Annotated in this window: 54 protein-coding genes (2 of these 54 only partly in view); 32 read left to right on the top strand and 22 right to left on the bottom strand. The window is 60.5% G+C overall.

The window, feature by feature from the left end:
• The 5 genes from PMI07_RS02005 to PMI07_RS01985 form a co-directional block, all read right to left on the bottom strand.
• On the bottom strand, positions 1-610 hold the 5' portion of the coding sequence (locus PMI07_RS02005) for a hypothetical protein (protein WP_245277081.1). The gene continues 80 nt to the left of window position 1, outside the view; only the first 610 of its 690 coding nucleotides appear in the window; its start codon is at positions 608-610; its stop codon lies off the left edge, out of view.
• A gap of 194 nt (positions 611-804) precedes the next feature.
• Complete coding sequence (locus tag PMI07_RS02000) at positions 805-1,242, bottom strand: hypothetical protein (protein ID WP_007755159.1); 438 nt, start codon at positions 1,240-1,242, stop codon at positions 805-807.
• Between the two features lie 202 nt (positions 1,243-1,444).
• Complete coding sequence (locus tag PMI07_RS01995) at positions 1,445-3,013, bottom strand: SpoVR family protein (RefSeq protein WP_007755156.1); 1,569 nt, start codon at positions 3,011-3,013, stop codon at positions 1,445-1,447.
• Positions 3,010-4,287 (bottom strand): YeaH/YhbH family protein, encoded by a 1,278-nt coding sequence (locus PMI07_RS01990; RefSeq protein WP_007755153.1) that lies wholly within the window; start codon positions 4,285-4,287, stop codon positions 3,010-3,012. Before PMI07_RS01990 ends, PMI07_RS01995 begins: the two co-directional genes overlap by 4 nt.
• Before the next feature lie 186 nt (positions 4,288-4,473).
• Positions 4,474-6,417 carry a PrkA family serine protein kinase gene (locus tag PMI07_RS01985; protein ID WP_024163493.1) on the bottom strand — a complete coding sequence of 648 codons (1,944 nt, stop codon included), beginning with the start codon at positions 6,415-6,417 and terminating at the stop codon, positions 4,474-4,476.
• A gap of 359 nt (positions 6,418-6,776) precedes the next feature.
• On the opposite strand from PMI07_RS01985, the gene PMI07_RS01980 reads away from it, so the two are divergent.
• Positions 6,777-7,343, top strand: a complete 567-nt coding sequence (locus PMI07_RS01980) for a DNA-3-methyladenine glycosylase (RefSeq protein WP_007771597.1) — start codon at positions 6,777-6,779, stop codon at positions 7,341-7,343.
• Between the two features lie 9 nt (positions 7,344-7,352).
• Here PMI07_RS01980 and PMI07_RS01975 read toward each other — a convergent pair whose 3' ends face one another.
• Genes PMI07_RS01975 through bcsN form a run of 3 tightly spaced genes read right to left on the bottom strand, consistent with a single transcriptional unit; the run spans position 7,353 to position 13,223 of the window.
• Positions 7,353-9,878 (bottom strand): cellulose biosynthesis cyclic di-GMP-binding regulatory protein BcsB, encoded by a 2,526-nt coding sequence (locus PMI07_RS01975; protein ID WP_051484071.1) that lies wholly within the window; start codon positions 9,876-9,878, stop codon positions 7,353-7,355.
• 5 nt (positions 9,879-9,883) lie between these two features.
• On the bottom strand, positions 9,884-12,058 hold the full coding sequence (gene bcsA / locus PMI07_RS01970) for a UDP-forming cellulose synthase catalytic subunit (RefSeq protein WP_024163491.1): 2,175 nt from the start codon (positions 12,056-12,058) through the stop codon (positions 9,884-9,886).
• A 58-nt stretch (positions 12,059-12,116) separates the two neighbouring features.
• Positions 12,117-13,223: a cellulose biosynthesis protein BcsN gene (bcsN, locus tag PMI07_RS01965; RefSeq protein ID WP_007768385.1), complete on the bottom strand. Its 1,107-nt coding sequence runs from the start codon at positions 13,221-13,223 to the stop codon at positions 12,117-12,119.
• Positions 13,224-13,516: 293 nt separating this feature from the next.
• Here bcsN and PMI07_RS01960 point away from each other — a divergent pair, with 293 nt between their 5' ends.
• The 14 genes from PMI07_RS01960 to PMI07_RS01895 all read left to right on the top strand — a co-directional run bounded on the left by PMI07_RS01960 (position 13,517) and on the right by PMI07_RS01895 (position 28,189).
• Positions 13,517-15,727 carry a tetratricopeptide repeat protein gene (locus PMI07_RS01960; RefSeq protein WP_245277080.1) on the top strand — a complete coding sequence of 737 codons (2,211 nt, stop codon included), beginning with the start codon at positions 13,517-13,519 and terminating at the stop codon, positions 15,725-15,727.
• 384 nt (positions 15,728-16,111) lie between these two features.
• Complete coding sequence (locus PMI07_RS01955; protein WP_007753203.1) at positions 16,112-17,719, top strand: globin-coupled sensor protein; 1,608 nt, start codon at positions 16,112-16,114, stop codon at positions 17,717-17,719.
• A complete protein-coding gene (locus PMI07_RS01950) occupies positions 17,719-18,012 on the top strand; it encodes an STAS domain-containing protein (protein ID WP_007753205.1) in 294 nt (97 codons plus the stop codon). The genes PMI07_RS01955 and PMI07_RS01950 overlap by 1 nt, the downstream gene beginning before the upstream one ends.
• A gap of 2 nt (positions 18,013-18,014) precedes the next feature.
• A complete protein-coding gene (gene cheY1 / locus PMI07_RS01945; protein ID WP_007753206.1) occupies positions 18,015-18,380 on the top strand; it encodes a chemotaxis response regulator CheY1 in 366 nt (121 codons plus the stop codon).
• Positions 18,381-18,396: 16 nt separating this feature from the next.
• Positions 18,397-20,676 carry a chemotaxis protein CheA gene (locus PMI07_RS01940; RefSeq protein WP_024163488.1) on the top strand — a complete coding sequence of 760 codons (2,280 nt, stop codon included), beginning with the start codon at positions 18,397-18,399 and terminating at the stop codon, positions 20,674-20,676.
• A 4-nt stretch (positions 20,677-20,680) separates the two neighbouring features.
• Positions 20,681-21,151, top strand: coding sequence for a chemotaxis protein CheW (locus PMI07_RS01935; RefSeq protein ID WP_007759262.1), 471 nt, complete (start codon positions 20,681-20,683; stop codon positions 21,149-21,151).
• Positions 21,148-22,056 (top strand): protein-glutamate O-methyltransferase CheR, encoded by a 909-nt coding sequence (cheR, locus tag PMI07_RS01930; RefSeq protein ID WP_007759261.1) that lies wholly within the window; start codon positions 21,148-21,150, stop codon positions 22,054-22,056. The genes PMI07_RS01935 and cheR overlap by 4 nt, the downstream gene beginning before the upstream one ends.
• Positions 22,053-23,093, top strand: coding sequence for a protein-glutamate O-methylesterase CheB (cheB, locus tag PMI07_RS01925; protein WP_007759260.1), 1,041 nt, complete (start codon positions 22,053-22,055; stop codon positions 23,091-23,093). The genes cheR and cheB overlap by 4 nt, the downstream gene beginning before the upstream one ends.
• A complete protein-coding gene (locus tag PMI07_RS01920) occupies positions 23,094-23,483 on the top strand; it encodes a response regulator (protein WP_007759259.1) in 390 nt (129 codons plus the stop codon).
• Positions 23,480-24,037 (top strand): chemoreceptor glutamine deamidase CheD, encoded by a 558-nt coding sequence (gene cheD / locus PMI07_RS01915; RefSeq protein ID WP_007759258.1) that lies wholly within the window; start codon positions 23,480-23,482, stop codon positions 24,035-24,037. Before PMI07_RS01920 ends, cheD begins: the two co-directional genes overlap by 4 nt.
• A 29-nt stretch (positions 24,038-24,066) precedes the next feature.
• Positions 24,067-24,456: a hypothetical protein gene (locus PMI07_RS01910; protein WP_007759256.1), complete on the top strand. Its 390-nt coding sequence runs from the start codon at positions 24,067-24,069 to the stop codon at positions 24,454-24,456.
• A 172-nt stretch (positions 24,457-24,628) separates the two neighbouring features.
• Positions 24,629-26,299, top strand: a complete 1,671-nt coding sequence (gene fliF / locus PMI07_RS01905) for a flagellar basal-body MS-ring/collar protein FliF (protein ID WP_007759255.1) — start codon at positions 24,629-24,631, stop codon at positions 26,297-26,299.
• A gap of 413 nt (positions 26,300-26,712) precedes the next feature.
• The gene (locus PMI07_RS01900) at positions 26,713-27,429 is read left to right on the top strand and encodes a helix-turn-helix transcriptional regulator (RefSeq protein WP_245277079.1); all 717 of its coding nucleotides are present in this window, start codon (positions 26,713-26,715) and stop codon (positions 27,427-27,429) included.
• A gap of 13 nt (positions 27,430-27,442) precedes the next feature.
• Complete coding sequence (locus tag PMI07_RS01895; RefSeq protein WP_007759253.1) at positions 27,443-28,189, top strand: helix-turn-helix transcriptional regulator; 747 nt, start codon at positions 27,443-27,445, stop codon at positions 28,187-28,189.
• A 46-nt stretch (positions 28,190-28,235) separates the two neighbouring features.
• Here the strand turns inward: PMI07_RS01895 and PMI07_RS01890 are convergent, their stop codons facing one another.
• The 6 genes from PMI07_RS01890 to motA form a co-directional block, all read right to left on the bottom strand.
• Positions 28,236-28,670 carry a hypothetical protein gene (locus PMI07_RS01890; RefSeq protein ID WP_007759251.1) on the bottom strand — a complete coding sequence of 145 codons (435 nt, stop codon included), beginning with the start codon at positions 28,668-28,670 and terminating at the stop codon, positions 28,236-28,238.
• A 5-nt stretch (positions 28,671-28,675) separates the two neighbouring features.
• Entirely contained in the window at positions 28,676-29,755 is a 1,080-nt protein-coding gene (gene flhB, locus PMI07_RS01885) for a flagellar biosynthesis protein FlhB (RefSeq protein ID WP_037085040.1), read from the bottom strand.
• Positions 29,756-29,967: 212 nt separating this feature from the next.
• Positions 29,968-31,020, bottom strand: coding sequence for a flagellar motor switch protein FliG (gene fliG, locus PMI07_RS01880; RefSeq protein WP_007759248.1), 1,053 nt, complete (start codon positions 31,018-31,020; stop codon positions 29,968-29,970).
• Between the two features lie 28 nt (positions 31,021-31,048).
• The gene (gene fliN, locus PMI07_RS01875) at positions 31,049-31,651 is read right to left on the bottom strand and encodes a flagellar motor switch protein FliN (RefSeq protein WP_007759247.1); all 603 of its coding nucleotides are present in this window, start codon (positions 31,649-31,651) and stop codon (positions 31,049-31,051) included.
• Between the two features lie 74 nt (positions 31,652-31,725).
• The gene (locus tag PMI07_RS01870) at positions 31,726-32,679 is read right to left on the bottom strand and encodes a FliM/FliN family flagellar motor switch protein (RefSeq protein ID WP_037085369.1); all 954 of its coding nucleotides are present in this window, start codon (positions 32,677-32,679) and stop codon (positions 31,726-31,728) included.
• The gene (gene motA, locus PMI07_RS01865; protein ID WP_007759233.1) at positions 32,679-33,548 is read right to left on the bottom strand and encodes a flagellar motor stator protein MotA; all 870 of its coding nucleotides are present in this window, start codon (positions 33,546-33,548) and stop codon (positions 32,679-32,681) included. The genes PMI07_RS01870 and motA overlap by 1 nt, the downstream gene beginning before the upstream one ends.
• A 200-nt stretch (positions 33,549-33,748) precedes the next feature.
• On the opposite strand from motA, the gene PMI07_RS01860 reads away from it, so the two are divergent.
• From PMI07_RS01860 to PMI07_RS01800, 13 genes are read left to right on the top strand one after another with little or no spacing between them, the layout of a single operon-like run.
• A complete protein-coding gene (locus PMI07_RS01860) occupies positions 33,749-34,528 on the top strand; it encodes a DUF1217 domain-containing protein (RefSeq protein WP_024163487.1) in 780 nt (259 codons plus the stop codon).
• 1 nt (position 34,529) lies between these two features.
• Positions 34,530-35,267: a flagellar basal-body rod protein FlgF gene (flgF, locus tag PMI07_RS01855; RefSeq protein WP_007759231.1), complete on the top strand. Its 738-nt coding sequence runs from the start codon at positions 34,530-34,532 to the stop codon at positions 35,265-35,267.
• A 22-nt stretch (positions 35,268-35,289) separates the two neighbouring features.
• Positions 35,290-36,687 (top strand): flagellar protein export ATPase FliI, encoded by a 1,398-nt coding sequence (fliI, locus tag PMI07_RS01850; protein WP_007759221.1) that lies wholly within the window; start codon positions 35,290-35,292, stop codon positions 36,685-36,687.
• A 7-nt stretch (positions 36,688-36,694) separates the two neighbouring features.
• Entirely contained in the window at positions 36,695-37,267 is a 573-nt protein-coding gene (locus PMI07_RS01845) for a hypothetical protein (protein WP_007759212.1), read from the top strand.
• A gap of 53 nt (positions 37,268-37,320) precedes the next feature.
• Positions 37,321-37,707, top strand: coding sequence for a flagellar basal body rod protein FlgB (flgB, locus tag PMI07_RS01840; protein ID WP_007759210.1), 387 nt, complete (start codon positions 37,321-37,323; stop codon positions 37,705-37,707).
• Between the two features lie 4 nt (positions 37,708-37,711).
• Positions 37,712-38,131 carry a flagellar basal body rod protein FlgC gene (gene flgC / locus PMI07_RS01835; protein ID WP_007759209.1) on the top strand — a complete coding sequence of 140 codons (420 nt, stop codon included), beginning with the start codon at positions 37,712-37,714 and terminating at the stop codon, positions 38,129-38,131.
• Positions 38,128-38,466 carry a flagellar hook-basal body complex protein FliE gene (locus PMI07_RS01830; RefSeq protein ID WP_007759208.1) on the top strand — a complete coding sequence of 113 codons (339 nt, stop codon included), beginning with the start codon at positions 38,128-38,130 and terminating at the stop codon, positions 38,464-38,466. The genes flgC and PMI07_RS01830 overlap by 4 nt, the downstream gene beginning before the upstream one ends.
• 17 nt (positions 38,467-38,483) lie before the next feature.
• Positions 38,484-39,272 (top strand): flagellar basal-body rod protein FlgG, encoded by a 789-nt coding sequence (gene flgG, locus PMI07_RS01825; RefSeq protein WP_007759207.1) that lies wholly within the window; start codon positions 38,484-38,486, stop codon positions 39,270-39,272.
• A 20-nt stretch (positions 39,273-39,292) separates the two neighbouring features.
• Complete coding sequence (gene flgA, locus PMI07_RS01820; RefSeq protein WP_007759206.1) at positions 39,293-39,775, top strand: flagellar basal body P-ring formation chaperone FlgA; 483 nt, start codon at positions 39,293-39,295, stop codon at positions 39,773-39,775.
• Positions 39,772-40,902, top strand: coding sequence for a flagellar basal body P-ring protein FlgI (locus tag PMI07_RS01815; RefSeq protein WP_007759205.1), 1,131 nt, complete (start codon positions 39,772-39,774; stop codon positions 40,900-40,902). The genes flgA and PMI07_RS01815 overlap by 4 nt, the downstream gene beginning before the upstream one ends.
• Positions 40,899-41,459 carry a MotE family protein gene (locus tag PMI07_RS01810; RefSeq protein ID WP_007759204.1) on the top strand — a complete coding sequence of 187 codons (561 nt, stop codon included), beginning with the start codon at positions 40,899-40,901 and terminating at the stop codon, positions 41,457-41,459. Before PMI07_RS01815 ends, PMI07_RS01810 begins: the two co-directional genes overlap by 4 nt.
• A complete protein-coding gene (gene flgH, locus PMI07_RS01805) occupies positions 41,456-42,175 on the top strand; it encodes a flagellar basal body L-ring protein FlgH (protein WP_007759203.1) in 720 nt (239 codons plus the stop codon). Before PMI07_RS01810 ends, flgH begins: the two co-directional genes overlap by 4 nt.
• A gap of 32 nt (positions 42,176-42,207) precedes the next feature.
• Positions 42,208-42,729 carry a flagellar basal body-associated FliL family protein gene (locus PMI07_RS01800; protein ID WP_007759201.1) on the top strand — a complete coding sequence of 174 codons (522 nt, stop codon included), beginning with the start codon at positions 42,208-42,210 and terminating at the stop codon, positions 42,727-42,729.
• A 157-nt stretch (positions 42,730-42,886) separates the two neighbouring features.
• On the opposite strand, the gene PMI07_RS01795 is transcribed toward PMI07_RS01800, so the two are convergent.
• The 7 genes from PMI07_RS01795 to PMI07_RS01765 form a co-directional block, all read right to left on the bottom strand.
• On the bottom strand, positions 42,887-43,657 hold the full coding sequence (locus PMI07_RS01795; protein WP_007759200.1) for a cephalosporin hydroxylase family protein: 771 nt from the start codon (positions 43,655-43,657) through the stop codon (positions 42,887-42,889).
• Positions 43,658-43,792: 135 nt separating this feature from the next.
• A complete protein-coding gene (locus tag PMI07_RS01790; RefSeq protein ID WP_007759199.1) occupies positions 43,793-44,626 on the bottom strand; it encodes an NAD(P)-dependent oxidoreductase in 834 nt (277 codons plus the stop codon).
• On the bottom strand, positions 44,623-45,846 hold the full coding sequence (locus tag PMI07_RS01785; RefSeq protein ID WP_007759198.1) for a class I SAM-dependent methyltransferase: 1,224 nt from the start codon (positions 45,844-45,846) through the stop codon (positions 44,623-44,625). The genes PMI07_RS01790 and PMI07_RS01785 overlap by 4 nt, the downstream gene beginning before the upstream one ends.
• Positions 45,843-46,403, bottom strand: coding sequence for a dTDP-4-dehydrorhamnose 3,5-epimerase family protein (locus PMI07_RS01780; protein ID WP_007759197.1), 561 nt, complete (start codon positions 46,401-46,403; stop codon positions 45,843-45,845). Before PMI07_RS01780 ends, PMI07_RS01785 begins: the two co-directional genes overlap by 4 nt.
• Positions 46,400-47,482 (bottom strand): CDP-glucose 4,6-dehydratase, encoded by a 1,083-nt coding sequence (gene rfbG / locus PMI07_RS01775; RefSeq protein WP_007759196.1) that lies wholly within the window; start codon positions 47,480-47,482, stop codon positions 46,400-46,402. Before rfbG ends, PMI07_RS01780 begins: the two co-directional genes overlap by 4 nt.
• Entirely contained in the window at positions 47,464-48,237 is a 774-nt protein-coding gene (gene rfbF / locus PMI07_RS01770) for a glucose-1-phosphate cytidylyltransferase (RefSeq protein WP_024163486.1), read from the bottom strand. Before rfbF ends, rfbG begins: the two co-directional genes overlap by 19 nt.
• Before the next feature lie 100 nt (positions 48,238-48,337).
• Positions 48,338-49,585 (bottom strand): glycosyltransferase family 2 protein, encoded by a 1,248-nt coding sequence (locus tag PMI07_RS01765; RefSeq protein WP_007759944.1) that lies wholly within the window; start codon positions 49,583-49,585, stop codon positions 48,338-48,340.
• Positions 49,586-49,913: 328 nt separating this feature from the next.
• Here PMI07_RS01765 and fliP point away from each other — a divergent pair, with 328 nt between their 5' ends.
• Positions 49,914-50,651 carry a flagellar type III secretion system pore protein FliP gene (gene fliP / locus PMI07_RS01760; protein WP_007759942.1) on the top strand — a complete coding sequence of 246 codons (738 nt, stop codon included), beginning with the start codon at positions 49,914-49,916 and terminating at the stop codon, positions 50,649-50,651.
• Positions 50,652-50,711: 60 nt separating this feature from the next.
• Here the strand turns inward: fliP and PMI07_RS01755 are convergent, their stop codons facing one another.
• Positions 50,712-52,652, bottom strand: coding sequence for a hypothetical protein (locus PMI07_RS01755; RefSeq protein WP_007759938.1), 1,941 nt, complete (start codon positions 52,650-52,652; stop codon positions 50,712-50,714).
• 326 nt (positions 52,653-52,978) lie between these two features.
• Here PMI07_RS01755 and PMI07_RS35930 point away from each other — a divergent pair, with 326 nt between their 5' ends.
• The 3 genes from PMI07_RS35930 to PMI07_RS01740 all read left to right on the top strand — a co-directional run.
• Complete coding sequence (locus PMI07_RS35930; protein WP_024163485.1) at positions 52,979-54,244, top strand: flagellin; 1,266 nt, start codon at positions 52,979-52,981, stop codon at positions 54,242-54,244.
• 254 nt (positions 54,245-54,498) lie between these two features.
• Positions 54,499-55,767, top strand: a complete 1,269-nt coding sequence (locus tag PMI07_RS35925; RefSeq protein ID WP_024163484.1) for a flagellin — start codon at positions 54,499-54,501, stop codon at positions 55,765-55,767.
• Positions 55,768-56,031: 264 nt separating this feature from the next.
• On the top strand, positions 56,032-57,163 hold the 5' portion of the coding sequence (locus PMI07_RS01740; protein WP_007751526.1) for a flagellin. The gene runs 137 nt beyond the window's last position; 1,132 of the gene's 1,269 nt are visible here — the first part of the coding sequence; its start codon is at positions 56,032-56,034; its stop codon lies beyond the right edge, outside the window.

Genomic DNA, 57,163 nt, shown 5'->3' with positions numbered 1-57,163 from the left:
CACGGATGACCGGCGTCTGCTGGGGAGAGAAAATGTAGTTCTTGTGCGGCGCCGCCAGCTGCTCCAGCTTTGCGTTGACGCCGGAATAGAACTGTTTTTCCGGGTCCCGCGACTCGTCCATCAGGCTCGAAGCTTGCCGGGCGAAGGAACCGCGAAGAATGGAAGGCGACGTGGTGAATTTGGGAAAGGTCCGAAACAGCGGGATCTTTATGCCCAGGAACCGCGCGTACTCGTTTCTCTCGTGAAGATGACCATGCTTGGCGATATCCCAATTCTGGTCGGCCGTGTGAAAGGATACCTGCATCACGCTTGGATCCGAAAACGGGCCGAAAACGTCCTCGCCGAGGTCCCTCAACGCGACCCAGTCATCTTCGAGGTGGAACACGTAATCGGAACGGGTATTGGACCAGAGACGCTTGACCGCAGCCCCAAATCCCGGCTCGCTGGGTCTAAAAAAGGAAGCTGAGGGCAGATAGCTTTCGACGACCCTTATGCACGCGCTTTCATCTTCTTCCGTTCCGAATATCGGATCGATATTCACAAGAATATTCGAAAAAGTAAGATGAGCAAAACTACGCTTTGAGAAGCTTTTCAAAGTCTCCTCAAGCAAATCTGGTCTTCTACCCGCAACTATACACAAATCCAGACTAAAGTTCGCCAACGCAGCATATCCCGATATAATCCAGTACTCCGTACAGAGGAGTTTTGCCCGGATATCATAGTGGCGGCAACGTCGCCACTCGTTTTGGGATATGCTGCCCTGTCAGGTCAAGGCGTGTCCGGTTGGCCCCCACAAACGGATGGCTACCTTCTGAAGAAGGAAGCCAGATATGCAAGGGTGCCGCTGGATTTGCGGGTGGCGATGGTACGCACCTGATGGGCCACCGTGCTTGCGCTCACATGCGCTCCGAAGTGGCAGAAGCAGACCAGTCTGTGGAGCTGTCGATCGGACAGTTCAAAAAACCGCCTGGCTTCCCCGTAGGTGTCGTCTCTCATCCCCGCCGCGCGCAGGACAGGATCCGAAAAGGCAACGGCGATCGCGGTCCCGTCGCCGCGCATGGCGGCCCGTATTTCATCAGGCTGATATTCGGTTTCCCGAAATGTCGAAAGGGATCGGTCGGGGTTGAGCTCGAGAATCTCGGCCCACCGTTCGAGGCGTTCGCTGCTGGACATCTGGAAGTTGGGATAGCTGCGGTTTATCCTGGCTATAGTCTTCAGCTGTTCGACTGCACGTTGCTCCATTACGGCCTCCTATTTGAACAAAATAGATGCCCGTCGCCCGTCATTATTTTGATCCAGACCGCTTTTCATGTCCAATCACGATTGGGGACCGACACCAGTCCCCAGCCTTCCTTCATCATAATTGATGAACCCCGAGGCCAGCACCCCTTAGCGCGCCGAGCCGTGGCGGGCTGATCACGGTGGATTTGACCGTTCATCTCTTTCAGGAAGAGGATTCGCCCCTTTGAAGGATCTCCCGGGGATGCGCGGAATGTTCCTTCACCACCTGCTCGCTGCCATCGATTTCCTGCAGCATGACGTCATATCCCCACAGATCCGCCAGATGCTGCAGGACCTGCCTGGTCTCGCTATCCTCCAGAACCCAGTCGTTCGGAGCCCGGTGCTGCAGGAGGAGGCGGCGGTCGCCGGCGAGATCGACGTCGACAATGTCGATTCTCGGATCGGTCCAGCCGATATCGTATTCGCGCGCCAGCTGCCGGCGGACCCGCTTGTAGCCCCGCTCGTCGTGGATCGCCGAGACCAGGATGCCTTCGCTCACTTGCGGGTCGTCGTAGAGCTGGAAAAGGCGCCACTTGCGGATCAGGTGCGGGCTCAGGAACTGGCTGATGAAGCTCTCATCGCGGTAGTCGGCCCATATACCGCGCAGAACCTGCATAGGGTCGCCGCGGCCGGCGATATCGGGGAACCATTCGCGATCCTCGTCGGTCGGCTTGGTCACGATCCGCTCGATATCCTGCATCATCGCAAAACCGAGGGCATAGGGGTTGAAGCCGGAGAAGCGCCGGTCGTCGAAGGTCGGCTGGAACACGACATTGGTATGGGATTTCAGGAATTCGAAATAGTTGCCATCGCTGATCTGCCCGCGGGCGTGTAGCCGGTCCATGATTTGGTAGTGGACATAGGTCGCTGTCCCCTCGTTCATCACCTTGGTCTGACGCTGCGGGTGGAAATACTGCGCCACGTGGCGGACGATCCGCAGGATTTCCCGCTGCCACGGCTGCAGCCGGGGCGAGGACTTTTCGAGGAAATAGAGCAGGTTGTCCTGCGGCAGGCCGAGCGCCGCGCGCCGTCTCTCAAGATCGACGTCGGCCGCATCGCGCTTGCGGCCCGCCGGCACCGTGCGCCAGAGGTCGTTGAACATCTGTTCTTCATGGGCGCGTCGTTCCTGCTGGCGTTTTTCCTCCTGGCGCAGGTCGAGCCTCGTCTTGCCGGCATAACGGTGCACGCCGTGCGACATCAGCGCATGGGCGGCATCGAGGGTCCGTTCGACAGCCGTCTCGCCATAACGTTCCTCGCAGCGGGCGATATAGCCCTTGGCGAAATCGAGGTAATCGAGAATGCCCTCGGCGTCGGTCCACAGTTTGAACAGATAGTTGTTCTTGAAGAAATGGTTATGGCCGAAGGCCGCATGGGCGATGACCAGGGTCTGCATCGTCGCGGTGTTCTCCTCCATCAGGTAGGAGATGCAGGGCGAACTGTTGATGACAATCTCGTAGGCGAGATCCCGCATGCCACGGCGATAGAAGGCTTCGTGATGGGCGAAATGCTTGCCGAAGGACCAGTGGCGGTAAAACAGCGGCATGCCCGTCGACGAATAGGCGTCCAGCATCTGTTCGGCCGTGATCACCTCGATCTGGTTCGGGTAGACGTCAAGCCCGAGTTCGCCGATCGCGATCTCCTCGCATGCGTCGTGGATGCGCTGGAGGGTGGCAAAATCCCAGTCCGCCCCCTCGAAGAGCAGCCGATCCTTTTGCATAACCGCCTGAGTCATGGCACCGCCTTCGTCTGTGTCGAACGCTTCTGGAAAAGATCGTGGAAGACCGGGAATATCTCGTTCTTGCGGCAGACCTTGCGCATCGCAAGGGGAGCCATCTCTGAGCGGATGCTTTCATAGAGGCGCCAGAGGGGGGAATTAGAGACAGAGGAATCGCCGCCCTCCTCATCGACCTCGATATAGGCGAAATACTGGCAGAGCGGCAGGATCTCGTGCTTCAGCAGATGGCCGGTCGGGGCCTCGTCCCGGTAGGAATTGTCGCCATCCGAAGCCTGGGCGGCGTAGATGTTCCATTCCGTCGGGTCGAAGCGTGCGGCGATGATGGTGCGCATCGCCGCCAGTGCGCTCGAGACCAGCGTACCGCCGGTCGCCTGGCCATAGAAGAAAGTCTCCTCGTCCACCTCCTCGGCCTTCTCGGTGTGGCGGATGAAGACAATTTCCACCTTCTCGTAGCGCTGCGAGAGAAACAGATAGAGCAGAAGGTAGAAGCGCTTGGCCAGATCCTTCATGTGTTCCGACATCGATCCGGACACGTCCATCAGGCAGAACATCACCGCCTTCGCAACCGGCTTCGGCTCGTTCTCGAAACGGCGATAGCGCACGTCGAGCGGATCGACATAGGGAATACGCCGGATCCTGTCTGTCAGCGACTTGAGCTCCGTCTCCAGCAACAGGCGCGTTTCCTCGTTGTCGCATTCGTCGATCTGGCGTTGCAGCGCCTCGATCTCGGCAGGCTTGGGGCGCTTGAGGGCGATGCGCCGCATCATCGCGAGCCGCGTCGTCCGGTCGATGGAGAGATTGGAAGGAGAGCCGGAAATGGAGTAGCCGGCCCGCACCGGGCTCATCTCCTCGGTTTCGCTGAGCCGCCGCTTGGCAAGCTCGGGGAGTTCGAGATCATCCAGAAAAACCGAGAGAAATTCCTCGCGCGTCAGCACGAAGCGGAAGCCATCTTCGCCATCGCCCTGGCCCGCCTCCTTGGGTCGGCCGGCACCCTGGCCGGGGGGGCGGGGAATGATATCGCCTTCAACGAAGGCCCGGTTGCCGGGCAGGACATGATCCGTGATCCCGCCTTCGGCCCGGCGGAAACTTGGCTCACCCATGCCGCCGATCGGAAGGCTGACTTCGCCGCCATCCAGGACATCACGGATGCTGCGGCTTTGCAGCGATCGCCTGACTGCTTGCTGCACGGCGTCCTTTGCACGCCGAAGAAACCGCTGCCGATTTTCCAAACTTTTACCGCGCGGGTTCAGCCGCCGGTCGATGATGTGCATGTTGGCTCCTGCATGAGCATTAGGGTCTGTACTCAACTAGAGTTCGGGCGCTGCACAACTAAGTATGCCACAATCCTACGTCCTGTCGTCACACACAATGATGGAGATCAAATCCACCATTGTGTGCTTCTGAAACTCAACGGCTTTCGTGCCTGCCGCGTTCCAAATCCTAATTGAGTACAGACGCTAACCTGCCTGTTTAACCCGCATGTACCACTCTACCAGACGGCGGACCTGTCTTTCGGTGTAGCCGCGCGCCGTCATGCGCGATACGAACTCGCTGTGTTTCTTCTCCGTTTCGCCATCCTTCTTCGATCCGAAGGAAATTACCGGCAGAAGATCCTCCACCTGGGAGAACATTCTTTTCTCGATCACCTCCCGGATCTTCTCGTAGCTCGCCCATGACGGGTTCTTGCCGCCATTGTTGGCGCGCGAACGCAGGCAGAATTTGACGATCTCGTTGCGGAAATCTTTCGGATTGGCGATCCCCGCCGGCTTTTCGATCTTCGTCAGTTCCTGGTTGAGCAGATCGCGGTCAAGAAGCTGCCCGGTGTCCGGATCCTTGAAATCGACGTCTTCGATCCAGGCGTCTGCATAATCGACGTAACGATCGAAGAGGTTCTGTCCGTAATCCGAATAGGATTCCAGATAGGCCTTCTGGATCTCGTTGCCGATGAACTCCGCATAACGCGGGGCAAGGTCTGCCTTGATGAACTCGATATACCGCTTTTCAGTTTCCTCCTGGAATTGCTCGCGGCGGATGGCCTGTTCCAGCACATACATCAGATGGACGGGGTCGGCGCCGATATCCGTCGTGTCGTGGTTGAAGGTCGAGGCCAGAACCTTGAAGGCAAAACGTGTCGATATTCCGTCCATGCCTTCATCGACGCCGGCCGCATCCCGGTATTCCAGGACGCTGCGGGCGCGCGGATCGGTTTCCTTGAGGCTTTCGCCGTTGTAGGCGCGCATCTTGGAGAAGAATGTCGAGTTCTCGTGCTTGCGCAGCCGCGAGAGCACCGAAAACCGGGCCAGCATTTCAAGCGTTGCCGGCGCGCAGGAGGCATTCGCCAGCTCCGAACCCTCGATCAGCTTTTCGTAGATCTTCTGCTCCTCGTCCACCCGCAGGCAATAGGGCACCTTGATAACGCAGATGCGGTCGATGAAGGCCTCGTTGTTCTTGTTGGCCTTGAAGCTCTGCCATTCGGCTTCGTTCGAATGGGCCAGGATGACGCCGGAGAAGGGAATGGCGCCGATATTCTCGGTGCCCATGTAGTTGCCTTCCTGGGTCGCCGTCAGCAGCGGATGCAGCATCTTGATCGGCGCCTTGAACATTTCGACGAATTCGAGCACGCCCTGGTTGGCCCGGTTGAGCCCGCCGGAATAGCTGTAGGCATCCGAGTCGTTCTGGGAATAGTTTTCCAGCTTGCGGATATCGACCTTGCCGACAAGCGAGGAGACGTCCTGATTGTTCTCATCGCCCGGTTCAGTCTTGGCGATCCCGATCTGGCGCAGTCGCGAGGGCTGCAGCCGCACCACCCGGAAGCGGGTTATGTCGCCACCGAATTCATCGAGCCGCTTCAGGCACCACGGGCTCATGAGCCCGCTGAGACGCCGTGTCGGAACGCCATATTGCTGGAGCAGCATCGGACCCATGGTAACTGGATCGAAGAGATTGAGCGGGCTTTCGAAAACCGGGCTGATATCGTCGCCGGCCTTCAAGACATAGATCGGATTGGCTTCCATGAGCAATTTGAGCCGCTCGGCAAGCGAAGACTTGCCACCCCCGACCGGGCCGAGCAGATAGAGAATCTGCTTCCGCTCCTCGAGGCCCTGGGCCGCATGCCGGAAGAAGGAGACGATTCGTTCGATCGTCTCTTCCATGCCATAGAAACCGGCAAAGGCCGGATAGGCCCGGATGGTGCGGTTCATGAAGATTCGGCCGAGCCTGGCATCCTTGGCCGTATCGACCATCTGCGGCTCGCCGATCGCTGCCAGCAGCCGCTCGGCCGCGTTGGCATAGGCCATTGGATCTTTTTTACAAAGTGCCAGATAGTCGGCGATCGACATGTCGGTCTCGCGCCGCGCTTCATAGTTCCTGGTGAAGGCATCGAACAAGGATTCACTCGGCATAGGCATCTCCAGTCAAGGTTGCGCTACTGCTCGACTGCCGCAAAGATTGAAAACGATGCGGCAATCCATTGAGAATCAAGATGTTTCTAAACCTAATACGACACCCGGAGCGTTTTCATGGCAATGCACAAAAATGTGCGTCCACAAATCAGTTAAGACTTGGCAAACAGCAAGTGAGGCCCGAACCGGTCGGCGGCAATGGAAATGGCGCCGTGATCGTGATCGCCGAAAAGGCGTCTTGACCCGCGGCAACCCGGCGGCGCCCCATCCAGGCATGGGCCCGCCGCGAGGCGGGGAAGACAAGCTCTGCTTTGCTGTCTATGGATGCCCGTATCAGGCAGCCGAGACGGGCGTTTCTCATGGACCAGCAGTTTTTCGACAGAAGCTCGGTGGAAGTCGCGCGTGACTTGATCGGTGTCGAACTCGATGTCGCGGGTATCGGTGGCGTGATTGTCGAGACGGAAGCATACCAGCCGGATGAGCCGGCCTCCCACAGTTTTCGTGGGCCTACCCAGAGGAATGCGGTGATGTTCGGCCCGCCCGGGCATGCCTATGTCTATCGTTCCTACGGAATCCACTGGTGCCTGAATTTCGTCTGCCGCCCAGGAAGCGCCGTACTGATCAGGGCGCTGCAGCCGGTCCGAGGCCTCGAGAGAATGGAGAAAAGGCGCGGCCTTGCCGATCCGCTGCTCCTGTGCTCCGGCCCGGGCCGTCTCTGCCAGGCGCTCGGCATCACCATTGAACACAACGGCCTGCCGCTGTTTGCGCCGCCATTCGAACTGGCTCTTCCACAAACACCGCCGCTGATCGTCACCGGGCGGCGGATCGGCATCTCGCAGGCCGTCGATCTGCCCTGGCGTTTCGGCCTTTCCGGCTCATTGCACATCAGCAAGAAGTTTTCGGGCAAGGGCGGTCTGGCGCCCTGAGCCTGAGGATCATTTGTTGCGGCCGAGCAGCGACAGCAGCCCGCCCGTCGCAAGCCCGAGCAGGACGCCGCCGGCGGCCAGCAGCAGCGCATAGGACATGATATTGTCCGACAGCCAGTTGGCCGCGATCAGCCGCGCATTTGCCGGCGAGAAAGGCTGTGTCGGCATGAACCGGAACCAGCTCACCGGCACGTCGTGCGGTTCCTTGTCGCCGCCTTCATAGATCATGATGCGGCCCTTGAGCTTGTCCCACTCCTCCCGTGCGGAGAACGCTCGCATGCCCTCCGCCAGTGACGCGGAGTCCGGGGAGATGATGGCCGTCCAGGTGCCGACCTCCGTCGGGTCGCTTTCCTGGGCTATGATCAGTTTTGCCGTTTGCGAAGGCTTGTAGAGCTCGTCGGTGGCCGGGGCAAAACGCAGCATCGCCAGGCTGAGATCGAAATTGTCCTTCGCCCATGCGCTGAGCGCCGTGAATTGCTGGGAAAAGAAGTTGTTTCCGGCGCGTTGCTGCCAGTCCTGCAGCGTCAGCGAGGTTCTGGCCGATCCGTTCGATGGTATGCCGGCGGGGTTCCAGCTATTGCGGCTCTCCTGGTCGATCTTGAGCTGGGTGAGGATGTTGGCGGGGAATTCCGATATGGAGCCGACGAAGAGTGCGTTCGCTCCGGCAACCCGCGCCGCCGATATGGTGACGTCGACCGGCATGATGTGATGCGAGGCGATCGACATCTTGCCGATAAACGTCGCGGCCGCGGACAGCGTCTGCTCGTCGATCCGGCCGAGGAACAGTGAAACAGGGGCGGTGCCCAGCCGGTAAGGAAAGCCGGTTCCGGCCGTGGCGGCGAGATTGGGGACTTGGGCGATGCGGGCAAAATCCGGCATCTGGAACTGCGAGGTGCCGAACAGCGCAAATCTTGCCTTGTTGTCGGCGGTTGAGCCCGGGGCGCAGGCGATATCCTGCCGGGTCAGAAGGGCGGCTTCGATGACGATCGTGTTCACGCCTGGCTTGAAATGCTGCAGCGTCAGCTTGATCGGCAGGTGACGCAATATGGAGCCGCCTGAGGAGGTAATGGGTACTGTCGAGGCGATATTGCCGTTGACGAAGATGTCGATATGGCTGCCCGGCTGGACGTCGGCCGTATAGGCGGCATCGAGCAGGATACGCGCTTCCCCATAGGCATTGGCGTAGAAATCGGCAGGCACGCCGATGGTGAAGTGGGTGCGGAACAGCCGGCCGCCGAATTCCTGGCTTTCGATACCCAGTTGCGCGAAGTCGATTTCCGCATTGGAGAACAGGAACGGCGTATCGAGGCCATGCCAGGCCTGGGTGGACAGCGTCTCGCGCCTCTGGGTCGCCGAACCGTCGGTGGCGGCGACGAAGCTCTCGATCAGGCCCTCTAGCGACGGCCAGCTCGGACCGGAGAGGACGAGCGCCGACGCGCCGTCGGTCCCCGGATAGTCGAGGAAGCTCGCCACGGCGGCATTGGCGGCGGCGGCGGGTAGGGCCGGCAGCAACGGCCGCAATTCGTCACGGGTACCGACGAAGATCGCAAGCTCGCCGGGTTTCGGCAGGGCGCTCGGCGTTTTCTCGAACGCGAAGGACTGGTTGGGCATGCCGCCCATCAGCGCCAGCCCCTGGGTCAGACGCATCAGTACGTCCGTCGCCCCGAGCTGGTCGAGGGCTGGCACGATCAGCCGGAATCGGGTGCTCCCTTTTTCATCGACGCCGACGGCTCGGATATCGTCAAGCCGCGACAGCCGTTTCATGCCGCTGGTGCCGAATGTCAGGAACGTCCGCGCCGGATCGATCTCTGTCCACAGCTCGAACGTAGACTCGATCGTGCAGTCGGTGCGGTGACGCTGGTCGGCGCGAAAGCGGACGAGATTGATGCCGGCTTTCAGAATGCCGGCCGGAACGTCGAGGACGCGATCGCTGACCTGTTCGGGAGAGGTGATCGGATTGTTGTAGACCGGCACGTCGTTGATGGTGACCGCCAGTTGGGAGATTTCCGGCGCGACCACGATGGAGTTCTGGTAGCCGATATTGAGTTTTGCCGGCGCCGATGCCTGTTCCGGCGTCAGGTAGATCGACCAGGAGCGCTGCTCGATCTCACCATTCAGCCGCAGGCTCTTCTCGGGCACGAGGTAATACCGCCCCGCGAGGGCCGCAGGGGAGGCCGGTTGCTGCCGCACCGGTGCCCGCGGCTGCGCAGCAGGAACTGGCGTTGGCGAAGGCGGCGTGGCTGCCCGCGGTGCCGTCGGTACCGGTGCCGGGCCGGTCGCGGGGGCAGGTGCCGCCTGGAATGGAGCGGGTGCCGGCGGCAGCGGGATCGGCGTCTGCACCGGCGCGGGGGTCTGAACGGGGGCAGGTGCCGGCTGTGAGGGTCTTGCTGGGGGGGTCTGCTGGGCCGGAGGAGCGACCGGCGGCTGGTTTTCCTGGGATCGTTCCGGGTTCATGTTGAATGGCGCCGGCGTCTGGGCGGGCGCAATGCCTGCCGAGAGAAGAACAACTGCGATGGCGAGAGCCTTTATCATCATGCCCCCTATTTCCGCGCGTCTGAGGCGTTATCACGTCCAGTATCGCGGACAAGATAGGAGAGCCCGCGCGCCGTCTGGTAGATCGCCAGGCCGAGAAACCACAACGTGCCAGCCACAAGGCCCGGATTGCGCCGGCGTGAGATTTGGAACTGTGTCCATTGAGCGGAGTTGGCGAAGATAAGGTCGGCGATCAGCCGGTGGTCTGTCGCCCGTTCCGGCGTATAGCGGCAGCCGATCGAGGTGACGTCGCCGATCGTCTCCACATTGCGGATCTCGACCGGCAGATCGCTGATCGGCATGTCGCTGAAGGGCTGGAAACGGAGAACCCCCTTTTTCTCGACCGCGATATCCTTAAACCCTTCCGTATAGACCTGCACGGCGGCACCATGCACCGAAACGTCCTCTATGGTTGCCGTGAACCAGCGGTCGTCGACGCCGAATTCGCAGCGCCGGCTGACCTTGACGCGCCGCGAGGCCTGCCGTTCTCCCCGCTCCGACACGACGCCCAGCGCACAGCCGGCAAGGATGATGTTGAGCAGGTTCCAGCCGCCGACCACCAGCGTCACGTCGGCTTTATAGGGCTCGGCATAGACGCGGTAGACGCTGATCGCAAACGCGACGAGCAGCACGAAGAAGATCACGAAGAACGGCCGGCTGATTTCCGAAAGACGGCTGACGGCGACGGATTCATCCTTGGCGGTCACCTTGAAGGTCGGCTTGCGTGGATTGAGCATCACCGAGACGACGGCGGGCAGCAGATGCACCGTCTGCACATATTCGTACAGTTCGGAAATCCAGGGCCAGCGGAACGCTCCGTAGAGATAGTTCTGCATCATCAGGTTCACGACCATGTAAGCAAGCGAATAGACCATGAATTCGCCGCCGGACGAGGTGAAGATCTCGAGATCGAAGAACAGGTAGAAGAGCGGCGCGAAGAGAAAGATCGTGCGCGGGAAGGGAAATAGCCAGAACAGCGTCGATGACATGTAGCAGAATCGCTGTGGCAGCGAGAGACCGCGCTTAAGCGGCGGAAAGCGGAAGCGCAGGATCTGCATCATGCCCTGGGCCCAGCGGCTGCGCTGGCCGATGAAGCTCGCGAACGTGGCGGGCTGCAGGCCGGCGATCAGGGGCCGGTCGAGATAGAGGCTGTGCCAGCCGCGGGCATGCAGGTCGAGCGCCGTCTCGCAGTCCTCGGTGATGCTGACGCCCGAAAAGCCGTTCGAGACTTCGAGCGCCTTGCGGTTCAAGACCGCCGCCGACCCGCAGAAGAAGGCCGCATCCCATTTGTCGAGCCCGCGCTGGATGATGCCGTAGAACATCTCGTTCTCGCTCGGCATCTTCTCGAAGGTGCGCAGGTTGCGCTCGACAGGGTCGGGATTGAGGAAGAAATGCGGCGTCTGGACAAGGAACAGCTTCGGGTCCTCGTCGAAATAGCCGACCGTCTCCAGCAGGAAGTCGCGGGCCGGCGCATGGTCCGCGTCGAAGACGGCGACCAGCGATCCGGTCGAATGCTTGAGCCCGTTGTTGAGATTGCCGGCCTTCGCATGCTCGTTACGCTCGCGGGTGAGGTAACGCACGCCAAGATCTTCGCAGAGCTGCTGCAGCAGCTTGTGGCGGGTTTCCGCGGCCCGGGCGTCGGCGACATTGCCTGATTTGCGTTTCTGCACGGTGCCGCCGTCGTCGAGCAGCCAGACGGTCAGCTTTTCCGGCGGGTAGTCCATGTTGCGGGCGGCGGCGAGCGTGTTGGCGAGCAGCACCTCGTCCTCGTTGTAGCTCGGCACGAAGACGTCGACGGTCGGCAGCTCCCGATCGCGGCGTCCGTATGGCGGACGCGACGGCAGCGGCATCGCCACGACGAACAGGCTGAGCGACAGCATCAGCACGCTGTACATTTCCGCCAGATAGACGAGCAGGCCCGGAATGAAGTTCTCGAGCTGGTTGACCGGCGGCAGCGTGCTGGTCGTGCGCCAGTAGACGTAGCGCATCACCATCGCGGTGCCGAAGGCAAGTGCCACCAGGCGCCACTTGCCGCCTGCCTTGAGCAGCCGGATGACGGCCATCACGCCGACGACGAGAATGCTGGCGATGAGCTGGGTGCGCGTGTTGATAGGTAGGGTTACCAGCGTGATGATCAGTGCGCTCGCGAGCGCCCAGATAACCGCAGAAAGGAATGTCCGCATCTTTGGCTATCTCCAGCTGCCGGAAGATCCGGCGGGCGATCGGTCGGCATGATTTGAATTAGCGGCACGCATTGGCGGCTCCGCTGGTCGTGTCGGCGCAGGAAGGCGCCGGAACGCTCGCCCGCCCGGCTGCGCTCAGGCCTGATGGCGAGGGAACGAGCGGCGCGCGTGGCATGGATGGTGAGGTCGTGACCGGCAGAGCGCTCCCAACAGGTGGAGCGCTGGCGGCTGTCTGTGTCATCACTGGCCGTGGCACCGAAACCACCGGTCCGGTGGGGAGCGGCGCGCTTGTAACCGGGGCAGCGGCAACCGGCTGCGGCTGCTGAACGGCAGGTGCCGGCGCGGGGCGGGTGTAGACGACCGCTCTCTGCGGCAGGACCGGGACGATCGTCTCGGTGGAGGCCGGTCGCGGATAGATCGGCGCGCCGACCCCGCCAAGGCTCGACGAGACCGGCTGAGGTTCGCCGTAAGGGTTCCAGCCGCCGTCATCCACCGCACCGGTGATCGTGTAATTGTACATGAAGGCCAGCAGCTTCTGTTCCGTGGCGTTCGCCTCACAGATCCTCACGCGGATCTGGATCGAGCCGTGGTTGGCGAGCGGCGAGACGGTGCCGGCCGGGCTGCGGACCTGCTGCCAGCCATACATGCAAAGATCGCTGCCGGCGCTGCGCCCGAAGGCATAGCCGAACGGCCCGTAATTGTTCTGGACGAAGAAGGACGAGCGCTCCATGCGCACACCCGGCAGCAATCTCCGCATCTCGGAAGCGACCCCGGCTTCGGTGACCGGTGTGGAGGTAAGCGTGTTGTCGCTGAGCTTGAACGGGCTGGCCGTGCCGAAGAACTGTGCCTTCAGCACGTTCTGCCCCGGAGTAAGGGCCGAGGTATAAAGAAAGATGTCCTGATCGATCGCGTTGTTGTAGCGCCGTTCGATGACGCTGACGATCCCGGGGCCGGCCGGCGGCGGCAGGACCATGGCCTGTTCGGCAGGCACATTCTTGGCAAACGTACCCATTTGGAGGGGCTGGCCAGCGCAGCCGACAGCAAGAAGTGGCAGCCCGGAAAACAGAACCGCTGCACCCAGATGGCCGAGGCCGCTCATTTTCTGTTTTCGAACCAGATGCTTTTCCGCCATGCCGAGCAATACCGATAGGTCGCGGACATTCATGTCCGTCGGAGGTCTCTGACGACCGTTCGTTGCAAGGTGAGCTGCAGCAGAATCGATGGCCTGGACCGACTCGGCTATTTGATGTTGTAAATCTAAATTGTTCGTTAACCATATCAGTTCATTCTTTCGAAACAGAAAGCTTAAAGAGCAGAAGCCCGCAGCATGAGGCGTAGACGGGGAGTAAGGACGATAGCGGAGTGAGTATGCGGTTCTCGCTGATCTCATTGACGGTTTTGGGCATTGGCGCCGTGGGGTTGTATGGTTTGAGCCGTCAGCCGACGGTCGACGTTGGCATGCTGACGAGTTCGGTAAACTCCGTGCCCACCGCTCCCACCGCGCCCAAAACATTGCGCCCGTCGTCCCCGCCCGCCGAAAAGACCGAGCGCACCGTTACTCAGCTCCTCTATCCGAACCAGGATGCGACCCCGGCTGTCAAACCGGGTTCGTCTTCGCTGGTGATCGCCCAGGCGCCACCGCCAACGGCTCAGCCCGCTCCACCGGTCGCTCCTGCAAATCCGCCGCCGGTCATCTCGACTGACGCCTCGCCTCAAGGCCAGCAGCCGGTCGTCGACGAAAGCGCGCTACGCTATTTCGCAGCCCGGGGCGACACCGCCCGCCTGCAGGCCGAGATTTCCCGCCTCAGGACGCTTTATCCCAGCTGGACGCCACCGGCCGATCCATTGGCGGCACAGGTCACCACCGACCGCCAGCTCGAAACCATGTGGCAACTCTACGCCCTGTCCCGCTATCCGGATGTCCGCAAGGCAATCGCCGACCGTCAGGTGAGCGAACCCGGCTGGCAGCCGCCGGCCGATCTGCTCGATCGGCTGAAGCTCGCCGAGGCGCGCGCCGGCCTGGTCGTGGCTTCCGACGCCAGGAATTACGACGCGGTGATCCGCATGGCGGCCGACAATCCGAGCCTGCTCACCTGCAGCGAAGTGGACATGCTGTGGCGGGTGGCAGAAGCCTTTGCGAAGACCGACCGGCAGGGCCGCGCGCGAGACGCCTATGCCTATATTCTCAACAACTGCGACAATTCCTCGGAGCGTTTCGCGACCGCGCAGAAGGCGAGTGAGCTGTTGCCGCCGGACATGCTGGAGGATCTGCTGTCCAAGGAGCGGACACCGCCCGGTGGTCAGCCCGAATTCGAGCCGCTGCGCGACGACATCGCACGGCGGCTGGTGGCCAGCGGCAATACCGATGCAAAGCTCGTCGTGCCGGAAAAATATCTGACCCGTCTGGAACGGCTCGCGGAAGTGAACGGCATGCCCTCCGATGCGTTGCTGCTCGGCTGGTATTATTACCGCCGCGACAATCTCGGCGGTGCCGAGCGCTGGTTCCGCCGCGCCTTCAACAAGGAGGAGACCGCCTCGGCCGCCGAAGGTCTGGCACTGACGCTGGTCGCTCAAAAGTCGCCGGTGGAGGCGGAAGCCATACTCTATCGCTGGCGTGACACGTCCAGCGGTTCGAAAGAGGCCTATCTCGCCGCCGTCGCCAATCTTCTGGCGCTTGATCCTCCGCCAGTTCTTCAGGACGAGGTGCTGCGTCGCATGGCCCCGGTGGTGATAACCGCCCGCAACGCCGATGCCGCACAGCAGTTCGGCTGGTATGCGCGCGCCATGCAGCAGCTTGAAACGGCAGCCGAATGGTTTCAGGCGGCACTTTCCTGGAAGCGGGATGACGAACCCTCGGCCTATGGTCTCGCGCTCACACGCAACGACCTCGGCGACAAGGCAGGCGTCGCCCAGATCCAGAGAGCCTGGAATGGCCGGTCGGAACGCATAACAAGGCTCGGCGAACCTGTGACCGAACGAGGTGCGCCGCGCCGGCAGCCCGCGATCGCATCGAGATCGGCTGTCGATGAGGCAAGGACGAACGCTTTGGCAGCCGAACCGCCAGCGCAGGAGAGCTATCCGGTCGCCCGGACCGAAGCTCCCGTGGTGCGCGTTGCGCCGCAGCCCGTCCAGAGAACCGCGAGAATACCCGCGCAACCCCGCCGCGGACAATGCTCGACCACCCAGGATCCGCGCCAGATGCCACCGGAGGCGGCGCTGGCGAGAGGCTGGTGCCTGATGGATCTCAACCGTCCCCTTGAGGCGGCACAATCTTTCGATGTCGCCTATGCGAGCAATTCGGCCGCTGCCCGCTCTGATGCCGCTTACGGCAAGAGCCTTGCCTATCTGCGTGCCGGCTTGACCGACAAGGCATCCGTCGCTGCGGCCGATGCCGCCCAAACGAACCCGCGTGCGGTGGAACTGCAGGCGGCGATCCTCTCCGATCGCGCCCTCAACGCCTTCAAGGCCGGGCGTTATCGCGAAGCGCTGCTGGCGCTCGACCAGCGGGCCCAGATCGTCCCGGAACAGTCCGACCTGATGTCGCTGCGCGGCTATGCGCATCTGAACCTCGGCAGGTATGCCGATGCCACACGCATTTTCCAGGCGCTTGCCGACACGGGCGACAAGGCCGGATTGCGCGGGCTGGCTGACGTCGGCGCTGCGAACTGACGGCAAAGCGTTCTGCGCGATGCCGAGATAATTGCAAGCACAGCGGGTAATATGCGCTCACCTGAAGCAAAACAGGCATCCTTGCACGCTCTATTAACCTTCAGGCAAGGAATTAACCATACATATTAGAGACCACGGCGAAATGGGATGACTGCGGTCCCCCACCAGGCATGAAGCCGCAAAGCCGTACCGGTCCAATCCGGTATCCGCTCATGAAAATCCAGGAAAGCCCGTGGTGACCGTGTTGCCCATGCCCGACGGATATTGATCCGGTCTGGCGAGCATCCCCCGTTCATCCAGGATTCTGGCCGACAGCTGCTGCATGCCGCCGATCCTCTTCGGGATTGGCTTGATTAATTTGGGGACGGGGTTTTGGTGCAGGAAATGCCATCGGATCAGGCGCGACGTGGCCAGGCAGGCAGCCTGGGCGAGAGACTGGCATTCGCCGGCCTCGACGGCGAACTGCGCGATCTGCTGCGCCGCTGCCGCCCGCAGCTCGACCGGCACCTGAAGACCGGCCTGCGCGATCTTTTCCACCGCTTTCAATCCTTTCCGGAAGCTGCCCGCAATTTCGAGAGCGAGCAGCAGATCGAACGGCTGCACGACCTGCAGGCCTCCCATTGGGGCGTGCTGACCGATGCCCGCTTCGACGCGCTTTATGCCGAACGAGTGAAGGTTCTGTCGGATGCCGAGAGCCGCATGGGCCTCGATCCGCGGTGGCACGTTGCCGGCCATGCCGTCATGCTCGAACATCTGATCGCCGGCGCGATCGTCGATCTCGCTCCGAAATCGCTGCTGCCGGGTAGCCGCAAGCGCGAGCAGGAGCTGCTCGACCTCGTCGGCGCGATTACCCGCCTGGTGATGGTCGATGTCGAGATCGCCGTCTCGCTCCGCTTCAACGAACAGCGCCAGAAGCATCAGCGCGCGCTTGCCGAGCAGCGCGAGGCCGATCAGGCACAGGCGATCGAAACCTTCACCGACGTCATCGCAGCCCTTGCCGACCGCGACCTGACGGCCTGTCTGCCGGCCGACGTGCCGGATGTCTATCGCGAGCTTGCCGATCTGCTCAACCAGGCGGTTGCCGGCATGCGCTCGTCGGTGGAGACGGCCGATGGCCATAGTCAAAAAGCCGGTGCGCTGACGCAGTCGCTCGCCGAAGGTGCACGTTCCTTTGCCTCCGCTTCGGAAGAACAGTCCGCCCGCCTCAGGGAGGCGGCCCGCGTGCTCCTGGACGTCACAGCCAAGGTCAAGGGGAGCGCCGACGAGACGGCCGCTGCCGAAAAGGCGGCCGCCGAGACCCGCCGTTCGGTCGAGGCAAGCGGCGAGGTGGTCGGCCGTGCGATCAGCGCCATGGCCGATATCGAATCTTCTGCCGAAAAGATCGGCGAGATCATCGGCGTCATCGACGATATTGCATTCCAGACCAATCTGCTGGCGCTCAACGCCGGCATCGAAGCGGCTCGCGCCGGTGAGACAGGCCGTGGTTTTGCGGTCGTGGCCCAGGAAGTGCGCGCGCTCGCGCAACGCTCTGCCGATGCGGCCCGCGAGATCAAGACGCTCGTCAATGGCACCAAGTCTCAGGTGGATGCGGGCGTCGACATGGTTCACCGCACCCAGGACGCGATCGGCGGCATCGTCCGCCAGGTGTCCGATATCAATGATGCAATCGCGGGCATTGCCCGCGACACCGGCGAGCAGGCCGTCGGCCTCGACCGGCTGAGCGCGGAAATCGGCTCGGTCAGTGAACACGTCGCCTCGAACGCAAGTCTTGCGTCCCGCGCGGGCGAGGGCGCCGATGAACTCCACACCGTCATCCTGGAACTCGGCCGCACGGTCCGCGAGTTCCGGATCGAACGGCAGAATCGTTATGCGGATGCGCGCCGCCCGGCAGCGCCACGACCTCAGCCGGCCCTTGTCTCGATCGCGCCGACGACGGCCGGCCGGGAAGATGACGGCGAATACCTCTTTCAGAAACGACAAGGAATAAGCTGATGGCAGCAAAGAAGGCTGGACCTGGAAGTTTGAAGCTGGCCGCGGTGCTGGACCTCAACGAGGCCTCGAACCTGCATGGCAAGCTGGTCTCCATGCGAGGCAGCGATCTTAAGATCGATGCCTCGGGCGTTGAGCGGGTCGGTGTCCAGTGCGCCCAGGTTCTGGTCGCCGGCGTCAAGGCTTGGGAAGACGACAAGAAGACCTTCCTGGTGGAGAAGGCTTCGGATGCATTTCAGAAGACGATGCAACTCATCGGCATCAATCACGAAAATTTGGTTGCTAAGGAGATCTAGCAATGAAGAAGAAAGTACTGACCGTGGATGACTCGCGGACGATCCGGAACATGCTTCTGGTGACCCTGAATAATGCAGGCTTTGAGACAATTCAGGCGGAAGACGGCGTTGAAGGCCTCGAAGTCCTCGAGGGCTGCAATCCGGACGTCATCGTCACGGATATCAACATGCCGCGCCTCGACGGCTTCGGTTTCATCGAAGGCGTCCGCCGCAACGAAAAATACCGCGCCGTCCCGATCCTCGTCCTGACGACGGAAAGCGATGCCGAAAAGAAGAACCGCGCCCGCCAGGCTGGCGCGACTGGCTGGATCGTCAAGCCTTTCGATCCTGCCAAACTGATTGATGCGATCGAGCGTGTAACCGCCTGAGCCAGGAATTCCCCCGATGGATATGAACGAAATCAAAGAGATCTTCTTTCAGGAATGCGAAGAGCAGCTCGCTGAACTGGAGTCGGGTCTTCTCAAGCTGAACGATGGGGATCGCGACCCCGAAACGGTGAACGCCGTTTTCCGTGCCGTTCATTCCATCAAGGGGGGCGCTGGCGCCTTCGGTCTGGACGACCTCGTTTCCTTCGCCCACGTCTTCGAGACGACGCTTGATTGCGTGCGTTCCAACAAGCTGGAGCCGACGCCGGACGTCCTGAAGGTCATGTTGAAATCGGCCGACGTGCTCGCCGACCTCGTCAGCGCATCGCGTGACGGGGGCGGCGTCGACGAATCGAGAAGCCGCGGACTCGTCAAAGAACTCGAGGCGCTCGCCCATGGCGAACTGCCCTCTTCCTCCGCCCACGAGGCTCCCAAGCCGGCTCCGAAGGCCGCACCCGCCCCGGCTCCTGTGGCGAAAGCCGAGACCCCCAAGCCGACCGACGACAGCGGCTTCCAGCCGATCCCCTTCTCGTTCGATGGGTTCGGCGAAGACGAAGAGCCGGCAATCGAAGGTTCGGTCTACGAAGTCTCCTTCAAGCCCCGCCGCGAACTCTACTCCAAGGGCAATGAGGCAGCGCTCCTGCTGCGCGATCTGTCCCGTCTCGGCGAGATGAGCATCAATTGCGATACGGACGCCCTTCCGCCGCTCGACAAGATGGATCCGGAAGCCTCCTATTTCGGCTGGAAGATCTCGATCCGGACCACCAAGAGCGAAGACGATATCCGCGCTGTCTTCGAATTCGCGGAATGGGATTGCGACCTCGAAGTGAAGCTTGCCGAAGAGGCATCTTCCGACGAGGAACTGCCGATGGTCCCGGTTCCGTTCGACCTTTCAATCCTCGATGACTCCTCTGGTGGAGAAGAAGAGAAGGGCGCGGAGCAGGGCGTTTCGGAAGAAACCGTCGCTGCGGCCGTATCTGCCGCCGAGACCGCGAGCAACGTCTCGAGGGCTGCTCGTGCCGTCGAGAAGAAGGAATCGGCTGCTGCCGCTGCCGCCGCCCAGAACAATGCGGCCGCCGCCGCTGCTGCCGCTGGCCAGACGATCCGCGTCGATCTCGACCGCGTCGACCGTCTCATCAACCTCGTCGGCGAACTCGTCATCAACCAAGCGATGCTTTCCCAGAGCGTCATCGAAAACGATGCGACCGGCACGTCGGCCGTTAACATGGGCCTCGAGGAGCTTCAGCAGCTCACCCGCGAGATCCAGGACTCGGTCATGGCGATCCGCGCGCAGCCGGTAAAGCCGGTCTTCCAGCGCATGTCGCGTATCGTTCGCGAAGTGGCCGACATGGTCGGCAAATCGATCCGCCTGGTCACTGAAGGTGAAAACACCGAAGTCGACAAGACGGTCATTGACAAGATCGCCGAGCCGCTGACCCACATGATCCGCAACGCCGTCGACCACGGCATTGAATCGCCTGAAAAGCGTGAAGCCGCCGGCAAGGATCCGGAAGGCACGATCAAGCTCACCGCAAAACATCGGTCGGGCCGCATCCTGATTGAGCTTGCCGACGATGGCGCCGGCATCAACCGCGAGCGCGTCCGCCAGAAGGCGATCGACAACGACATCATCGCCGCCGACGCAAACCTGTCGGACGACGAGATCGACAACCTGATCTTCATGGCCGGCTTCTCGACTGCCGACAAGATCTCCGACATTTCCGGCCGCGGCGTCGGCATGGACGTGGTCAAGCGGTCGATCCAGGCGCTCGGCGGCCGTATTTCGATCTCCTCGCGGCCGGGTTACGGCTCGACCTTCACCATGAGCCTACCGCTGACGCTTGCCGTTCTCGACGGCATGGTGGTCACGGTCGCCGGCCAGACGCTGGTGGTGCCGCTCACCGCGATCGTCGAGACGCTGCAGCCGGAGGCTGCCGCCATCCACTCCTTCGGCGCCAACCAGCGGCTCATCTCGATCCGCAATTCGTTCTGCCCGCTGGTCGATGTCGGTCGGGTTCTCAACTACCGCGCCACTCAGGCCAATCCCGTCGAAGGTGTCGCACTGCTGGTCGAATCGGAAGGTGGCGGACAGCGTGCTCTGATGGTCGATGCCATCCAGGGCCAGCGCCAGGTCGTCATCAAGTCGCTCGAGGCGAACTACACCCACGTCCCGGGCATTGCCGCAGCCACCATCCTCGGTGATGGCCGCGTCGCGCTCATTCTCGATGTCGATGCCGTGGTCGCAGCCTCGCGCGGCCAGTCCATGAAACCTGAAATGTCCTTAGCCGCCACGGGTTGATTGTATGTCGTCCTTTGCCGTGAAAAACCTTGTTCAGGCAGACCGGAAGCTGATTGCTTTCCGCATCGGTGATCAGGAATTCTGCGTCAACATCATGTCCGTCCGCGAAATTCGCGGATGGACCCAGGCAACGCCGCTGCCGCATGCGCCCGCCTACGTCATGGGTGTCATCAATCTGCGCGGCGCGGTTCTGCCGATTATCGACCTTTCGGCCCGGCTTGGCATGAAGGATGCCGAGCCGACGGCGCGCCATGTGATCATCGTGGCGCAGATGAAGACCAAAGTTGTTGGTCTGCTCGTCGAAGCCGTTTCCGATATCCTTACGATTACCGAGGAGAATATCCAGCCAGTACCGGAAGTCTCCTCCGATCTGGAGAGACAATACGCCCGGGGGATTCTCGCCATCGATAAGCGGATGATCTGCATGATCGAGTTGGACGCCCTCTTCCCCGACCAGGAAAGCGAAGCCGCATGAAGCCTTTGGGCGCCATCGAAAGCCGACAGTCACCGGATGAGGTCCTCGCAAGCGGAGAATATCCGCTGACGCGCCGCGACCTCACCGATATCTCGGCGATGATCTACTCGGATGCCGGGATCTATCTCAACGATTCCAAGGCTTCGCTGGTCTATTCCCGTCTTTCCAAGCATATCCGGGCACTCGGCCTGCGCGGTTTCAAGGACTATTGCGCTCTGGTCTCGTCGCCCGACGGCGCGGCCGCCCGCCGCGAAATGCTGTCGCATCTGACGACCAACTTCACCCGTTTCTTCCGCGAGAACCACCACTTCGAGCACCTGCGCGACGAGGTCTTGCCGGGTCTCATCAACCGCGCCAAGAGCGGCGGTCGTGTGCGCATCTGGTCTGCCGCCTGTTCGGACGGCCAGGAGCCCTATTCGATTGCGCTGACCGTGCTGTCGCTGCTTCCTAATGTGGCCGATTTGGATTTCCGTATCCTGGCGACCGATATCGATCCGAAGATTCTGGCTGCGGCCCGCGCCGGCGTCTACGACGAGAACGCGCTCGAGACCATGACGCCGGCCATGCGCAAGCAGTGGTTTCGCGAGGTCGATGCCGGCGGTCGCCGCAGGTTCCAGATCGATGAACGCGTCAAGAAGCTGATCACCTTCAACGAGCTGAACCTGATGGCGCAATGGCCCTTCAAGGGCAATTTCGACGTCATCTTCTGCCGCAACGTCGTCATCTATTTCGATGAGCCCACGCAGATGAAGATCTGGTCCCGCTTTGCTTCGCTCCTGCCTGAAGGCGGGCATCTTTATATCGGCCATTCCGAGCGCGTCTCTGGCGATGCGAAAAACCTGTTCGATAACATCGGCATCACGACCTATCGTTATGCGGGTAAGAACGCAGGGAGGAAAGCATGAGCGCTCCGGCACGAGTCCTGGTTGTTGACGATTCGCCCACCATGCGAGGCCTGATCACGGCCGTCCTGAATTCCGATCCGGAAGTGAATGTCGTCGGCCAGGCCGGCGATGCGTTGGAAGCGCGCGTCGCGATCAAGCAGCTCAACCCCGATGTCGTCACCCTCGATATCGAGATGCCCAATATGAACGGGCTGGAATTCCTCGAAAAGATCATGCGCCTGCGCCCGATGCCGGTGATCATGGTTTCGGCGATGACCCATCAGGGTGCCAATGCGACCCTGGCCGCTCTCGAGATCGGCGCCTTCGATTGCGTCGGCAAGCCAGCCCCCGGCGATATTCGTCCCTTCATGGATCTTGCCGAAAAGGTGAAGGCTGCAGCCCGGTCGGGACCCCGCCGCAACGGGCCGGCCCCGGTCATCGCCGCCTCCCCCGCTGCGGAGTACCGGGTGGGTAGAAAGGTTGTGGCCATAGGGTCGTCAACCGGCGGTGTCGAAGCCCTCATCGCGGTGCTGCAAAAGTTCCCGCAAAACTGCCCGCCCACTGTAATTACTCAACATATGCCTTCCACGTTTACCAAAAGTTTTGCTGAACGGCTTAATCGTATCTGCGCTCCTGTGGTCCAGGAAGCTACCGACGGCGCACGGCTGGAGATCGGCAGGATCTATCTGGCGCCCGGTGGCGAACGGCACTTGCAGGTGGTCAATCCGTCGGCGCCATGTTGCCGGCTGATCGAAAGGGAGCCGGTAAACGGCCACAGGCCCTCAGTGGACGTCCTTTTCGACTCGGTCGCCGATCTGGCAGGTCGCAATGCGGTCGGGGTCATCCTGACAGGCATGGGGCGCGACGGAGCTGCAGGTTTGCTCAGAATGCGTAGCGCGGGCGCACGCACGATCGGGCAGAACGAAAAGACCTGTGTGGTCTACGGCATGCCGAGGGTTGCCCATGAAATGGGGGCCGTCGAGCAGCAACTGCCGCTAGGCTCCATTGGAGAAGAAGTGTTGAAGTTAACTGCCGCCCGAAAAGAAGGTACCGAATAAATGTCTATCGCTGAAAAAATCAAAGTTCTGATCGTCGATGATCAGGTCACCAGCCGCCTGCTGCTCAGCGACGCCCTGACACAGCTCGGCTTCAAACAGATCACGTCTGCCGGCGATGGCGAACAGGGCATGAAGATCATGGCCGAACAGCCGCACCATCTCGTCATTTCGGATTTCAACATGCCGAAAATGGATGGCATCGGTTTCCTGCAGGCCGTTCGCGCCAATCCGAACACCAAGAAGGCCGCATTCATCATCCTGACGGCTCAGGGGGATCGGGCCCTGGTCCAGAAGGCCGCTTCGCTCGGTGCCAACAACGTTCTCGCCAAGCCGTTCACGATCGAAAAGATGAAGGCCGCTATCGAAGCGGTGTTTGGAGCATTGAAATGAATGACGCCGCTGCAGTCAGGCGTGTCCATATTATCCAGGGGGAATTTAAGGTCCTGAACGACCCGAATGCCGTTCTCTCGACGATTTTGGGCTCTTGCGTGGCTGCGTGTCTTCGCGATCCTGTCGCTGGCATCGGCGGCATGAACCACTTCCTGCTTCCGGGATCCGGCGGTTCCACGGCCTCGGGCGGCGATGCGACGCGCTATGGCGTGCATCTGATGGAACTGCTGATCAATGGGCTTTTGAAGCAGGGAGCCCGGCGAGACCGGTTGGAAGCGAAGATTTTCGGCGGCGCCAAGACAATTGCCAGCTTTTCGAATGTCGGCGAGCAGAATGCCGCATTCGCCATGCAATTTCTCAAGGACGAAGGCATTCCGGTGGTCGGTTCCTCGACGGGTGGGGATCACGGGCGCAAGCTGGAGTTCTGGCCCGTGAGTGGCCGGGCTCGTCAGTATCCGCTGACCGGCGCCGAAACTCAACGGACCGTGGCGATGGAGGAGCGTCCGGTACGCATGCCGCCGAAGCCGGTCGAGAACTCGATCGAGTTCTTTTAAAGAAGTCATTTCTCGGGGCGAAGAAAGCCATGAACGACATCGTCAAGACGCCAATCGCTCCCTTTGAGGAATCGCTGCCAGAAGTTCTGATGCGTCTGGTCTCGGAGCTTCATGACGTCGCCTATCTGATCGAACGGGTCGAGCCGCAGCTATTGGAGCTCGGCGGCGAAACGATCCTCCAGTCGCCGGACAGTCTGAAAGTCTTGCAGGGCATCGATCTTGCCGTGCAGAAGACGCGCGGCCTTGCGGAATTCATCGACACGATCACCGGCGGCATTCCGAACGAATGGATGGTCGATGTCTCGACCGCACTCAATCTCGTCAAGCTTGCCGATATGCAGAAGGCGCTGACCAATGGCATGCGCCATGGCCATTCCCAGCCTTTGAGCAAGGCAGCCGGCGATTTCGATTTCTTCTGATCGCCTGCCCTGACATGCATGTTTCGGCCATGACGGCCGGTCAAATTGCCAGTCTCGCCAGCCCTCCATAATCGTCAGAATCCACGCTCCCGCGAAACGCTCGCACAAGCTTCGCTTTCTAAGGTGCGACTGGGCATGGGCTCGAATACCTAGTTGGCGATGTGGGAACAGAATGAATCTGTTGGCTCAATTTTCACAAGTCTTTAAAAATCTGGCCGGTTTAGGCCAGACACGACTTATTGCTCTAGGCGCCGTCGGCGTCATTTCAATTGCGATCGTTATTGCTGCGGCCCTCTTCGTTAACAAGCCGGCTTACGAGACGCTCTACGTCGGCCTTGATACCGCCGACCTCAACCAGGTGAGCATCGCGCTGGCAGAGGCAAACATGCCTTTTCAGGTCGGCACGGACGGCACGAGCCTTCAGGTTCCGGCCGGCACGACGAGCAAGGCCCGGCTTCTGCTGGCCGAGCGAGGCCTGCCGAACAGCGCCAATGCCGGTTATGAACTCTTCGACAATGTCGGTTCGCTCGGCCTGACCTCCTTCATGCAGGAAGTCACCCGCGTGCGTGCCCTCGAAGGTGAAATCGGGCGGTCGATCCAGCAGATCAACGGCGTCAACGCTGCTCGCGTCCATATCGTGATGCCGGATGTCGGCAACTTCCGTCGCGGCGAGCAGAAACCCACCGCATCTGTGATGATCCGGGCAAGCTCGACGACGGGCCGCAAGGCCGCGTCGTCCATTCGTCACCTGGTCGCCTCCGCAGTTCCCGGCCTTGACGTCGATGACGTCACCATACTCGACTCCACCGGGCAGTTGCTCGCTTCCGGCGACGAATACGGCGGCAGCGAAATGAACAAGTCGCTGAGCATCGTCCAGAACGTTCAGCAGGAAATCGAGAACAATATCGACAAGGCGCTCGCGCCCTTCCTCGGCATGGACAATTTCCGTTCGAGCGTCACGGCGTCCCTCAATACGGACAGCCAGCAGATCAACGAGACGGTGTTCGATCCGAACTCCCGCGTCGAACGTTCGGTCCGCACCACCAAGGAAGCGTCGAAATCGCAGCAGACCCAGGACGACAATGCCACGACCGTGGAGCAGAACGTGCCGCAGGCCGCTCCGCCTCCGGGTGGCGCGAATGGTCCGAAATCGTCTGATCAGTCCGACAAGAAGGAAGAGCAGACCAACTACGAGATCAACCAGAAGACGGTCGCCACGACGCGTAACAGCTATCAGATCGAGAAGGTTTCGGTTGCGGTCGTCGTCAACAAGGGGCGTATCGCGAGAATGGTCGGCGAGCCGGTCGATCAGGCCAAGGTTGATGCCTACCTCGCCGAGATGCAGAAGATCGTCGCATCCGCTGCCGGCATTAATTCGGGCCGCGGCGACGTCGTGACCCTGACGGCCATGGACTTCCTTGAGAACCAGCTTCTCGCCGAGGCCTCCAGCGGTCCGGGCGTGATGGACATGCTGAGCCGCAATGTCGGCGGCATCATTAACTCGCTCGCCTTCGTCCTGGTCGCCTTCCTGGTGGTCTGGCTCGGTCTTCGCCCGCTCATCCGCACCGTCAGCGGTACCAATGTCGCCGGCGAAGCGGCGGAAGGTGCAGGCCTCGAACTTCCGGACTTCTCGCCGACGACCGGAAGCCCGGCGCTCATGGATGGCTTCGGTTCCGACTTCGGTTTCGACAGCTCGAACGACATGCTGGGTGGCGGGGACGACGACGGCTTCAACCGCCGTGTCAAGGAAGGTCCCGAAAAACGCCTCGCCCGGATGGTCGAAATCTCCGAAGAGCGCGCTGCGAAAATTCTCCGCAAATGGGCACTCGAAAAGGCCGCCTGATAGGGTATCACGAAAATATGATCGCGATGGGCCGGACCCTTGTCCGGCCCATTTCTTTTCAGCCCGCCACACACTTGGCGGATTTGCGCGTACGCGAATCAGCGAGAATATGGCGCAACTGGGGAAATCCGGTGTCCAGGCGATGGTAATTCGCGACGCGTCTCCTACAATGGCTTTGATTCGTACAATGACTTCCGAAGGTTCCGAGGAGGGTGGAGCTGGCTGGAAATCCCGGTGTGGACGACGAATGAAAGCGGCTACAGACAGTATCTTTTGATGAATTCGTCTAACTCGGGATCGTTTCAGCGCGGGAGGGGTTGTATGGAAGTCGCAATATGCCGCGATGCGCGCATTCATGATGGATGCACCACGTGGCCGGGAGCAGATAGCGAATGGAGTTGTCGGGGGTAGAAATGATGACGGAGGGGCGCTCCTACGCGGAGGCTGCCAGCTCCAGGGGACTATCGCGTGAGCAGTTGGTTCGCCGTCTTTCAGTTCTGGCGGGCTCCAACAACGTTCAGGCGGTCATGCGCCTGCTTGCCGATTACGTCGGCGCCTCTCATTTCCTGCTGGCCCGCTACGACCTCATCCAGGAACAGGGCCTCGACTTCATCGTTACCTCCAACTGGCCCTTTGATCTTGTGCGGCGCCTGGGCTCGGAGCTGGCAAGCGGTTATGCGCGTTCCACCGAACTCGAAAAGTGCCTCTCGCTGCTGACCCCCAGCTTTGCCTTGCTACCCGACGACATCGTGCCGCCGGACGACATCAGCCGGCAGTACTGCGCTCTGACCTTTTGCGTCGGCAGGACGCGCTTCTCGCTGATGCTGCTGTTTAACGACGGTATCATCCTGTCGCAGGAACGACTGAGGGAAGTTGGCCTGTTTGCTGCCTACGGCGCCAGTTTCGGAGAGAATGCCGACGCCAGGACTGAACGTGATTTCGAGCTGACGGAACGCGAGCTTGAATGCCTCTTCTGGATCGCGGAGGGCAAGACCAGCGACGAGATCGCCGTGATCCTCGGCATATCCCGCAATACGATCAACAACTACATTACCAGTGTGATGCGCAAGACGGCAACCAAAACGCGTTCCGAGGCAATTGCCTATGCGGTTCGCAACAACCTAGTTTAGGAAAATAATTTCAATGGGTTATTCGCGCAGCGGCATGGCAGATGGACCTGGAAGCATCCAGTATCTGCGCCTCCAGCGCGCCTCCAGCCGGTCGGACATCTTCCCGAAGCTCATCGCCATGCAGAAGAATCTGAAGGCGCGGAATTTTGCGGTTTTCCGGGTCGCCGGTGCCGGCCTGCCCAACAAGCGCAAACTCGTATGCGAACTCGAAAACTGGGGTGCCGGCGCGCTCGAAAGCAGCAACCAGCTTGTCAGCGCCTATGGCGAGGCGCTGCTGGAACATATCGAGACGTCACTTCTGCCGCTGATCTGGAACGGATCGGAGAATACCAGCTTTGCCGATGCCGGCGAGTTCTCGCCATTGACACATCGCCTGGAGACCGGCGTCGTTCCTTTTTCGGGTATCGCCTTTCCGGTGCGTCTCGGTGCGCTGGGGAACGGTTTCGTTGCTTTCTTCGGGACCTCCATGGAACTGGTGAGCGATGTCATCATCGACCAGCATGTCAGAAGCTGCCAGGTGGTCATGGATCTGCTGGCGCTCGACGAACGCCGCAGCGTGCCGGCCGAATCGCTGAGCGAACGTGAGATTGCCTGTCTTCAACTGGCCGGCGACGGTCGCATCAGTGAAGAAATTGCCGAGAAGCTCGGCCTCTCGGTCCACACTGTCAACGCCTATCTGGGCTCGGCGACCATCAAGCTCGATTCGGTCAATCGCATCCAGGCGATCGCCAAGGCTATCCGGCTCGGCTACATCCACTGATCCGTTCCGATAGGCGACGCGCCTTTTGCACCGAGAGCAATGCAGCTCACATCTGTGAACTGCTGGTCTTCACGAATTTGGCTTCCTGGAGGCTTTTTGCCAGGAACGCGGTGTTGTCGTGGGGATCCTCGAAAGGGGCCTGGAAGGCAATGTGGTCGATTTCGAGCGCCGCCTGCTGGTCGGCCAGCGTCAGACGGGCATAGACCGAAACGCCGCGCGGCTTGATTTCGAGGTCGAGGACGACTTCCGGCTTTCCGTTCCATTCGAGCTTGTAGTCGCCTCCGGCGCCAAAACTGACGGTGCCCGGATGGAAATAGAGCTCGGCCGCAGAAGACACGAGGTCGGCAAGGCTGCTGTGGCACTCCAGACGTAGAAGTGAGATGAGATCACCGGCATCGAGCAGGCGAAGTTCCGAAGCCACCGGGCTGATTGCTTGTGCGACGATTTCTTCTCGTTCGGTGGAATAGGTGCATTTCTTCATGACGCTCAGCGTGTCCGTTTTTTGAGCGACCGGGAAGCGTAGACCCGGTGCACGAGTTCTGCCACAGCCTTATAAAAGACTGGCGGAATGACACTATCCACCGAGACTTGCGCAAACATGGAGCGTGCCAGGGGCGGATCTTCAAAAACGGGGATGCCGTTTTCCTCTGCGATTTCGCGGATCTTCAGGGCAATCAGGTCCTGGCCCTTGGCGACGACGACCGGGGCGTCGTTCTCCTCACGCACGTAACGCAGCGCCACCGCAAAGTGAGTCGGGTTGGCGATCACGAGCGTGGCGCGGGGCACATTGTTGATCATGCGCCGGCGAGCGCGGTCGCGCGCCACCGATTTCTGGCGCTGCTTGACGATCGGGTCGCCCTGCGCCTGCTTGTATTCGTCCTTGACCTCCTGCTTGGTCATCTTCAGTTCGTTGTACCAGTGGTAGCGCGTCCACAGGACGTCGACGACGGCAAGCAGACCGGCCGACATGACCACAACGATCACCATCCGGCGGATGACTGCGTCCAGTTTGACGAGAATGATCTGCGGATCCGAGAACATCGCGTCCAGCGTGGAGAAATATTCGCGCCGCAACGCGAAATACATGATCACCGCGACGATCATGATCTTGAAGATCGACTTTCCGAATTCGACGAAGCCCGGAACGCTGTAGATTCGTCCGAAACCCTTGGCAGGTGAAACGCGGGAAATCTGCGGCCGCACGCGCTCGAGCACCAGCGATGGCATGTTCTGCGCGAATGACGAGCCGAGCCCGAAAATGATGAACAGCAGCATCACCGGAACCAGGAACGCTGCGACGGCCCAGCCGAGATGGACGCTCAGCGAGACGACGTCCGTCGAGTTCTCGAGCCGCCACTGATCCGGCTGCTCGAAAAGGTCCTTCAGCGTCTCGGCCATCTTTGAGATGCCGGAGGGAAGGAAGAAGACGAGATATACATAGAATGCTAGGATCGAGGCGAAAAGCGGCACTTCTCGGGAGACAGGGACGTTACCCTTGTCTGCCGCTTCCGACATTCGTTTGGCGGTCGGGTTTTCTGTTTTACTGTCTTTGTCGTCGTCAGACACGGCTTTGAACCAATCGGTCTTCCGGTTGCGAGGACGTGGCTCAAACGAATCGGCCGCCGCCGCCTGCGATGTTATCGCATCGCCTGCTAGCCGCTAATCGAGTCAACAAAAAGACTGTGGGTGGCCGGAAAATAACGGCGAAAGGCGGGTGAAACGAAAGCGGAGCGAGATGTTTCCAGCTCCGCTTTGCTTCTTATATCTCAATCGGCAGGTTAGGCGGCTTCGGCCGCCTTCTCGCCATCCTTCTTTTCTTCCTTGAGGAGGATCTGGCCCGAATTGGCGAGCCGGATCGCTTCCTGTGCGATCGCGCGACGGGCGATCGCCACTTCGCGCGGATTGAGGTTCATGTTCTGAACCGCCAGATCGCTTTCGATCATGCGGCGCTGGCGCGGGCTGATCGCCGAGAGGACGCATTCCTTGATCTCGTTGGTCGCACCGCGCAGCGCCATCGTGAGAATGTCTCCCGCGACGTCGTTGAGCAGCATGACGCGGCTGCGCTGCGGCATGTAGAGCAGGTCTTCGAAGAGGAAGATCTTCGGCCGGACCTTGTTGACGGATTCCTTGCTGATCGTCTCCAGCGAGTTGAGCAGGGTATCGACCTGGTTCTTGTCGAGTTCGTTCATGAGCTCGGCGACCTTGTTCGAGCCGTTCGAGTTGCGCTCTGCTTCGATGGCCGCGATCAGTTCCATCACCCGGTTCTCGATGATCTGCGCTGCCTTGGGGCTGACTTCCTTCATGTTGACGGCGCGGTTCATGATATCGGCGCGGCGGCTGTCGGGAAGCTGGAGCAGCACCTTGGCACCGAAGATCGACGGCATCTGCGAAAGGATATAGGCGACGGTCTGGGGATGTTCGCGCGACAGGAATTTGCCCACGAATGCCGGATCGGCGTCCTGCAGGCGGTCCCAGATATTGGCCTGATAATCGTCGAACGCGGCGCGGCGGCCGAGCAGCCCGTCGACCTCTTCCGGTGTCAGGCCGGCTTCGAGAATGCCCTCGATCGCTGCGGCATTGTCCATGAGACCGGTGCCTTCGGTGAACAGATCCTCGAACTCGTTGACGAGTTCGAGGAGTTCGTCCGGCGGGATCGCACGCAGCGTCTGAGCACAGGCAATGATATTCTGCAGCTCGGCCTGGGTGAAATATTTGAGAAGCTTGCCGGCAACGCCCTTGCCCATGGCCAGGAGCACTGCCGCGGCCTTTTCGGCCTTGGACAACGGTTTCGTCGAGAGGGCGCTGCCACCGAAATCCTCAAAGTCCATCATGGTCTTCCTTTTCTGTCCCAAACAGGGATCAGGTTCTTCTCGTGCTCAGTACTTCCGTCAGTCTCACACCGAAGCGCGTTTCGTCATTTTCCAGCACGGTGATCTCACCCTTGCCGATGCGGCGTCCGTTGACCACGATCTCCACCGGCTCGCCGATCTTCTTGTCGAGTGCGATCGTCGCACCCTCCTCGAGTGTCATCAGGCCGGAGACCTGCATGCGGCTCGTTCCGAGCACGATCTCGACGTCGATCGGGATATCCATGATCAGGTCGAGATTGGCGTTGAGCGCGCTGCCCGGCTCCTGGTAGGCGGCACTGCTGGATGCCGAACCGCCGAAATCGTTGCCACCGAAGCTTTTTGCGCCGCCAAGGCCGCCAGCACCGCCACCGAAGCTTCCGCCGCCGCCGAATGTATCGGCCTGTGCTTCGAAACCACCGCCGAAGGACGGGGCGTCGGGCGAAAAATCACTGGTTGCGGACGCGCCGAAATCCGCATCGAAGCCCGGCACGCCACCATCGGCATCCGTCTTCAAGACGCCGCGCAGATCGTCGATGGCCTGATCCAGATCGGCGTCATTGCCGAGCGGCATCAGTGAGTCGTCATCGGTGAGAGGTGTCTTCTTCGTAGCCATGCGGTGATTATTCCTGTTGAAACTTGCGTCAGCCTGCCTTGGCGAAATAAGCCGGCAACAGGCTGGCTGCGGATCTAGCCTATCAGGTGTTGGAGAATCTCGTCGTCCGTGCTGATATTATCCTTTACGCGGACTGTATATCGCTCGCCGGAGCGCCCGAATTCGCAAGAATACATGTCCCGGCCGTTGGCGCTGACCTGAACCTGGACATCGCGCTTGTCCTGGAAAGCGATCACGTCGCCGGCGGCGAGCCGCGAGATCGTTCCGAGCGTCAGCTTCTGCAACCGGATACGGGCCTCAAGGGTAACATGCGAGCGGCGGACTTGATCGTTCATGCGGTCCGTCCATTCTTGCTTGGCCTTGGAGGCTTGAGCCTTCGACTTCGGCGCGGTGACTTTGGTCTTCAGGAATGCGCGTTGAGGGATGACGAGTGCGAATTCGGAAGTGACCGAACCAAGCTCGAACGCCATGCGGATGGAGACGCCGAATTCCGGGCGCGTCAGATCGTCCGGCTTTGGGCGGTCTTCGGCGTTATGGGGCCGTTCAAGGCTTGCTTCGAAGCCACCCTGCGCGTTGACGCCGGAACGCAGCACGTCGGCGATCCGCTCGAAGACCATCACGGCGAGGTCGAGCTCGATATCCGAAAGCGGACGTTCGATGGGTTGTTCGATCGTGTTGGGGGCGGAGCCGAGCATCAGCTCCATGAGTGCGATCACGAAGGTGTTGCCGCAACCGAGCACGAAATTCGGCGACCAGTTGCGCAGGGATCCGTCGGAAAGGGCAAACCCATCGCCCAGATCGGCGATGAGGTCGGTCATGAGGCCGGACGTGCAGCTCACATAGGAGACGCCGATGCGGATGCCGGTTTCGCTGTGGAAGACGTCAGGCAGGAATTCCGCATAGAGTTGCGCAAACTCACTGCTGATCTTCTCGACGGTCTTCTTGTCGCCGAGACCTCCGGTCAATTTTGCCAGGAGCGCCAGGTCCATGCCCGACGCCGTTGATTGATTTGCTTGATTCGACGTCATCATGCCGCCTTTTCTCCACCAGGATTCATCATTTCCTGCTCGACTGAGTCGATCGAGGGCCGTTCTTTGTTGGAAATCGTCTTACGTCCGTATTCGAGCGCGACCTGCGGAACGGAGCCGTTCATGTAGGCAAGCAGGGTCTGCTTGACGATGATGTACAGGCGGTGCTGCTTGGTGCGGACGATCTTGATCTGCGAGGTCAGCGGGTTGCAGACCGAATAGGACAGGAAGATGCCGAGCATGGTGCCGACGAGAGCCGCACCGATGAGGCCGCCGAGAACTTCCGGCGATTCGTTGATCTTGCCCATCGCCTTGATAACCCCGAGAACGGCGGCGACGATACCGATGGCCGGGAACGAGTCGCCCATCGCGGTGATCGCGTGATAGGGCTTCATCTTGTCGGCGAACATGGTGTTGATTTCTTCGTCCATCAGCGCCTCGATCTCGTGCGAGCGGGCATTGCCGATGATGATGAGGCGCACGTAGTCGCAGATGAAGGCAGTCAGTTCCTTGTTCTTCAGGACCGTCGGCGCGGTCTGGAAGATCGGCGATTCATCCGGATTGTCGATATGCGCTTCGATTTCATTGCGCGACTTGGTTCTGAGGTCGCGCATCAGCGAATAGAGCACGCCGAGAATGTCGAGGTAGTTGCGTTCTTTCGGGACAGTGTTCTTGAATGCCTCTCCGAGCGCCTTGCCGCTATCCTTCACGACCTTCATCGGGTTGGCCATGATGAAGCCGCCGAGACCGGCGCCGCCGATGATCATGAGCTCGAAGGGCTGGATAAGAACGTCGATGTGGCCACCCATGGCCATGAAGCCGCCGAGAATACAGCCAACGGTGATGACAAAGCCGATAATAATATTCATCGCGTACCTGTGCCCGATCGTTTTCGTTTGTCTTGGGGATAAGGCGTCTGGCTTGCGTGAGGCTGGCTGTGAGGACGCTAATAGAAGCAGGCCCCGAACAGCTTCGCACAAGTCTTCGAGCCTAGTTCTGCCCACGATCGGACCGGATTGCCCGCTCCGCAGCGATGTCCGCCGCTTCCGCGGACTTAGGTAGAGCTATCGTGATCACGACCTATACCAGCTACGCAATGATCAGCCGCGACATGTCGAAGTCGCTGGAGCGCGTCGCCGAAAAGCCGGAAGTTGCGCGCGAGACCGAATATTACCTTTCCAAGATCGGCAGCATCAAGACCATCGACGACTTCATGGCCGATACGCGCGTCTACAATTACGCGCTGAAGGCTCACGGCCTCGAAGATATGGCTTATGCGAAGGCATTCATTCGCAAGGTTCTGACGGAAGGCACCGACAACGAGGCCGATTTCGCCAACCAGCTCTCCGACAGCCGCTATGCGCAGCTGGCCGAATCCCTGAATTTCGCCGCCTTCGGCACCACCGCCACCTCCTTCGACAAGGCCCAGAAGGGCGTCGTAGACAAGTTCCAGCGCCAGACGCTGGAAGAGGATGCGGGCGCCGACAACATGGGCGTTCGGCTTGCGCTCTATTTCGAGCGCACAGCGCCGACGATCAAGTCCGGGATGGAAGTTCTCGCCGACGACGCCCTTTCGGAAGTCATGCGCACGGCGCTGGGCATGTCGGCAGACATGATCGGCGCCGACCTCGACCGTCAGGCCAAGTACATCGAAGAGACGGTCAAGATCGAGGATTTCCAGGATCCGGCCAAGGTCAACAAGTTCCTCGAGCGATTCACGGCCATGTGGGAGATCAGCAATCCCAGCGAGAGCTACGATCCGCTTGCCGTCTTCAACTCCCCGTCGTCGAGCGGGATTTCCACGGATCTTCTGATCTCGATCAACAATCTGAAACTCGGAGGCAAATGATATGCAGTCCGGACTTTACGTCGGCATCTCTTCCCAGATCGCGCTCGAGCGTCGCTTGAACACGATCGCCGACAACATGGCCAACATGAACACCACCGGCTTCCGTTCCACGGAGGTCAAGTTCGACGAGGTTCTGAGCAAGACCCAGAATGATATCGGCGCAAAGGTCGCTTTCGTGACCCAGGGCAACGACTATCTGTCGACCCGCACGGGCGAAATGCAGCGCACGGGCAACCCGCTCGACTTTGCGATCAAGGGCAATGCCTGGTTCGCGATCGATACGCCGGCCGGCCAGGTGCTGACCCGCGACGGTCGTTTCACCATGGATGAGTTGGGTCAACTCCGCTCGATCCGCGGTTACGCAGTTCTCGATGCCGGCGGCGCGCCGATCCAGCTGAACCGCGACGGCGGCCCTCCGACCGTCGGCTCCGACGGCATCATCCGACAGAACGAACAGCCGGTGGCCAGCCTCGGCCTGTTCACCGCTGACGTTACCAAGGGCTTCGTCCGCCACGACAACTCTGGCGTCATCACCGTCGATACCCCGCAGCCGGTTCTCGAAGGAATCGAGAATTCCGTCGTTCAAGGATATCTTGAGGGATCCAACGTCAACGGCATCAGTGAAATGACCCAGCTCATCCAGGTCAATCGCGCTTTCGAAAGCATTTCGTCGCTGATGCGCGACAGCGAGACCTCGCTGGACGATGCGATCAAGACACTCGGCGGTTCCAACGCTTAAACGATAGGAAAGAGGGCCCACCATGATGGAAGCGGCTATCCTCGATGCAGTTAACGGCGGCAAGCTGGCCCAGCTTGCCGGTCTTTCGGCGCGTTATGCCGATCCGGCCTTCTCGGTCGCCCATGGGGGTCATGTCAGGACCATCGCTGCAGGACATTATACGGTCGCGGGCTTGTCGAAACACGTGCGGCTCGGCGAATTCGTCGCCCATCGCAGCGCGACCGGCATCCATCTGGGCGAAGTGGTTCGCGTGGAGCCGGACATCATCTATGTCTGCCCGATCGAACCCGGCGAGCCGATCGGCATCGGCGATACGGTGATTCGCAAGGGCGCCTTTCGTGTCGCGCCGGACGATAGCTGGTGCGGGCGCACGATCAACTCGCTTGGCGAGCCGATCGATGGCAAGGGGCCGATCGCACGCGGCCTCAATCCGCGTTCCATCGCCAATACCGCGCCGCCGTCGATGACGCGCAGCCGCGTCGAAAAGGGTTTCCGGACCGGTGTCCGGGCAATCGACATCTTCTCGCCGCTCTGCCTCGGCCAGCGTCTCGGCATTTTCGCCGGCTCCGGCGTCGGCAAGTCGACGCTACTTTCGATGCTCGCCCGGGCCGATGCCTTCGACAAGGTAGTGATCGCGCTGGTCGGCGAACGCGGCCGCGAAGTGCGTGAATTCATTGAGGATACGCTCGGCGAGAATATGTCGAAATCGATCGCCATCGTCGCAACCAGCGACGAAAGCCCGATGCTGCGCAAGATGGCACCGCTGGTGGCGATCACCATCGCCGAACATTTCCGCGACCAGGGCGACAACGTCCTGTTCATCGCCGACAGCGTCACCCGTTTTGCCCATGCCATCCGCGAGGTCGCGGTCGCTGCAGGCGAACCGCCGATCGCCCGCGGTTATCCGGCCTCCGTCTTCACCGAGCTGCCGCGCCTGCTGGAGCGCGCCGGTCCCGGCGTCGAGGGTACCGGCACGATCACCGCGATCATCTCGATCCTGGTCGACGGCGACAATCACAACGACCCGATCGCCGACTCCACCCGCGGCATTCTCGACGGCCACATCGTCCTCGACCGTTCGCTGGCCGAGGAAGGCCGCTACCCGCCGATCAATCCGCTCGCCTCGATCTCGCGTCTCGCCCGCAAGGCCTGGACCGAGGATCAGGAAAAGCTGGTCTCGCGCCTGAAATCGCTGGTGCACCGCTACGAGGAAACCCGCGACCTGCGCCTGATCGGTGGTTATCGCGCCGGCAGCGATCCGGATCTCGACATGGCGATCAAGCAGGTGCCGGTCATCTACGAAGTCTTGAAGCAGACGCCGGGGGAAAAGCCGGCGCTCGACGCATACGCGGATCTGGCCAATGCGCTCCGGGCGGCGGCCGGGCAGGGCAATCCGCAGTCGGCCATAGCGAGAAGGTGATTATTCGATGAGCGACAAGAACAATCAGGATGCGGCGGCTCAGTCGAAGTCGGAAGAGGCTCAGTCGCGATTAGGCGACAAGATCCTGGTCGCGACGGGTATCACCCTGGCCGCAGCCTCCGCCTTCTTTCCCTGGTACGTCTTTCTGAATGCCGACAAGTTCGGCATCCGCACCGAAGCGCTGGGCCGCACCCGCGACCTGCCGCCGGGCGTCGCCCGTTCGGTCGTCACCGTATCGCCGCTCGCCATGACCGACAGTTCCAAGGAGGACTGGCCGAAGCCTGTCGAGCCGATGGATGCGCTGACCACAGCCACCACATCGTCGCTCGGCGAGACCCGCAAGAATGGCAATCTGCAGGAAGAGCAGCCCTTTCCGGGCAAAGGCAACTTCCGGCTGCTTCACGTTGCCAACGGCCGCGCGCTCATCGAGGACGGTTCTGGCATGTACATGGTCCGGGTCGGCTCGGTCCTGCCCGATAACAGCAAGCTCGCCACGCTCGAACAACGGGACGGCAAGTGGGTCATCATTACTTCCAGCGGAGAAGTTTATCGGGATACGGGCGGGAGTGCTCGCCCGTAAGTCCGACGCAAGGTTACCGGCATAGTCTCCAGATAGAAGATGGAGACAAGCCTATGCAGCCGATTCAATTGTTCGAAATGGCATCCCGTCAGGCCGATTGGCTTTCGGTACGTCAGGAAGTTGTTGCGGGCAATATCGCGAATGCCAACACGCCGAAGTTCAAGGCCAAGGACATTACGCCTTTCAATTCGGTGCTGGACCGCACGCATATTCCAATGGCCCGCACTAACCCGGCCCATTTTGCCAGCAACGACCTCAGCGATGAGATCGACATCAAACCATCGGAACTGAACGAGGAAATCGGCGTCCAGGAATCCGGAAATACCGTCTCGCTGGCCGATGAGCTGACCAAGACGGGTGAAATCAAGCGCCAATACGAATTGAGCACAGGACTGGTGAAATCGTTTCACAGCATGATGCTGACGTTAGTTAAGAGGTAAGCAAATGGATCCGCTTTCAGCCTCCCTGAAGATAGCTGGATCGGGAATGGAGGCGCAGTCGACACGTCTGCGCATCGTTTCCGAAAACATCGCCAACGCCCGCTCCACAGGCGATACGCCCGGTGCGGACCCCTATCGCCGCAAGACCATTACCTTCGGCTCCGAGCTGGACAAGGCAAGCGGCGTCGACGTGGTCGAGGTCAAGAAGCTCGGCAACGACAGCTCCAAGTTCATCGAGGAATATGATCCGGCCCATCCGGCTGCCGATGCGAAGGGCATGGTCAAGATGCCCAATGTCAACATGCTGATCGAGATGGCCGACATGCGCGAAGCCAATCGTTCCTATGACGCAAACATCCAGACCATCAAGCAGACGCGCGAACTGATCGCTGCGACGATTGACCTTCTGAAGGCCGGACAATGATCGATAAGATTCAAAACGTTAGTTCGCTTTCGCTGTCGAACGGCATTGACGAGGTCGGTTCCACGAGCAGCTCTGTATTTGCTGGCGGCATCGCGACGACGCCGGGCCAGAATACCGGCATGGATTTCTCCAGCGTCATGGCCAACATGGCGACCGACACGATGAACAGCCTGAAGGGCGCGGAATCGATGTCGTTCAAGGCTATCCAGGGCAAGGCGAATACCCGTGAAGTCGTAGATGCGGTCCTTGAAGCGCAGCAGTCGCTCCAGACCGCCATGGCGCTACGCGACAAGATCGTGTCCGCCTATCTCGAAGTCACGAAAATGCAGATCTAGAGTTTGAGGACGAAGACATGAGAGCGCTTTCCGTCGCAGCAACGGGCATGGATGCCCAGCAGACCAATCTCGAAGTCATCGCGAACAACATCGCGAACATCAACACGACCGGTTACAAACGCGCCCGCGCCGAGTTTTCCGACCTGCTTTATCAAAGCGAGCGCGCCCAGGGCGTGCCGAACCGCGCCAACCAGGCGATCGTGCCGGAAGGCGCCAATATCGGTCTCGGCGTGCAGACCTCTGCCGTTCGCAACATCCATACGCAGGGTGAACTGACCCACACCGAGAACGATCTCGACGTGGCGATCGTCGGCCGCGGCTGGTACCAGATCCAGACCCCGGATGGCCAGACGCTCTACAGCCGGGCCGGTGCCTTCAACAAGAACGCCCAGGGCCAGCTGGTCACGATCGACGGTTATGCGGTCGTGCCGAACATCACCTTCCCGGCGGATGTCAGCGAAACGCAGATCACCCGCACCGGCCAGGTCATGGTCCGTATCGGCAATTCGGCGGATTTCACTGAAATCGGCCAGCTCACCACCGCCAACTTCGTCAACGAGGCTGGCCTGCAGCCGCTCGGCGACAACCTGTTTGCGCAGACCGCCGCATCCGGCGAACCGATCGTTGCAGCGCCCGAGGATCCGGGCTTCGGTTACCTGAAACAGGGCTATCTGGAGAGTTCGAACGTCGACGCCGTCCGTGAAATCACCGATCTGATCTCCGCCCAGCGCGCCTACGAGATGAATTCCAAGGTCATCACCACCGCCGATGAGATGGCAACGATCGTCAGCAAAAACCTGAAATAATAACCAGGAGACGGGCAGACATGAAGTTTCGCCGGAAAAATGCGATTGGCGCCGGGCTGGCCTTGCGGCTCCTGGCGGCTCTTCTTGCCGCAACGGGCTCCCCCGTCCTGGCCGGGATGGGGACGGCCGTCGTGCCGACCCAGACCATCTACCCCGGCGAAGAGATCACCGAGGGCAGGGTCGAAGAAGTGCAGATCACCAATCCGAATCTGGCCGGCGACTATGCCCGCAAGACCAAGGAAGTCGTAGGCATGGTGGCAAAGCGCACGCTGCTGCCCGGTCGCACCGTTCCGGTTTCGGCACTTCGCGAAGCCTTCGCGGTCACCCGCGGCAAAGCGGTTCGCTTGACCTTCACCATCGGCGCCATGACGATTTCGGCCTCCGGGTCGCCGCTCGAGAATGCGGCTGTCGGGGACGTCATTCGTGTCCGCAATCTCGATTCGGGCGTCACTGTCAGCGGCACCGTCATGGCCGATGGGACAATACAGGTGATGGCGAAATGAGAACCCGTTTCTTCCTCACTACGCTCGCCGTGATCGGCTCCCTGCTGGGGAGCGCGCCGGCGTCTGCCGACGGTCCCTATGTCGTCTCCGCCCGCATCAAGGATATCGCGTCCCTGCAGGCAGGCCGCGACAACCAGCTCATCGGTTACGGCCTCGTCGTTGGTCTTCAGGGCACGGGCGACAGCCTGCGCTCGTCTCCCTTTACCGACCAGTCCATGAAGGCGATGCTGCAGAACCTCGGCATCTCGACCCAGGGCAGCCAGTCCAACGCCAAGAACGTCGCGGCCGTCATGGTCACGGCCAATCTGCCTCCCTTCGCCAGCCCGGGCAGCCGCATCGACGTCACGACCAGCTCGCTCGGCGACGCGACCTCGCTGCGTGGCGGCACGCTGGTCATGACCTCGCTTTCCGGCGCCGATGGCCAGATCTATGCCGTGGCCCAGGGCGCGCTGGTCGTGTCAGGGTTTTCGGCGCAGGGTCAGGCGGCGACGCTGACCGAAGGTGTAACGACCGCGGCCCGGGTGCCGAACGGCGCGATCATCGAGCGTGAACTGCCGTCCAAGTTCAAGGACTCCGTCAACCTCGTCCTGCAGCTCCGCAATCCGGATTTCTCGACGGCGGTGCGTGTCTCGGACATCGTCAACAGTTTCGCGGCCCGCCGTTACGGGGGGCCGATCGCTGAGCCCCGCGACAGCCAGGAAGTGGTGATCGAAAAGCCGAAGAGCGCCGATCTGACCCGGCTGATGGCGGAGATCGAGAACCTGGTGGTCGAAACCGATACGCCGGCCAAGGTCGTGGTCAACGAGCGGACCGGCACGATCGTCATCGGTGCGGATGTGAAGATATCGCGTGTCGCGGTGAGCTACGGCACGCTCACGGTGCAGGTCACGGAGACCCCGCAGGTGATCCAGCCCGAACCGTTCTCGCGCGGCGAGACGGCGGTCCAGCCCCAGACGGATATCATGGCCATGAAGGATGGCGGCCAGGTCGCTCTCCTCAACGGTCCGGATCTGAGAACCCTCGTCGCCGGCCTCAACAGCATCGGCGTCAAGCCGGACGGCATCATCGCCATCCTGCAAGGCATCAAGTCCGCCGGCGCCCTTCAAGCGGAGCTCGTCCTGCAATGACCGAGACCCTTTTCACCATTTCCATATCCAAGACGCTGGCGCGCCGCGTCCTCGCCGCTGCGGCTGTCCTGACGCTGGTCTCCCAGGTCGGAGCACAGCAGCCGGCTCCGGTCACCGAAGCATCGACCAGCGACGAGATCCAGAAGTTCTGCACCAATATCGCCGATGCCGCGCGCGATCAGCGTTATCTCCTGCAGAAGCAGGAGCTTGAAAAGCTGCAGGCGGATGTCGATACCCGCATCAAGGCCCTCCAGGATCGGACCGCCGAATACCAGGACTGGCTGAAGCGCCGCAACGACTTCCTGGCGCGGGCTCAAGCAGGCCTGGTCGATATCTTCAAGACGATGAAGCCGGATGCGGCAGCACCGCAGCTCGGAGAAATGAACATGGAGGTCGCAGCCGCGATCATCATGCAGCTTCCGGCCCGTCAGTCAGCCCTTTTCCTCGCGGAAATGGACCCGCAGAAGGCCGGCATGATCTCGACGATCATCTCAAGCGCTTCCGACCCGAATACGTCGAAAGCACGCACTCCCAATGTTCCGAAAGTGCCCTCATGACGAAACGCATCCCTGCAATCCTCGCCGTTCTCTTGCTGGCCGGTTGTTCCAGCCAGACGATCAAGGAGATCGGCAATGCGCCGTCGATGAGCCCGATCGGCAGCGGCCTGCAATATGCGCAGGCGCCGCAGATGTCGTCCTATCCGAAGCAGCCGCGGCAGATGGCCAGTGGCTACTCGCTCTGGAGCGACAATCAGGCCGCGCTCTTCAAGGATTCGCGCGCCCTCAACGTCGGCGACATCCTGACTGTCGATATCAAGATCAACGACAAGGCGTCGTTCGACAATCAGACGGAACGCAACCGCAAGAATTCGACCAGCCTCACCTGGGGGGCCACCTTGAGCAATCTGTTCGGCTGGACCCCCGAGGCCGGCACGACCGGCGATCTCGGAACGGATTCGAATACCGATTCACAGGGCAAGGGCACGACCAAGCGGGCTGAAACCCTGAAGCTGCTCGTGGCAGCGGTCGTCACCGGCATCCTGGAAAACGGCAACCTGCTCATCAGCGGTTCGCAGGAAGTGCGCGTCAACCACGAAATCCGCATTCTGAACGTTGCCGGTATCGTCCGGCCGCAGGATGTCGATTCCACCAACATGATCTCCTACGACAAGATCGCCGAAGCCCGCATTTCCTACGGTGGCCGTGGCCGCCTGACGGAAGTCCAGCAGCCTCCGGTCGGTCAGCAGGTCGTCGATCTGTTCTCGCCCTTCTGACGAAGATCTCTTGACGTGAAGGTTTGAAGGCCATGGCGGATGAAGCACAGGCGGCCGACGCCGCTAAGAAAAAGAAAAACGGTACCATCATGGTCATCGCGGGCGTCGCGATCCTGACGGTGATCGGCGCCGGCGGCGGCTGGGTCGTCGGCGGCATGATCGCGCCCAAGGATCCGAACGCGACGAAGACCCATGAGACGGCGGCGGCCGGCGGCGAACATGGCGAAGCCGGCAAGAAGGAAGAGGGGCTGCCCCATATCTCCACGGAGGCCAACGGCGTCATTCTTCTCGAGCCGATCACCACCAATCTCGCCTATCCGTCCGAAAACTGGATCCGGCTCGAAGTGGCGCTCGCCTTCAAAGGCCCGCCGGAACTGCCGCTCGCCGAGAATATCCACCAGGATATCCTCGCCTACATGCGCACCGTTTCGCTGCAGCAGATCGAGGGCCCGCGCGGCTTCCAGTATCTCAAGGACGATCTCAAGGAGCGCATCGATCTTCGCTCGCAGGGCAAGGTCGCCAAGGTGATGTTTCGCTCCTTCGTGATCGAATAAGACCGGCTGCTCCGGTCAATACAAAAAGGCGGCGAAGCATGGCTTCGCCGCCTTTTTGTATTTGGGAATTTGTCTTTCAGTGCGCCCGGTCACGGGACCGGAGATCGCAACCCGGCGCATAACTGCTGCGCGCCGGGACCACCTCGTCTGTAGAGCCTCAGCGTACGCGCTTGAGGTAACCGTCCGGAGCGACGGTGACCAGCAGCTTGTTTTCGACATGCTTGTCGATGACGAATTCCGAATGGGTCTTCAGATATTCGTGCACGGCCGTCATCGGATTGTCTCCGGGACCCCAGGGCCGGTCGTTGGAGGTTTCCGCCGGCATGTTCTCGACCAGCGTATCGAAGACGACGCAATAGCTGCCGACGCTCGTCAGCGGCGCGTAGAGTTCGAGTTCCTTGAGGACGTGCTCGTGGGTGTGATTGCTGTCGAGGCAGACCAGGATGTTCGAATACTGCGAGGCGACCTCGCGAACCTGGGCGATGATGTCCTCGGCGATGCTCGATCCCTGGATCATCTCGATCCGCGGATAGAAAGGATGCGCCTCGATGGCAGCCCGGTTGTGGGCGCGGATATCGATGTCGATGCCGAGAACCTTGCGCTTCGGCCTGTTCGGATCGACGACTTCGCCCTTTTCCGCGGCTTCTGCCAATTCGATCATCGCGAGCATGGAAGCGCTGAGGATCAGGGATCCGCCGTGCGCAATACCGGTTTCGATGATCAGATCCGGCTTCACGGCCCAGATCAGCTCCTGCATCGCCACCATGTCCTGGGGGTACTGGATGATCGGCCGGCCGAGCCAGAAGAAGTTGTAGGAATATTTGGACGCCACCGACGCTTCCAAGAATTTTGCGGCCTTGTCCTTCAACTCGCTATTGCCGGCGACGGCTTCGACGCGAGTTTCGACTTCCTTCTGGAAATCACTCATGATGGGTCCTCTGTATGTCAGCGTTGCAACTTTGTTTGATTCTCATGGCAATCCCAACGCAGCACACCGGTTGCCGTTTACTGAAGGCAGGCTATCGCGGCTGATCACGCCGCCTCAAAGCTCTGCTGCCATTTCCTACCTTTTCAGCCCGACGACGCAAGGCGGATCCACCAGATTGTCGGGACGGGCGCCGAATCGTAAGAGATCGCGGCGACCATACTCGTCGGCCAACCGCTCGGCGATCTGCCGCACCGTGACCGGAATTCCGGAGCAGATGTTGACTGCTCCCGTTCTGTCGCCGAGCCCGATTTCGGCGATCTGCCTTCCTGCTTCTCGAACGTCCAGGAAGTCGCGGATCTGGTTGCCGCTCGTCAGATCGACGGGCTTACTCGCAGCAAGCTGGGCGCGAAGATAGGGAAAGAGACGCCGCTCGTCCTCGCCTTCGCCGAACAGATAGAAAAGCCGGCACCAGGCAAAGCTGATCTGGTGCAGCGACAGCCATTGCGACAGGGCCAGAAACGCGGCGGCCTTGGCGCCGGCATAGGGGCTGATGGGCCGCAGCGGCGTATCGGTGGCCAGCATGCCGACCGAGACGTCGTATTCGAAACACGTACCCACGCCGACGAAACGTTTGACACCCGCAAGAGCCGCACCTTGTGCGATGCGCAACGTGCCTTCGAGGCAGACGATGTTTTCCGGCGACTGCAGATATTTGCCGGGTTCCGCATACCAGGCGACATGCACGACCGTATCCACGCCTTCGAGCGCCTTGGCCCACCACTCGACCGATTCGCGGAACAGATCCGGCGTCCGCACGATGCTCTCGACAGCGGAGAGATCGCCAAGCCGGCTTTCCGATGATCCTTCGCGCAAGGTCACCCGGACGCGCGCACCAGCTTCGGTCAGCGACCGGAGCACCTGCCGGCCGACAAAACCTGTTCCTCCGGTGAGCAGAACCAGCGGCGTCATACGATCTGCAACTCCGGCACAGCCGTCACGAACTTCGTGCCCTTTTCGGCAAGCGAAGCCAGCTGCTGGCGGACTTCGGTCGCGATGTTCCAGGGGAGGATCATCACATAGTCCGGGCGGCGCGCGACGATTTCGTTGGGATGCAGGATCGGGATATGGCTGCCCGGCATGAACTTGTTCTGCTTGGCGGCCGCGGCATCGCAGACATAGGGCAGCAGGTCCGGCTTGACCCCGGCAAAGTTCAGAAGCGTATTGCCCTTGGCCGCTGCACCGTAAGCGGCGACCGTCTTGCCCTCGCGCTTTGCCTCCAGCAGGAAGGCGAGCGCATCGTTCTTGACCTTTTCGGCCTTGGCCTGGAAGTCGGCATAGGTGGCCGAGGTCTGAAGACCGCGGCGCTGCTCTTCGCCGAGAAGTGCGGTAACCGCCTCCGCGGTCCGGCGCGAGTCATCCGCATGGCAGCCATAGACGCGAAGACTGCCGCCATGGGTCGGCAATTCCTCGACGTCGAAGACGCGCAGGCCGGCCGCTTTAAAGATCTTTCCGACCGTGAAGAGCGAAAGATAGGAGAAGTGCTCGTGATAGACCGTGTCGAACTGATTGTGTTCGATGAGCCGCATCACATGCGGAAATTCGAGCGTCACCGTGCCACCGGCCTTCAGCGCCGCCTTGATGCCGCGCGTGAAATCGTTGATGTCGGGCACATGCGCATAGACATTGTTGCCGAGGATGAGATCGGCACGCTTGCCTTCCTCAGCCAGCGTTTTGCCGAGCGCTTCGCCAAAGAACTCCCGGCAGACCGGAATGCCAAGCGCCTCGGCGGCTTCGGCCGTGCTTGCAGTCGGCTCGACGCCGAGGCAGGGAATGCCGACCTTAACGAAATTCTTCAGGAGATATCCGTCGTTCGAGGCGACCTCGATGACCATGCTGTCCTTGCCGAGGCCAAGACGGGCGGTGATCATCTCCACATAACGGGCGGCATGCGCGAGCCAGCTCGTCGAGGCGCTGGAGAAATAGGCGTATTCGGCACTGAAGAGTAATTCGGCGGACGCATAATCCTCTGTCTGAACCAGCCAGCATTCCTCGCAGACTTGCAGCCGCAACGGAAAATAGACTTCCGGCTTGGAAAGGTCCTCGGCGGTCAAATAGGCGTTGGACGGCGGCGCGAAGCCGAGGTCGAGGAAATCGCAGCGAAGTGCGGTCCCGCAGTGGCGGCAGTTCATGGCGTCAGTCCCGTGAATTGTGATGTCAGGGTGGAATGGCCGCGATCTCGTTCCGACATTTCGGTGATCTTCAGCGGCCAGGCGATGCCGAGTGCGGGATCCAGCGCGTTGAGCGCACCTTCCGAACCGGATGCATAGGGCATCGAATGGAAATAGAGGAGTTCGCAATCGTCGGTCAGCGCCTGGAAGGCGTGTGCGAAACCTTCCGGAATCAACAGCGAGCGGCGGTTCTCGGCGGAAAGCTCCTGAGCATGCCATTTCAGGAAGGTGGGGGATTCGCGCCTGAGATCCACGGCGACGTCGAAGACCGCGCCGCGCAAGCAATTGACCAGTTTCATCTCGGCATGCGGCGGATGCTGGAAGTGCATGCCGCGCACGGTGCCTTGCCGCGCCGTCATCGTCAGGTTGATCTGAGCAACCGGCTTTGACCAGCCTGCCGACGCCAGTTCCTCGGCGCAGAACATGCGCGACAGGAAACCGCGCGAATCACCGAGATTCTGGCGTTCGACGAGTTTCAGGCCGGCAAGCGGCAGGTCGGTGACGGTGAAGCGGCTCAAGGGCGTGCCTCGTATTCGGCGATTTCGGCCTCGCAAAGTGAGCGGACGTCAGCGCCGTCGTTCTGCGCGCGATACCATTTCATGGTCCGGTCGACGGCTTCCGCCAGCGACCAGCGCGGTTCGATGCCTAGCATATGCCGCGCTTTGGCGGTTTCCAAGGCAAGCCAGCCGGCTTCGTGCGGTCCTTCGCTTCCGTCGCCATATTGCACCTCGCCGCGGCCGTAGGAGGCACGGGCGATCTCGATCACCTGGCGCACCGGCGCGGCCTCATGGCTGATCGGGCCGAAATTGAAGGCATCGCCAAGCGAAGGGTCGTCCCACAGCCGTTCGGCAAGCACGAGATAGGCCGAAAGCGGTTCCAGCACATGCTGCCAGGGGCGCTTCGCCTCCGGCCGCCGGACGCTGAGCGTCTTGCCGGATTGCCAGGCACGCACCGCATCCGGCAGCAGCCGGTCGGCCGACCAGTCACCGCCGCCGATCACGTTGCCGGCGCGGGCGCTGGCAATCGCCACACCCTTTTCGCGCAGAAACGAATCGCGATAGCTCGAAATGACGATCTCGGATGCCGCCTTGCTGGCGCTGTACGGGTCATGCCCGCCGAGATGGTCGGTCTCCCGGTAAGGAAAGGCATGTTCGAGGTTGCGATAGACCTTATCCGTGGTGATAGCGACGACCACGCGTGCCGAGGAAACCCAACGGACCGCCTCGAGCAGGTTGGCCGTTCCGAGCACGTTCGTCGCGAACGTGCCGAGCGGATCCTGATAGCTCGGGCGCACCAGCGCCTGAGCGCCGAGATGCATCACGATATCGGGGGAGGTGGCCTGCACGAGTTCGGCGAGATTGGCCGCCTCGCGAATGTCCTGGAAATGGCTTTCCTTCAGATCGGGACGCGCGAGCGCGAAGAGGCTGGGCTCCGTTGCGGGCGGCAGAGCAATGCCGGTGACTTCGGCACCGAGGCGTCCGAGCCAGATGGAGAGCCAGGCTCCCTTGAAGCCCGTATGCCCTGTCAGCAGAACGCGTTTACCCGCCCAGAAATTGCGGTCCGGACGAGCTCCTGCGCTCACGGCCAGATTTTCCATGGCGCTTTTCCGGAGGCCCAGAGATCCTCGAGCAGATTCTTTTCGCGCAGCGTGTCCATCGGCTGCCAGAAACCTTCATGCTCGTAGGCCATCAGTTCGCCCATCGTGGCAAGGTTCGCCATCGGCGCGGATTCCCAGGGGATGGTATCGCCTTCAATGAGATCGATGCATTTCGGCGAAAGCACGAAGAAACCGCCATTGATCATGCCGCCGTCACCGCGCGGCTTCTCGACGAAGCCGGTAACCTGATTGCCGGAGCGTTCGAGCGCGCCGTAACGGCCGGGCGGATGGACGGCGGTGACCGTCGCATTCCTGCCGTGCGAACGATGGAAGCGCACGAGCTCGGTGATATTCACGTCGCTCAGGCCGTCGCCATAGGTGAAGCAGAAGCTTTCCTCGTTGCGCAGATATTCGGAGACGCGCTTCAGGCGGCCGCCGGTCATCGTCGCTTCGCCGGTATCGATCAGCGTTACCTTCCAAGGCTCGGCGCTGCGGCGATGGACCTGCTTCTCGTTATAGGCCATGTCAAAGGTGACGTCCGACATGTGCAGGAAGTAGTTCGCGAAATACTCCTTGATGACGTAACCTTTGTATCCGCAGCAGATGATGAACTCGTTCACACCGTGGGCGGAGTAGAGTTTCATGATGTGCCAAAGGATCGGCCGACCGCCGATCTCGATCATCGGCTTGGGCTTGAGATGCGTCTCCTCGGAGATGCGGGTTCCCAACCCACCGGCGAGAATTACAGCTTTCAATTCAATCTCTCCGTAACTGACGGGCTATCCATTGAACGATGACCGTCAGCAAACCCTGCGATAAGGCTTCTCTGACGATCCGGCCAAACGCCTTCGCCCGCTAAAGCAAAATGGTCTTGATCAGATCGTCCTGGCTGAACACGAGGTTCGGCAAATAACCCATCTCTACGAAACGGTCCCGCTCTTCCGGCAAGTGTACCAGGATCGCAGTACTCTCAAGCTGCCTGGGGGAAGGTGCCGCCGGCTCGTCGATGATCTCCAGTCGCGAGGGGAACCTTACCCTGAAGAGCCGTTCCTTGAGGGTTGCGATGTCTGGGTATCCGGAGATGACGAGATTCTCGATGCCTGCGGTCACCGTCAGCTGCCAGGAAAGAGTCTGCAGCGCCGTGGCGAGCAATCCGCCGTCCTTGAAGGACATGACTTCCGGATGCTCGTCGAATCCTCCGAAGACCATTCTCGTATAGACTTCGTACGCCTTCACGTATTCGCGCATGCCGACGAGCAGTCGCATCGAGACGGCCATTCGCTGCAGCGTGAAGTTTCTGCAGAGATGCTCCTGCGTCGCGCGTTCGTCTGGCGAGGTACCGACCTTGCCGCGTTTGGATGCGAAATAGAGAAAGTATTCCAGGCCGCCGCGATACTGGTCCCAGCCGGTCGCAGCGATCTGAGCACCCCCTTGAACGCGATCGCGCTCGACGCCGGATGCGATGACCTGACGATAGAAGGGCGTTCTGCGGAAGGCGATATCGCCCTGGTCCAGGAAGTGGGCAAGCATGGGGAAGGGATAGAAGCAGATATCCCTGGGAACCCATGATGACCGGAAAGCGCTGGCGCGGTAGATGCCGATTTCAGGGAAGATGTGGCCCCGGAACATATAGTTGAAGACTTCGGCGAAGCTTTTCTGCGGAAAAACCTTGTCTTCGTTGACCGTGTAGAACAGTCCGCCCTCTACTTCGTTGATGCCGTCATACATCGCCCACGGCGCATGGCAGACCGTGATGTTCGGATTCTCGTCCAGGTACGCAACGATATTGGCGACTTCCTGCGGGATCAGGCGATCGTCGTCCGCGAGGTAGAGCATGTAATCGCCCCGTCCCAGCCGCAGGGCGCTGTTCATGTTGGGAATCATCCCCACATTTTCCGCGCCCCGGACGTAACGGATCGGCATTCCCCGCTCGAGGAATTCCTTGGCGACTGCGCCGGTATTATCCGTGGAGGCGTTGTCGGAGATGACGATTTCGTAGGGGAAATCGAAGCGAAAATCGCGATGGCACCGTTCCAGGCAATCGTGCAGGTGTTTCTCACGGTTGTAGGTAGGGATGCATATGCTGAGTTTGATGGAAGACACCGATTTTCCTCGACCTGATTTGCTCGAAAACGCAGCGGGCTCCGCAAGCAAGGGACGCTCAGCGGCAGATGTTCCGAGGCGCTTCCGATCGACGTGAGAGCCAGCACGGGGCTTTCCAGGCTCTGTAGTCCATTAGCTATTCCTGAGTTGAGGCTATTCAACCAGACTTGCGCCAAGCTGAATGAAGATCGCGCGGGAACCCAGCCATTGTCGTTTGGCCAGGCTGATGCGGCTTTCTGTGTACGAGCTCCCGGACACGGCCCGCAGGTGTTGACCTGCGTTGGCCAGGGTGACAATCGAGGAGGACGCAAAGGACCTTCGTGATCGCATGATTCGGCTGATCTACCTGTTCGTCGCTCTGATGGCGGCACCCGGGCTCGCGCTCGCCCAGCAATCGCCTGCGGATCTTCTCAATCTGCCGGTCGATGGTTCTGCCGCGGCGTGGATCATCCGAACCTTCGGACTGTTGACGGTTCTCTCCGTCGCCCCCGGCATCCTGATCATGGTCACGAGCTTCCCGCGATTCGTGATCGCCTTCTCGATCCTGCGGTCCGGCATGGGCCTGTCGACCGCACCGTCGAACATGATATTGGTCTCGATGGCGCTGTTCATGACGTTTTACGTCATGTCGCCCACCTTCGACAGGGCTTGGAACGAGGGTGTCCAACCGCTCCTTCAGAACCGGGTGACAGAGGCTGAGGCGGTTCAACGGATCGCGGAACCGTTCCGGGTTTTCATGTCGGCCAATACGCGCGACAAGGACCTGCAACTTTTCGTTGAAATCGCCCGGGAAAGAAACCAGTCGGTCGGCACGCCGCAGGCGATCGATTACCGCGTTCTGATCCCCGCCTTCATGCTCTCGGAAATAAGGCGCGGCTTCGAGATCGGCTTCCTGATCATCCTGCCGTTTCTGGTCATCGACATGATCGTAGCGGCCATCACCATGGCGATGGGTATGATGATGCTGCCACCGACCTCGATTTCGCTGCCGTTCAAGATCCTTTTCTTTGTCCTGATCGACGGCTGGAATCTGCTGGTCGGCAGCCTGGTTCGTTCCTTCAATTAATTGGTAGCAGAGCTGCTGAAATGGAAACGGCGGGGATCTCCCGCCGTTTCTGTTCGGATATCAGTTCTTGCGAGAGCTGAAGGGGCCTTCCCGCGGGGGGAGAGCCGGAACGCTGAAGTGCTCCGGCTTGGTCTTGGCCTTGGCCTTCTCCGCCATCATCGTGTAGGCGGTTTCGAGATGCCGGCAATAACGCTCGGCATCGAACAGCGGATGCGTGAAGCGATTTGCCTCCAGCCGCGTGCGGACTTCTTTGAGCTCTTCGCGGTTGTTGTAGTAGTGGACCGCGCGTCGAACGAAGTCGTCCTGATCCTCGGCGACCATTTCCGGCAGGCCGAGCGCATTCAGCAGGCTTTCGCTCACTCGCGATGCGAAATTCTTGCCTTTGTGGGTGAGCATCGGAAGTCCGGCCCAAAGCTTCTCGGACGTGGTCGTATGGCCATTGTACGGGTAGGTATCGAGACCGAGATCGGTCAGGCCGATACGGTTGATGTAGGCCGCATAGTTGTTGACGCGATCGCCGAATATCAGGCGGCTCTCGGGGATCCCCGCCTCCACGAAGGCCTTGATCAGATTCTTTCGGGCGCCGAAACGCTCGCGGCAGATCAGGAACAGATAGCTCTCCGGCGTTTCCTTGAGAACGCGTACCCAGAGGTCGATCGTCGCGGGCGTGAACTTCCAGTGGCTGTGGAAGCATGAGAAGATGAAAGCATCCTGCGGCATGTCGCAGAGCGACCGGTCGATCGGTTGCGGCATCGGGCGGTGGACCGCTTCGTTCGGGAAGAACGTTTCGGGCATCCAGACAACCTTCTCGTAATAGTTTGGGAAGGAGCTTTCCGGCACCACCGTGCTGTCGGCGATGAGATAGTCGATGTCGACGTTGACCACAGTGCCCGGATAGCCGAGCCAGGTCGCGTGCACGGGTGCAGTCTGCCGGTTCATCACGAATACCCGGTTTTCCGCCGTATGCCCCTGCAGGTCGACCAGGATGTCGATATTCTCGGCCTTGATGGCTTCGGCCGCCTCGTCATCCGTCATGCCGCGGATGCGCACGACCCTGCCCCATTCCTCGCGGATGGCGTTGTTGTCGTTGCGCAGCCGCTCTGCAGGAGCGTTGCAGAAGAGCGTGATGTCGAAGCGGCTCTTGTCGTGCGACTCCAGTATGCCGCGAAGCGCCTTCATGACGGCGTGTTCCGTCCAAAGGTCGGCTGAGAGATAGCCGACGCGCAATTTATGGCCCCAGCGATGCGGCATGTTATGCCTTTTCGATGCAGCATTCTTGGGCTTGCGTTCGCCCATTCTGGCGCCTGCGATGGCGTTCGTCTTTTCGTCGTCGCACCAGCGCAGATTGAAGAGCGATACCTCGTCGGCGATCGCTTCGAATTCGCCCCTGGCGATTTCCTCGAATTGGATAGGCTCGTATTTGCGGATGATATCGTAATCGAGGGCGTCCCTCATCGCCGAGAGGTAGAAGTTGCGCACGATTCGATCCTCGGGATCTTTCTCAAAGATCTCGAGAATGCACTTGTTCTCTTCGTCACTGCGGTCCTGGAGCCGGATCGAGCGGGCTGCAAGCTGGCGATGTGTCGGCTCTTCGCTTCTTGCAAGCGTATTGCGAAATGCTTCGGCGCCTTCCAATTCCTGGCGCATCAGGGCGCCGGACATCAGGACGGCCATGTCGGGATCGGCGATCGCTTCCTTGAGGAAGCGCGCACCCAGACGAAGAACGTTGATGTCGTCGTTATTGGAGAAATGAAGCCGCATGGCTTCGCGCATGTATTTCATCTTGTGGGGGGATTCCATGCCCCCGGCAAGTTGGAACGCCTGGGCGGCCTCGGTTTTCATCTTGAGCTTCAACAGCGTTGCGCCCAGGAGTGCGTAGTGCCTCGGATCCTTGTGGACATCCAGCAGCTTGTTCAGGATGCCCAATACATCGTGATATTCTTTTTTGTCGAAGTGGTTTTGTGCTGCGACGTATTGCCGTTGTATCTTCAGGGGTTTCAAGGCTTCCCGCTCCAGTAAAGTTGTGCCGGCGTCCCGGCAAATCGGCTTCCCCGACAATGGTGCCAAGCCAAGCTTGCATGAAGCCGACCTCGCTGAGGCGGATTGTGTTGTAAACCTTCGGTTAAACATATCGCTCGAACGGGTGTGTCCTCGCGGCGTTTAAAGAACTTAGCAAGGAATTGCTGCGAGATTTGGCTCACACGACGGGTTTGGTGTTCCTTCAGATTGAAGAGACCGAGTTGGCATGATGCCGGACCGAAGTGCCGGTAAAATATACAGTCCGGTATGTCCCCCTCCAGGTATCTAGTTCAAAGGGACAATCAACTATGGCTAGCATTCTCACCAACGTGTCGGCGATGGCCGCGCTTCAGACGCTGCGCGGCATCAGCAACGACATGGAATCCACGCAGAGCCGAGTTTCCTCGGGCCTGCGCGTCGGCTCTGCTTCCGACAACGCCGCCTACTGGTCGATCGCCACCACAATGCGTTCCGACAAGGGCTCCCTCTCGACCGTTCAGGACGCTCTCGGCCTCGGCGCTGCCAAGGTCGACACTGCCTATTCCGCTATGGAATCGGCCATCGACGTCGTCACCGAAATCAAGAACAAGCTGGTTGCCGCTTCCGAACCGGGCGTCGACAAGTCCAAGGTCCAGGAAGAAATCACCCAGCTGCAGAGCCAGCTGAAGAGCATCGCTTCCTCCGCTTCGTTCTCCGGTGAAAACTGGCTGCAGGCCGAAATCGGCGGCACTCAGAACGCCACCACCGGCATCATCCAGGCCGGCTCTGAGATCACCAAGCAGCTCGTCGGTTCGTTCGTCCGTGATGCCGACGGCAATGTCACGGTCAAGACCATCAACGTCGTTCTCGACGAACAGAACGTGCTGTTCGATCTGAGCGGTGGCCATGGCGGTCTTCTCGACGCCAATGCCCTCAACGGTTTCCGTGCCATCAACTTCGACGACGGCACGACCAACCACAAGGAATACTTCGGCAAGGTCAACACCTCGGCGATCTACGCTACCAATGCCCTCTGGAAGGACATCGGCGGCGGTGTATTCATGAAGGGCGACACCAACGGCGTCTACTCTTCGGGCTCCAACGGCACCTACATGATCAAGGTCGGCGGCGCTTACATCGACGCAGTCTACACCACCAAGGGCTACGACTTCTCGGCTGGTGCAACCGCAACGGCCGGCATCAAGTACGGTACGGACATCTCCATCTCCGACCTCGACATCACCAAGCTCGAAGACTATCGCGACTCCAGCGGTGTCAGCTATCTTGGCCTGGGTACCAAAGCCAGCGATGAAGACCTCATGGCTGCACTGACGTCGTTCGTCGACGGCCAGCTGGAAGCGATGAACAGTGCGGCGGCCAAGCTCGGTGCTGTATCGAAGCGTCTCGATATGCAGACGGACTTCATCTCCAAGCTGACGGATTCCTTCGACCAGGGTGTCGGCCGACTGGTGGATGCCGACATGAACGAAGAGTCGACCCGGCTCAAGGCACTGCAGACCCAGCAGCAGCTGGCGATCCAGTCGCTCTCGATCGCAAACTCCGACTCGCAGAACATCCTGTCGCTCTTCCGTTAATCGAAACAGGGGAAATGGCCGGAGGCTGATCGCGCCATGGATCCAAAAAGGAGCCGCGTTCGAATTCGAACGCGGCTTTTTCTATTTTCCTAACTTGCTTCAATATTCATTAACCATATTGCGGTTACCTAGGAGCATCGAAACGGTGAGTTAACCAAGAAAATTAAATGGTTAACAAGCATGATGCTGCCCGCTGTTCCCGGTGAAATCCGGAATGTCCCTTTTCGTAATCAGCCACTCAAGGGGCACCTAAAATGACAAGCATTCTTACCAATATTGCGGCCATGTCCGCTCTCCAGACGTTGCGCGGTATCGCTTCCGATATGGATTCCACGCAGAGTCGCGTTTCCTCGGGCCTGCGCGTCGGCACCGCTTCCGACAACGCCGCCTACTGGTCGATCGCCACCACCATGCGTTCCGACAACGGCGCGCTTTCTGCGGTCCAGGACGCCCTCGGTCTTGGCGCTGCCAAGGTCGATACCGCCTATTCCGCCATGGAATCGGCCATCGACGTCGTCACCGAAATCAAGAACAAGCTGGTTGCCGCTTCTGAACCGGGCGTCGACAAGTCCAAGGTCCAGGAAGAAATCACCCAGCTGCAGAGCCAGCTGAAGAGCATCGCTTCCTCCGCCTCCTTCTCCGGTGAAAACTGGTTGCAGGCCGAAATCGGCGGTTCGCAGAGCGCCACCACCGGCATCATCTATGCTTCCAGCGAAATCAGCAAGCAGCTCGTCGGCTCGTTCGTCCGTGATGCCGACGGCAATGTCACGGTCAAGACCATCAACGTCGTCCTCGACGAAACCAACGTCCTGTTCGACCTGAGCGGCGGCCGTGGTGGTCTTCTCGACGCCAATGCCCTCAATGGTTTCCGTGCCATCAACTTCGACGACGGCACGACCAACCACAAGGAATACTTCGGCAAGATCAACACCTCGGCCTATTATGCGACCAACTCGGTCTGGAAGGATATCGGCGGCGGCGTGTTCATGCGGGGCGATACCAACGGCGTCTACTCTTCGGGCTCCAACGGCACCTACATGATCAAGGTCGGCGGCGCTTACATCGACGCAGTCTACACCACCAAGGGCTACGACTTCTCGGCTGGTGCGACCGCAACGGCCGGCATCAAGTACGGTACGGACATCTCCATCTCCGACCTCGACATCACCAGGCTCGAAGACTACCGCGACTCCAGCGGTGTCAGCTATCTCGGCCTGGGTACCAAAGCCAGCGATGAGGACATCATGGCGGCACTGACCTCGTTCGTCGACGGGCAGCTGGAACTGATGGCCAGCGGGGCGGCGAAGCTCGGTGCGGTATCGAAGCGTCTCGAAATGCAGACGGACTTCGTCTCGAAGCTGACCGACTCGATCGATAAGGGTGTCGGCCGACTGGTGGATGCCGACATGAACGAAGAGTCGACCCGGCTCAAGGCACTGCAGACCCAGCAGCAGCTGGCGATCCAGTCGCTCTCGATCGCAAATTCCGACTCGCAGAACATCCTGTCGCTCTTCCGTCAGTAAGACGCGTCACGTCACCCCAAGAAGCCGCGCCCTTCCCGGGCGCGGCTTTTTTTATGCCGGAATTTTTTTCCGCGGCCGGCAGGTTTTGTTAACTTTCATGAATTCCGTTTAACCTTTGTTAACCATTTCCACCCTAAATGAGCTCATCGAAACGATGGGTTAACCAAGACGAAGAAAAGGTTAACAGGCATCAGGCCAAGCCAACGTTCACCGGTGTAATCCCGGAAATGTCCCTTCCATCTAGCCAATCAAGGGGCAATCAAAATGACCAGCATTCTTACCAATATCGCAGCTATGGCTGCTCTCCAGACTCTGCGTAAGATCGATAGCCAGATGCAGACCACACAGGACCGTGTCTCTTCCGGTCTGCGCGTCGGTACCGCTTCCGATAACGCCGCCTACTGGTCGATCGCGACCACCATGCGTTCCGACAATGGCGCTCTCTCTGCAGTTCAAGACGCCCTCGGTCTCGGCGCCGCCAAGGTCGACACCGCCTATTCCGCCATGGAAAGCGTTGTCGACGTCGTAAAGGAAATCAAGAACAAGCTCGTTACCGCCTCCGAGGCAGGCGTCGACAAGGCGAAGATCCAGGCAGAAATCTCGCAGTTGCAGGATCAGCTCAAGAGCATCACTTCCTCTGCCTCGTTCTCCGGTGAAAACTGGCTGCAGGCCGAAGTTGGCGGCGCCTCCAACCCCACCACGGGTGTGATCTATGCGGCCAGCCCGGTCGTCAAGCAGGTTGTGAGCTCGTTCATCCGTGATCCCGACGGCAATGTTGCGGTCAAATCGGTGGATGTCGTACTGAACGAAACGAACGTCCTGTTCGACTTGAGCGGCGGCCACGGCGGTCTGCTCGACGGCAATTCCTACAATGGTTTCCGTGCGATCGACTATGACGATGGTACGACCAACCACAAGGAATACTTCGGCAAGATCAACACGTCTGCCATCTATGCGACAGATGCACTCTGGAAGGATGTTGGCGGCGGCGTTTACATGAAGGGCGACACCAACGGCATCTATACGGCAGGCACCAGTGGCACCTACCTTATCAAGATCGGTGGCGCCTACATCGATGCGATCTACACCACCAAGGGGTACGACTTCTCGGCGGGTGCAACGGCCACGGCCGGCGTCAAATACGCCGCCAACGTTTCCATCTCGGAACTGGATATCACCAAGCTCGACGACTATCGCAATTCGAACGGTACCAGCTACCTCGGAATGGGGACCAAGGCTAACGACGCTGACCTTATGGCCGCTCTCAACTCGTTCGTCGACGGCCAGCTCGAAGCGCTCATCAGCGCGACGGCAAAACTCGGGTCGATCTCCAAGCGTATCGACATGCAGGAAGACTTCGTCTCCAGTCTGACCGACTCCATCGACAGCGGCATCG

Origin of the sequence: Rhizobium sp. CF080, assembly GCF_000282095.2 — a bacterium.
Classification (GTDB): domain Bacteria; phylum Pseudomonadota; class Alphaproteobacteria; order Rhizobiales; family Rhizobiaceae; genus Neorhizobium.
The sequence above is the reverse complement of the archived record's forward strand: the minus strand, read 5'-3'. Positions and strand labels throughout refer to the sequence as shown.

Excerpts from the sequence above, each read along its gene's own strand:
- cheD (WP_007759258.1), top strand. The coding sequence starts at position 23,480 with ATGAATGACGCCGCTGCAGTCAGGCGTGTCCATATTATCCAGGGGGAA.
- PMI07_RS01790 (WP_007759199.1), bottom strand. The coding sequence starts at position 44,626 with ATGACGCCGCTGGTTCTGCTCACCGGAGGAACAGGTTTTGTCGGCCGG.
- cheY1 (WP_007753206.1), top strand. The coding sequence starts at position 18,015 with ATGAAGAAGAAAGTACTGACCGTGGATGACTCGCGGACGATCCGGAAC.
- motA (WP_007759233.1), bottom strand. The coding sequence starts at position 33,548 with ATGAATATTATTATCGGCTTTGTCATCACCGTTGGCTGTATTCTCGGC.
- flgB (WP_007759210.1), top strand. The coding sequence starts at position 37,321 with ATGCAGCCGATTCAATTGTTCGAAATGGCATCCCGTCAGGCCGATTGG.
- fliP (WP_007759942.1), top strand. The coding sequence starts at position 49,914 with ATGATTCGGCTGATCTACCTGTTCGTCGCTCTGATGGCGGCACCCGGG.
- PMI07_RS01900 (WP_245277079.1), top strand. The coding sequence starts at position 26,713 with ATGATGACGGAGGGGCGCTCCTACGCGGAGGCTGCCAGCTCCAGGGGA.
- PMI07_RS01830 (WP_007759208.1), top strand. The coding sequence starts at position 38,128 with ATGATCGATAAGATTCAAAACGTTAGTTCGCTTTCGCTGTCGAACGGC.
- PMI07_RS01895 (WP_007759253.1), top strand. The coding sequence starts at position 27,443 with ATGGGTTATTCGCGCAGCGGCATGGCAGATGGACCTGGAAGCATCCAG.
- PMI07_RS01975 (WP_051484071.1), bottom strand. The coding sequence starts at position 9,878 with ATGATGATAAAGGCTCTCGCCATCGCAGTTGTTCTTCTCTCGGCAGGC.
- fliI (WP_007759221.1), top strand. The coding sequence starts at position 35,290 with ATGATGGAAGCGGCTATCCTCGATGCAGTTAACGGCGGCAAGCTGGCC.
- PMI07_RS01800 (WP_007759201.1), top strand. The coding sequence starts at position 42,208 with ATGGCGGATGAAGCACAGGCGGCCGACGCCGCTAAGAAAAAGAAAAAC.
- PMI07_RS35930 (WP_024163485.1), top strand. The coding sequence starts at position 52,979 with ATGGCTAGCATTCTCACCAACGTGTCGGCGATGGCCGCGCTTCAGACG.
- PMI07_RS01920 (WP_007759259.1), top strand. The coding sequence starts at position 23,094 with ATGTCTATCGCTGAAAAAATCAAAGTTCTGATCGTCGATGATCAGGTC.
- PMI07_RS01995 (WP_007755156.1), bottom strand. The coding sequence starts at position 3,013 with ATGACTCAGGCGGTTATGCAAAAGGATCGGCTGCTCTTCGAGGGGGCG.
- flgH (WP_007759203.1), top strand. The coding sequence starts at position 41,456 with ATGACGAAACGCATCCCTGCAATCCTCGCCGTTCTCTTGCTGGCCGGT.
- PMI07_RS01810 (WP_007759204.1), top strand. The coding sequence starts at position 40,899 with ATGACCGAGACCCTTTTCACCATTTCCATATCCAAGACGCTGGCGCGC.
- PMI07_RS01990 (WP_007755153.1), bottom strand. The coding sequence starts at position 4,287 with ATGCACATCATCGACCGGCGGCTGAACCCGCGCGGTAAAAGTTTGGAA.
- bcsA (WP_024163491.1), bottom strand. The coding sequence starts at position 12,058 with ATGCGGACATTCCTTTCTGCGGTTATCTGGGCGCTCGCGAGCGCACTG.
- cheB (WP_007759260.1), top strand. The coding sequence starts at position 22,053 with ATGAGCGCTCCGGCACGAGTCCTGGTTGTTGACGATTCGCCCACCATG.
- PMI07_RS01980 (WP_007771597.1), top strand. The coding sequence starts at position 6,777 with ATGGACCAGCAGTTTTTCGACAGAAGCTCGGTGGAAGTCGCGCGTGAC.
- PMI07_RS01870 (WP_037085369.1), bottom strand. The coding sequence starts at position 32,679 with ATGACGTCGAATCAAGCAAATCAATCAACGGCGTCGGGCATGGACCTG.
- flgG (WP_007759207.1), top strand. The coding sequence starts at position 38,484 with ATGAGAGCGCTTTCCGTCGCAGCAACGGGCATGGATGCCCAGCAGACC.
- fliN (WP_007759247.1), bottom strand. The coding sequence starts at position 31,651 with ATGGCTACGAAGAAGACACCTCTCACCGATGACGACTCACTGATGCCG.
- PMI07_RS01890 (WP_007759251.1), bottom strand. The coding sequence starts at position 28,670 with ATGAAGAAATGCACCTATTCCACCGAACGAGAAGAAATCGTCGCACAA.
- cheR (WP_007759261.1), top strand. The coding sequence starts at position 21,148 with ATGAAGCCTTTGGGCGCCATCGAAAGCCGACAGTCACCGGATGAGGTC.
- PMI07_RS01815 (WP_007759205.1), top strand. The coding sequence starts at position 39,772 with ATGAGAACCCGTTTCTTCCTCACTACGCTCGCCGTGATCGGCTCCCTG.
- PMI07_RS01935 (WP_007759262.1), top strand. The coding sequence starts at position 20,681 with ATGTCGTCCTTTGCCGTGAAAAACCTTGTTCAGGCAGACCGGAAGCTG.
- rfbG (WP_007759196.1), bottom strand. The coding sequence starts at position 47,482 with ATGGAAAATCTGGCCGTGAGCGCAGGAGCTCGTCCGGACCGCAATTTC.
- PMI07_RS01785 (WP_007759198.1), bottom strand. The coding sequence starts at position 45,846 with ATGAACTGCCGCCACTGCGGGACCGCACTTCGCTGCGATTTCCTCGAC.
- PMI07_RS01845 (WP_007759212.1), top strand. The coding sequence starts at position 36,695 with ATGAGCGACAAGAACAATCAGGATGCGGCGGCTCAGTCGAAGTCGGAA.
- PMI07_RS01985 (WP_024163493.1), bottom strand. The coding sequence starts at position 6,417 with ATGCCGAGTGAATCCTTGTTCGATGCCTTCACCAGGAACTATGAAGCG.
- flgF (WP_007759231.1), top strand. The coding sequence starts at position 34,530 with ATGCAGTCCGGACTTTACGTCGGCATCTCTTCCCAGATCGCGCTCGAG.
- PMI07_RS01950 (WP_007753205.1), top strand. The coding sequence starts at position 17,719 with ATGGCAGCAAAGAAGGCTGGACCTGGAAGTTTGAAGCTGGCCGCGGTG.
- PMI07_RS01910 (WP_007759256.1), top strand. The coding sequence starts at position 24,067 with ATGAACGACATCGTCAAGACGCCAATCGCTCCCTTTGAGGAATCGCTG.
- fliF (WP_007759255.1), top strand. The coding sequence starts at position 24,629 with ATGAATCTGTTGGCTCAATTTTCACAAGTCTTTAAAAATCTGGCCGGT.
- PMI07_RS35925 (WP_024163484.1), top strand. The coding sequence starts at position 54,499 with ATGACAAGCATTCTTACCAATATTGCGGCCATGTCCGCTCTCCAGACG.
- PMI07_RS01940 (WP_024163488.1), top strand. The coding sequence starts at position 18,397 with ATGGATATGAACGAAATCAAAGAGATCTTCTTTCAGGAATGCGAAGAG.
- bcsN (WP_007768385.1), bottom strand. The coding sequence starts at position 13,223 with ATGAATGTCCGCGACCTATCGGTATTGCTCGGCATGGCGGAAAAGCAT.
- fliG (WP_007759248.1), bottom strand. The coding sequence starts at position 31,020 with ATGATGGACTTTGAGGATTTCGGTGGCAGCGCCCTCTCGACGAAACCG.
- PMI07_RS01960 (WP_245277080.1), top strand. The coding sequence starts at position 13,517 with ATGCTGACGAGTTCGGTAAACTCCGTGCCCACCGCTCCCACCGCGCCC.
- PMI07_RS01955 (WP_007753203.1), top strand. The coding sequence starts at position 16,112 with ATGCCATCGGATCAGGCGCGACGTGGCCAGGCAGGCAGCCTGGGCGAG.
- flgA (WP_007759206.1), top strand. The coding sequence starts at position 39,293 with ATGAAGTTTCGCCGGAAAAATGCGATTGGCGCCGGGCTGGCCTTGCGG.
- PMI07_RS02000 (WP_007755159.1), bottom strand. The coding sequence starts at position 1,242 with ATGGAGCAACGTGCAGTCGAACAGCTGAAGACTATAGCCAGGATAAAC.
- flgC (WP_007759209.1), top strand. The coding sequence starts at position 37,712 with ATGGATCCGCTTTCAGCCTCCCTGAAGATAGCTGGATCGGGAATGGAG.
- PMI07_RS01795 (WP_007759200.1), bottom strand. The coding sequence starts at position 43,657 with ATGAGTGATTTCCAGAAGGAAGTCGAAACTCGCGTCGAAGCCGTCGCC.